The sequence below is a fragment of the Aeromonas sp. R7-4 genome, assembly GCF_040908055.1.
Classification (GTDB): domain Bacteria; phylum Pseudomonadota; class Gammaproteobacteria; order Enterobacterales; family Aeromonadaceae; genus Aeromonas; species Aeromonas sanarellii.
Map to the genome: position 1 here is coordinate 1 of NZ_JBFODA010000034.1, position 57004 is coordinate 57004.

Annotated in this window: 48 protein-coding genes, 3 tRNA genes and 2 pseudogenes (1 of these 53 cut by a window edge); 33 read left to right on the forward strand and 20 right to left on the reverse strand. The window is 64.9% G+C overall.

The features are described from left to right. Positions 1-70: 70 nt before the first annotated feature. Positions 71-1384 carry a tyrosine-type recombinase/integrase gene (locus AB5Y72_RS08805; RefSeq protein WP_368198889.1) on the reverse strand — a complete coding sequence of 438 codons (1314 nt, stop codon included), beginning with the start codon at positions 1382-1384 and terminating at the stop codon, positions 71-73. 466 nt (positions 1385-1850) lie between these two features. Here AB5Y72_RS08805 and ppk2 point away from each other — a divergent pair, with 466 nt between their 5' ends. Beyond that, positions 1851-2675, forward strand: coding sequence for a polyphosphate kinase 2 (gene ppk2, locus AB5Y72_RS08810; protein WP_042074843.1), 825 nt, complete (start codon positions 1851-1853; stop codon positions 2673-2675). Here ppk2 and AB5Y72_RS08815 read toward each other — a convergent pair. Then, positions 2672-4336 (reverse strand): SulP family inorganic anion transporter, encoded by a 1665-nt coding sequence (locus AB5Y72_RS08815; protein WP_315627522.1) that lies wholly within the window; start codon positions 4334-4336, stop codon positions 2672-2674. The genes ppk2 and AB5Y72_RS08815 overlap by 4 nt on opposite strands. A 168-nt stretch (positions 4337-4504) precedes the next feature. Between AB5Y72_RS08815 and AB5Y72_RS08820 the strand changes: the two genes are divergently transcribed. Beyond that, complete coding sequence (locus tag AB5Y72_RS08820; protein ID WP_202211592.1) at positions 4505-5566, forward strand: PQQ-dependent sugar dehydrogenase; 1062 nt, start codon at positions 4505-4507, stop codon at positions 5564-5566. 16 nt (positions 5567-5582) lie between these two features. Beyond that, entirely contained in the window at positions 5583-5738 is a 156-nt protein-coding gene (locus AB5Y72_RS08825) for an entericidin A/B family lipoprotein (protein ID WP_084202561.1), read from the forward strand. Between the two features lie 41 nt (positions 5739-5779). Here the strand turns inward: AB5Y72_RS08825 and AB5Y72_RS08830 are convergent, their stop codons facing one another. Beyond that, positions 5780-6568 carry a DeoR/GlpR family DNA-binding transcription regulator gene (locus AB5Y72_RS08830; RefSeq protein WP_202211593.1) on the reverse strand — a complete coding sequence of 263 codons (789 nt, stop codon included), beginning with the start codon at positions 6566-6568 and terminating at the stop codon, positions 5780-5782. Between the two features lie 256 nt (positions 6569-6824). Here AB5Y72_RS08830 and ltnD point away from each other — a divergent pair, with 256 nt between their 5' ends. The 10 genes from ltnD (at position 6825) to AB5Y72_RS08880 (ending at position 18826) form a co-directional block, all read left to right on the forward strand. Beyond that, a complete protein-coding gene (gene ltnD / locus AB5Y72_RS08835; RefSeq protein WP_202211594.1) occupies positions 6825-7733 on the forward strand; it encodes an L-threonate dehydrogenase in 909 nt (302 codons plus the stop codon). Continuing rightward, positions 7730-8980, forward strand: coding sequence for a 3-oxo-tetronate kinase (gene otnK / locus AB5Y72_RS08840; RefSeq protein WP_202211595.1), 1251 nt, complete (start codon positions 7730-7732; stop codon positions 8978-8980). Before ltnD ends, otnK begins: the two co-directional genes overlap by 4 nt. Further along, complete coding sequence (locus tag AB5Y72_RS08845; protein ID WP_041214644.1) at positions 8973-9605, forward strand: aldolase; 633 nt, start codon at positions 8973-8975, stop codon at positions 9603-9605. Before otnK ends, AB5Y72_RS08845 begins: the two co-directional genes overlap by 8 nt. Then, complete coding sequence (gene otnI, locus AB5Y72_RS08850) at positions 9602-10375, forward strand: 2-oxo-tetronate isomerase (protein ID WP_202211596.1); 774 nt, start codon at positions 9602-9604, stop codon at positions 10373-10375. Before AB5Y72_RS08845 ends, otnI begins: the two co-directional genes overlap by 4 nt. Positions 10376-10410: 35 nt before the next feature. Continuing rightward, positions 10411-11361, forward strand: coding sequence for a D-erythronate dehydrogenase (gene denD / locus AB5Y72_RS08855; protein ID WP_202211933.1), 951 nt, complete (start codon positions 10411-10413; stop codon positions 11359-11361). Next, entirely contained in the window at positions 11358-12863 is a 1506-nt protein-coding gene (locus AB5Y72_RS08860) for a GntP family permease (RefSeq protein ID WP_010673294.1), read from the forward strand. The genes denD and AB5Y72_RS08860 overlap by 4 nt, the downstream gene beginning before the upstream one ends. A 90-nt stretch (positions 12864-12953) precedes the next feature. After that, positions 12954-13844 carry a DMT family transporter gene (locus tag AB5Y72_RS08865; RefSeq protein ID WP_202211597.1) on the forward strand — a complete coding sequence of 297 codons (891 nt, stop codon included), beginning with the start codon at positions 12954-12956 and terminating at the stop codon, positions 13842-13844. A 59-nt stretch (positions 13845-13903) separates the two neighbouring features. Then, a complete protein-coding gene (locus AB5Y72_RS08870) occupies positions 13904-15841 on the forward strand; it encodes a methyl-accepting chemotaxis protein (RefSeq protein ID WP_202211598.1) in 1938 nt (645 codons plus the stop codon). 636 nt (positions 15842-16477) lie between these two features. Continuing rightward, the gene (locus AB5Y72_RS08875) at positions 16478-17878 is read left to right on the forward strand and encodes an OprD family outer membrane porin (RefSeq protein ID WP_368198892.1); all 1401 of its coding nucleotides are present in this window, start codon (positions 16478-16480) and stop codon (positions 17876-17878) included. A 120-nt stretch (positions 17879-17998) separates the two neighbouring features. After that, a complete protein-coding gene (locus AB5Y72_RS08880; RefSeq protein ID WP_202211600.1) occupies positions 17999-18826 on the forward strand; it encodes an SDR family oxidoreductase in 828 nt (275 codons plus the stop codon). Between the two features lie 48 nt (positions 18827-18874). On the opposite strand, the gene AB5Y72_RS08885 is transcribed toward AB5Y72_RS08880, so the two are convergent. Continuing rightward, positions 18875-19207, reverse strand: a complete 333-nt coding sequence (locus tag AB5Y72_RS08885) for a DUF1904 family protein (protein WP_202211601.1) — start codon at positions 19205-19207, stop codon at positions 18875-18877. Positions 19208-19277: 70 nt separating this feature from the next. Between AB5Y72_RS08885 and AB5Y72_RS08890 the strand changes: the two genes are divergently transcribed. The 7 genes from AB5Y72_RS08890 to AB5Y72_RS08920 all read left to right on the forward strand — a co-directional run bounded on the left by AB5Y72_RS08890 (position 19278) and on the right by AB5Y72_RS08920 (position 25638). Beyond that, positions 19278-20165 carry a TraB/GumN family protein gene (locus tag AB5Y72_RS08890; RefSeq protein ID WP_202211602.1) on the forward strand — a complete coding sequence of 296 codons (888 nt, stop codon included), beginning with the start codon at positions 19278-19280 and terminating at the stop codon, positions 20163-20165. 165 nt (positions 20166-20330) lie between these two features. Next, a complete protein-coding gene (locus AB5Y72_RS08895; protein WP_081805766.1) occupies positions 20331-20480 on the forward strand; it encodes a DUF3149 domain-containing protein in 150 nt (49 codons plus the stop codon). A 150-nt stretch (positions 20481-20630) separates the two neighbouring features. Next, positions 20631-21212: a DNA endonuclease SmrA gene (gene smrA / locus AB5Y72_RS08900; protein ID WP_202211603.1), complete on the forward strand. Its 582-nt coding sequence runs from the start codon at positions 20631-20633 to the stop codon at positions 21210-21212. Between the two features lie 106 nt (positions 21213-21318). Continuing rightward, the gene (locus AB5Y72_RS08905) at positions 21319-22797 is read left to right on the forward strand and encodes a carboxypeptidase M32 (protein WP_219144396.1); all 1479 of its coding nucleotides are present in this window, start codon (positions 21319-21321) and stop codon (positions 22795-22797) included. 139 nt (positions 22798-22936) lie between these two features. After that, complete coding sequence (locus tag AB5Y72_RS08910) at positions 22937-24445, forward strand: AlkA N-terminal domain-containing protein (RefSeq protein ID WP_202211605.1); 1509 nt, start codon at positions 22937-22939, stop codon at positions 24443-24445. After that, positions 24442-24918, forward strand: a complete 477-nt coding sequence (locus AB5Y72_RS08915; protein WP_202211606.1) for a methylated-DNA--[protein]-cysteine S-methyltransferase — start codon at positions 24442-24444, stop codon at positions 24916-24918. The genes AB5Y72_RS08910 and AB5Y72_RS08915 overlap by 4 nt, the downstream gene beginning before the upstream one ends. Before the next feature lie 345 nt (positions 24919-25263). Further along, positions 25264-25638 (forward strand): cupin domain-containing protein, encoded by a 375-nt coding sequence (locus tag AB5Y72_RS08920; RefSeq protein WP_223916258.1) that lies wholly within the window; start codon positions 25264-25266, stop codon positions 25636-25638. A gap of 196 nt (positions 25639-25834) precedes the next feature. Here AB5Y72_RS08920 and AB5Y72_RS08925 read toward each other — a convergent pair whose 3' ends face one another. The 6 genes and pseudogenes from AB5Y72_RS08925 to AB5Y72_RS08950 all read right to left on the reverse strand — a co-directional run bounded on the left by AB5Y72_RS08925 (position 25835) and on the right by AB5Y72_RS08950 (position 30413). Further along, a complete protein-coding gene (locus AB5Y72_RS08925; protein WP_202211607.1) occupies positions 25835-26092 on the reverse strand; it encodes a DUF1272 domain-containing protein in 258 nt (85 codons plus the stop codon). A 44-nt stretch (positions 26093-26136) separates the two neighbouring features. Beyond that, positions 26137-26466 carry a DHCW motif cupin fold protein gene (locus AB5Y72_RS08930; RefSeq protein ID WP_325781891.1) on the reverse strand — a complete coding sequence of 110 codons (330 nt, stop codon included), beginning with the start codon at positions 26464-26466 and terminating at the stop codon, positions 26137-26139. Between the two features lie 116 nt (positions 26467-26582). Continuing rightward, positions 26583-28445, reverse strand: coding sequence for a U32 family peptidase (locus AB5Y72_RS08935; RefSeq protein WP_202211609.1), 1863 nt, complete (start codon positions 28443-28445; stop codon positions 26583-26585). Positions 28446-28608: 163 nt separating this feature from the next. Next, positions 28609-28701: pseudogene (locus tag AB5Y72_RS08940) on the reverse strand (LysE family translocator); the annotation flags it as partial. Positions 28702-28718: 17 nt separating this feature from the next. Beyond that, a complete protein-coding gene (locus tag AB5Y72_RS08945; protein ID WP_202211610.1) occupies positions 28719-29330 on the reverse strand; it encodes a LysE family translocator in 612 nt (203 codons plus the stop codon). A 129-nt stretch (positions 29331-29459) separates the two neighbouring features. Beyond that, positions 29460-30413 carry a LysR family transcriptional regulator gene (locus tag AB5Y72_RS08950; protein WP_202211611.1) on the reverse strand — a complete coding sequence of 318 codons (954 nt, stop codon included), beginning with the start codon at positions 30411-30413 and terminating at the stop codon, positions 29460-29462. Between the two features lie 199 nt (positions 30414-30612). Between AB5Y72_RS08950 and AB5Y72_RS08955 the strand changes: the two genes are divergently transcribed. From AB5Y72_RS08955 to pepE, 11 genes and pseudogenes are all read left to right on the forward strand, one after another. After that, complete coding sequence (locus tag AB5Y72_RS08955) at positions 30613-31701, forward strand: ketoacyl-ACP synthase III (protein ID WP_202211612.1); 1089 nt, start codon at positions 30613-30615, stop codon at positions 31699-31701. 249 nt (positions 31702-31950) lie between these two features. After that, positions 31951-32035: transfer RNA gene (locus AB5Y72_RS08960), tRNA-Tyr, on the forward strand. A gap of 43 nt (positions 32036-32078) precedes the next feature. Further along, positions 32079-32163, forward strand: a tRNA-Tyr gene (locus AB5Y72_RS08965). Positions 32164-32194: 31 nt separating this feature from the next. Then, positions 32195-32279: transfer RNA gene (locus tag AB5Y72_RS08970), tRNA-Tyr, on the forward strand. Positions 32280-32414: 135 nt separating this feature from the next. Beyond that, positions 32415-32690 (forward strand): hypothetical protein, encoded by a 276-nt coding sequence (locus tag AB5Y72_RS08975; protein WP_202211613.1) that lies wholly within the window; start codon positions 32415-32417, stop codon positions 32688-32690. A gap of 137 nt (positions 32691-32827) precedes the next feature. Further along, complete coding sequence (locus AB5Y72_RS08980) at positions 32828-33559, forward strand: EAL domain-containing protein (RefSeq protein WP_202211614.1); 732 nt, start codon at positions 32828-32830, stop codon at positions 33557-33559. 82 nt (positions 33560-33641) lie between these two features. After that, positions 33642-34950: pseudogene (locus AB5Y72_RS08985) on the forward strand (endonuclease/exonuclease/phosphatase family protein). Positions 34951-35103: 153 nt separating this feature from the next. Next, on the forward strand, positions 35104-36798 hold the full coding sequence (locus tag AB5Y72_RS08990; protein ID WP_202211615.1) for a sensor histidine kinase: 1695 nt from the start codon (positions 35104-35106) through the stop codon (positions 36796-36798). Next, the gene (gene btsR / locus AB5Y72_RS08995; RefSeq protein WP_104454665.1) at positions 36792-37529 is read left to right on the forward strand and encodes a two-component system response regulator BtsR; all 738 of its coding nucleotides are present in this window, start codon (positions 36792-36794) and stop codon (positions 37527-37529) included. The genes AB5Y72_RS08990 and btsR overlap by 7 nt, the downstream gene beginning before the upstream one ends. Positions 37530-37740: 211 nt before the next feature. Continuing rightward, positions 37741-39549 carry a carbon starvation protein A gene (locus AB5Y72_RS09000; protein WP_104454666.1) on the forward strand — a complete coding sequence of 603 codons (1809 nt, stop codon included), beginning with the start codon at positions 37741-37743 and terminating at the stop codon, positions 39547-39549. A 216-nt stretch (positions 39550-39765) separates the two neighbouring features. Beyond that, complete coding sequence (gene pepE, locus AB5Y72_RS09005; RefSeq protein ID WP_202211616.1) at positions 39766-40494, forward strand: dipeptidase PepE; 729 nt, start codon at positions 39766-39768, stop codon at positions 40492-40494. A gap of 379 nt (positions 40495-40873) precedes the next feature. Here the strand turns inward: pepE and AB5Y72_RS09010 are convergent, their stop codons facing one another. From AB5Y72_RS09010 to nosR, 8 genes are all read right to left on the reverse strand, one after another. After that, a complete protein-coding gene (locus AB5Y72_RS09010) occupies positions 40874-41191 on the reverse strand; it encodes a c-type cytochrome (RefSeq protein WP_042074913.1) in 318 nt (105 codons plus the stop codon). 126 nt (positions 41192-41317) lie between these two features. Beyond that, positions 41318-41467, reverse strand: coding sequence for a twin-arginine translocase TatA/TatE family subunit (tatA, locus tag AB5Y72_RS09015; protein ID WP_042074916.1), 150 nt, complete (start codon positions 41465-41467; stop codon positions 41318-41320). Positions 41468-41530: 63 nt separating this feature from the next. Further along, on the reverse strand, positions 41531-42070 hold the full coding sequence (locus AB5Y72_RS09020) for a nitrous oxide reductase accessory protein NosL (protein WP_111896407.1): 540 nt from the start codon (positions 42068-42070) through the stop codon (positions 41531-41533). Between the two features lie 24 nt (positions 42071-42094). After that, positions 42095-42925: an ABC transporter permease gene (locus AB5Y72_RS09025; protein WP_111896408.1), complete on the reverse strand. Its 831-nt coding sequence runs from the start codon at positions 42923-42925 to the stop codon at positions 42095-42097. Continuing rightward, positions 42922-43848 (reverse strand): ABC transporter ATP-binding protein, encoded by a 927-nt coding sequence (locus AB5Y72_RS09030; RefSeq protein ID WP_111896409.1) that lies wholly within the window; start codon positions 43846-43848, stop codon positions 42922-42924. The genes AB5Y72_RS09025 and AB5Y72_RS09030 overlap by 4 nt, the downstream gene beginning before the upstream one ends. After that, positions 43845-45179, reverse strand: a complete 1335-nt coding sequence (locus AB5Y72_RS09035; RefSeq protein ID WP_223930485.1) for a nitrous oxide reductase family maturation protein NosD — start codon at positions 45177-45179, stop codon at positions 43845-43847. The genes AB5Y72_RS09030 and AB5Y72_RS09035 overlap by 4 nt, the downstream gene beginning before the upstream one ends. A gap of 55 nt (positions 45180-45234) precedes the next feature. Further along, positions 45235-47142, reverse strand: coding sequence for a TAT-dependent nitrous-oxide reductase (gene nosZ, locus AB5Y72_RS09040; protein ID WP_202211617.1), 1908 nt, complete (start codon positions 47140-47142; stop codon positions 45235-45237). 65 nt (positions 47143-47207) lie between these two features. Next, a complete protein-coding gene (gene nosR, locus AB5Y72_RS09045; RefSeq protein ID WP_234823639.1) occupies positions 47208-49316 on the reverse strand; it encodes a transcriptional regulator NosR in 2109 nt (702 codons plus the stop codon). 362 nt (positions 49317-49678) lie between these two features. Here nosR and fumC point away from each other — a divergent pair, with 362 nt between their 5' ends. Then, positions 49679-51070 carry a class II fumarate hydratase gene (fumC, locus tag AB5Y72_RS09050; RefSeq protein ID WP_368198897.1) on the forward strand — a complete coding sequence of 464 codons (1392 nt, stop codon included), beginning with the start codon at positions 49679-49681 and terminating at the stop codon, positions 51068-51070. An 85-nt stretch (positions 51071-51155) separates the two neighbouring features. On the opposite strand, the gene AB5Y72_RS09055 is transcribed toward fumC, so the two are convergent. Beyond that, positions 51156-51593 carry a VOC family protein gene (locus AB5Y72_RS09055; protein WP_368198898.1) on the reverse strand — a complete coding sequence of 146 codons (438 nt, stop codon included), beginning with the start codon at positions 51591-51593 and terminating at the stop codon, positions 51156-51158. Positions 51594-52003: 410 nt separating this feature from the next. Between AB5Y72_RS09055 and putA the strand changes: the two genes are divergently transcribed. Next, complete coding sequence (gene putA / locus AB5Y72_RS09060; protein WP_368198899.1) at positions 52004-55951, forward strand: trifunctional transcriptional regulator/proline dehydrogenase/L-glutamate gamma-semialdehyde dehydrogenase; 3948 nt, start codon at positions 52004-52006, stop codon at positions 55949-55951. Between the two features lie 153 nt (positions 55952-56104). Here putA and alr read toward each other — a convergent pair whose 3' ends face one another. Next, positions 56105-57004, reverse strand: partial view of an alanine racemase gene (gene alr / locus AB5Y72_RS09065; RefSeq protein ID WP_202211621.1) — the 3' portion only. It continues 174 nt past the right edge of the window; the window shows 900 of its 1074 coding nt (coding positions 175-1074); the start codon falls outside the window, past its right edge; its stop codon occupies positions 56105-56107.

The window sequence follows — 57004 nt, forward strand, 5'->3', positions numbered from 1 at the left end:
TAACACGGTAGGGGTACCGTTTTGTTATCCGGTTTGAAGCCGTATGACCACTCCCTTTTGTGGGCAACTGTCAGGTGAATACCATCTCCATACAAACTGCTGCTTCAGTAACAGGATCTTGCATCACCTCATCAGCTACCAGTCTCCCCCAATTAATCCAGACAAGTCGGGTTTTCTCGGTATGACGTGAACGGTGATAAGTTCTAATAAGTTTGTTAATGGGGGTGTGATTCAAGCAAAGCTCAATAACTCTTTCCTCAACATCTAGCCTTTCAGCCCAGTTAGTAGCCGCACTACGCCGCAAATCATGGACAGTAAATGGGTCCATATCAGGTAAACATCGTGCGATGAATCGCCTTAGAGCCCGAGTAATGGAATCAACTAAAATCGGCTCGATTTCATCTGTTTTTGGACGATCAGATTCGAATACTAAATCACCATTGGCATACTGCGCCTGCTCTTCAATGACCGATTTCGCCTGAGGGGAAATAAAGACAGTATGAGCTCTACCATTTTTGGTTTCAGGTATAGTCCATATATCATCTTTTATCTGTGAAAAACGCATATTAGCGACTTCACCTCTACGACATCCGGTCAGTATTAATAACTTAATCGCATTCGCAGCAGGTATAGAAATCGTTGCATGGCGAGAAACACCACGCCCTCCGGCCGCCAAGCTACCACCACTCCCAAGATCCTCATCTATCGCCTTCCATAACCTGCGCAATTCGGGGACGGTCAACCATCGCTCTCTTGGCGAGCCAGCACTGGCACCAAAATCTTTTGGGCGCAACAGTCTCGCAGGGTTGGCCTCAAGCAGACAGTGAACCACTGCATAATCTAACATCTGGTTAAGCGTTCCCAACCCTTTACGGGTTTCGTCTTTTGTTGCACGCCTAGTTATCTCTAACGCTTGTGCCAAGTGGGCACGAGTCAGATCGATTAAGCGAATGTTGCCCAGAGTCTTCTTGAGATGACGATTCCAACGATCCTGATGGCATTGGAGGGTTTTGGGTTTGACGACCTGAGCAACACGCTGTGCATCAAGCCATCGTCCAAGCAACTGATCCATCGTCAGAGCCGTTTCATTTTTAGCCTTTTCTTGCGCCGCAAACTTGGTGGGATCAATGCCCCGCTTCACAAGCAGCAACGCTTTCCCATGCTCCTCTCTGGCTTTAGCCAGAGTCAGGGCAGGATAACTCCCCAGCAACAATTCTCCTTCACTACCACCAATCTTGAAGCGATATACAAAACGCTTGAGGCCACTTTCACGGATTTCTATTTTGAGCCCGCCACCATGCTTCGATTGAATCGCATAGCGTTTCACTTTAACCCCTTCAACTGGCTTGAGTGACGAGATCTCCAAGTCTTTACTTATCGCCATCCGTACCCCTCCCTGTACCCCTCCAGTGCAGTGCATTGGAGTGAGACTTTATGAAACTCCTTGATACAGACATATTATGTAACCAGCTGTTTTTAATCAAAAAAAACATTTCGTATAAAACCAACTGATTCTATATGAAACTAATAATTTCTGGACTCCTAAGGGACAGGCCACTGGTTCGACTCCAGTCGGGAACGCCATACAAAACAAGGGGTTGGCATCGCAAGATGCCAACCCCTTGGTCGTTCTTGGCCCCTTCATCATCCCCCGCCAGCACTGTGCGCAGTGCGGCCCCGTGGGGATGGCGACAACCGGGGCAAGGGCTCGCCCTCCACCTGCTCATCCATGATCCCGATCACCCTCTGCCCTCGCCGCCAACGGCGAGCCGGCGCCGTCATCTACGCTTGAAGGGCGCCGTCCGGGATGACGGCCACTCTCCATCCGTTTGAGACACAAGAAGGACATCATGGGCAGCAAAAAAAAATCCAGGGCTGAACAGCCGGTCGTGGTCGAGGAGCAGAAGCCCCTCGGCAACAAGGAGTACGAGAAGGAGCTGCGCCGCCTGCACGTGGAGCTGGTGAAGCTGCAGCAGTGGGTGGTGCACAAGGGGCTCAAGGTCTGCATCGTGTTCGAGGGGCGCGACGGGGCCGGCAAGGGGGGCACCATCAAGGCGATCACCGAGCGGGTCAGCCCCCGGGTCTTTCGCGTCGTCGCGCTGCCCGCCCCCACGGAGCGGGAGAAGAGCCAGCTCTATTTCCAGCGCTACATCCCCCACCTGCCGGCGGCGGGCGAGATCGTCATCTTCGATCGCAGCTGGTACAACAGGGCCGGCGTGGAGCGCGTCATGGGCTTTTGCAGCGAGGAGGCGAGCGACAAATTCCTGGCAGGCACCCCCATGGTGGAGAAGGCCATGGTCGATTCGGGCATCATACTGCTGAAGTACTGGCTGGAGGTGACCCCAGAGGAGCAGGAGCGGCGGCTGCGGGATCGCATCGACGACGGTCGCAAGATCTGGAAGCTCTCCCCCATGGACATCAAGTCCTTCAACCGCTGGGATGACTACACCCGGGCGCGGGATGCCATGTTCATCGCCACCGACACCGCCTGGGCCCCCTGGTTCGTGGCCCGCTCCGAGGACAAGAAGCGGGTGCGCCTCAACATCATCTCCCACCTGCTGTCGCACATCCCCTACGAGGCGCTGCCGGCCGAGCCGGTCAAGCTGCCCAGGCGCAAGATAGGCAAGGTCACCCCCTCGGAACACCCCCTGCGCATCATTCCGGAGCGCTTCTAGGCAAGCGGGGTGAGCCCGGGCTCACCCCTGCCCTGCCGATACTGGCGGATGGCCGCCCTGGCATTGAACAGCATGCGGCCCTCCCCCAGCTGGCTGGCCAGCCCGCTGCGGCGCACGTTCTCGAGCACCCCGGGATTGAGCCCGGCCAGCCAGAGCGTGACCCCCTTGTCACGCACCTGCCGCTCCCCCTCCATCAGCATCATCAGGGCCGAGTATTCCACGTCCTGCACTCGGCTCATGTCGAGCACCACCACCTCGGGCCTGTGCGTCTCGGTCAGCTGCCGGACCTGGGCCGCCACGTGTTGCGCGTTGATGAAGAAGAGGCGCCCCTCAGGGCGCAGGATCAGCAGGCCCGGGATGGTCTCGTCATCGGGGTGCTGCTCGCTGAGCGGGCGCAGCACATCCTCCCCGGGCTTGCGGCCGATCACATAGACCCTGGGGTGCGCCGTCTGGCTCGCCAGCCCCAGCAGGGAGGCGAGGATGGCGACCACTATGCCCTCCAGGGTGCCGAACAGCAGCACCCCCAGGCAGGCGATGACGGCCCAGCGAAACTCCATCATGCGGATCTGCCCTATCTTGCGAAACTCCCCCGGCTGGATGAGCCCCACCGAGTAGACGATGACCACCATCGCCAGGGTGGCGCTCGGCAGCCAGGAGAGCAGCGGGGCGAGGAAGATCATGGTGGCCAGCGCCATCGCGGCGGTGACGGCGGAGGCCCGCTGGCTCAGGCCCCCGACGGAGCGCACCACCGCCGTCTGGGAGGTGCCGCCCCCCGCCGGCATGCTGCCGCAGAAGGCGCCCCCCAGGTTGGCCAGCCCGGTGGCCACCAGTTCCCGATTCGCATTGATCTCGGGCTCCTCCTTCCCCACGAAGGCCCGCCCGGCGGCTATGGTCTCGGTGAAGCTCATCAGCGCTATGCCCGCCGCCCCCGGCAGCAGCTGCAACACCAGGGTCGGATCCGGCATCGTCAGGCCGGGCAGGCCGGTGGGGATGGTCCCGACGATGGCGACGCCCGCCTCGTTCAGGCCGAGGCCCCACACCAGCGCGATGCCGACACCCACCCCCAGCAGGGGGGCGGGGGAGTGGGGAAAGCGCCACTCCATGAACACCAGCACCACCAGGGTGGCGAGGGCGACCCCCAGGGTCAGCCAGGAGGTCTGGGGCAGCGCCTGGCCGAGGTGGTAGAGATCCAGGAAGAAGTTCTCCTTCTGGAGGTGCACCCCGAACAGCTTGGGCAGCTGGTCGAGGATGATCACCAGCCCTATGCCGCTCTTGAACCCCACCAGCACCGGCAGGGAGATGAAGTTGGCGATGAAGCCGAGCCGCAGCGCGGCCGCCAGCATCAGCATGGCCCCCACCATCAGGGTCAGGGTGGCCGTCACCGTGAGCAGCCGGCCGGGGTCGCCGTCCGGTACCACCAGTCCGAGCTGGGTGGCGGTCAGGATAGCCAGGGTGCTGGTGGAGCTGACGCTGAGCACCCGGGAGGAGCCCAGCAGGGCGTAGATCACCATGGGCACGAACGCGGTGTAGAGACCGATCGCCACCGGCAGCCCCGCCACCGTGGCATAGGCCATGGCCTTGGGCAGCACCACGGCCGCCGCGGTGACGCCGGCCAGCAGATCGGACAGGAGGCGCCCAGGCGCCGACGCAAGTGATGACATCTGAATCCTCCATTATCCCGGGCCCGGGCTGGCGCACTATTCGCCTTGATGACAGTGTGAAGTGTAGGCGGCGAAGTGATGCAATAGCTTGTTGTGTCTCACGTTTTCCCGCTCCCTTCCCCTATACTTCAGCGACGTTCAGGCCTGGCCCGAGAGAGGATATCCCCCATGTTGCGACTGCTTGCCCTGCTGCTTGTCTGCCTGGCGCTCCCGGTGCGGGCGCTGACCCTGACCCAAGTGGCGGGGGAGCTGCGCCATCCCTGGGGACTCGCGTTTCTCCCCGATGGCGGCTACCTCGTCAGCGAGCGGCCGGGCCGCCTGCTGCGCATCGACGCCGGTGGCGAGCGCCACGTCATCTCGGGCCTGCCCCCCCTCGCCGCCGCGGGTCAGGGGGGGCTGCTCGATCTCGCCCTGGACGGCGAGGGCTGGGTGTATCTCAGCTACAGCGAGCCGGGGGACGGCGGCGCCGGCACCGCAGTAGCCCGGGCCCGGCTGCAAAAGGACGCCCTCGTCGACTGGCAACTGCTGTTTCGCCAGCAGCCCAAGGTGGCCGGCGGCGCCCACTTCGGCTCCCGTCTGGTGCTGACGGAGGATGGCTATCTCTTTATCACCCTCGGCGACCGTTACACCGAGCGGGCGCGGGCCCAGACCCTCGACAACCATCTCGGCAAGACGGTGCGCCTGCACAAGGATGGCCGGGTGCCCGCCGACAACCCCTTCGTGACGACGGCGGGGGCCCTGCCGGAGATCTGGAGCCTGGGCCATCGCAACATGCAGGGGGCCGCGCTGCGACCCGGCAGCCGGCAATTCTGGGCCCACGAGCACGGTCCCCAGGGCGGAGACGAGGTGAACCTCATCCTGCCCGGCCACAACTACGGCTGGCCCAGAGTGACCTTCGGCGAGGAGTACGGTGGCGGCAAGATTGGCGTGGGCCAGAGCGCGCCGGGCCTGACGGCGCCGCGCTGGATCTGGGTACCCTCCATCGCCCCCTCGGGCATGGCGTTCTATCAGGGCGCCCTGTTCAAGGAGTGGCGGGGAGACCTGCTGGTCGGCGCCCTGCGCGGCCAGGCCCTGTTGCGCCTTCGCCTCGACGGGGACACCATAGTGTCACAGGAGCGGTTGCTGACCGATCTGGGGGAGCGGATCCGTACTGTCAAGGAGGGCCCCGACGGCGCGCTCTATCTGCTGACGGACTCGGGTCAGGGGCGCCTGCTCAAGCTGACCCCATAGGATGCAAGGAGGAAGGATGAACGCGAATCGCATGCTGCTGGTGCTCTGCGCCAGCCTCTGGTTGCTGGGTTGCAACACCATTCACGGGATGGGGCGGGACATCGAGAAGGCCGGGGAGGTGATCCAGGGCTCCGCCAACCTGGCGGAGGAGCCGGCGGCAGGCAGCCGCTGACCCAGGGCCCGTCCCTGACCAGTCTCAGGGACGAGGCCCCCTCACTCGCCGCTGACCGCCAGGCTGGCCAGCGGCGCCATGGTCACCCTGACCCCGTGCTGCGCCAGCGCCTCGCGGGCACTCTGGGGCAGTTGCTCGTCGGTGATCACCTGATCGATCGCATCCCAGCTCACCACGTTGAAGGTGCCGACCTTGCCATATTTGGACGAGTCGCAGATGAGGATGCGGGTCGCCGCCGATTCCACCACGGCCCGCTTCACCGGCACCTTCTGTTCGCTCGGGGTGGAGATCCCCTGGCCGTCCCAGGAGGAGGCTGACAGGAAGGCAACGTCCAGATGGAGGTTGCGCAGGAAGTGGGCGGTGGCCTCCCCGGCACAGGACTGGTTCTCGCGAATGACCTGGCCCCCGGTGTGATAGAGGCGGCAGCGACCGTGCTCGATGAGGTAGGCGCAGACCATGAAGTCGTTGGTCACTATCATCAGGTCTTCCCGCAGCGCCAACTCCCGGGCCAACTCCAGGGAGGTGGTACCGGCATCCAGATAGACGGTGCTCCCCTCGCTCACCTGGGCAGCGGCGAGCCGCGCAATGGCCAGCTTGGCCCCCTGCATCAGGCTGCGCTTGGCGGCGTGGGAGGGCTCGCTCTTGATCCGCTGGGAGAGGCTGACCCCGCCGGAGACGGAGAGTACCCGCCCCTGCTCCTCCAGCTTCTGGATGTCGCGCCTGATGGTCATGTGGGAGACCTGCAACCAGTCGGTCAGCTCCACTATGCTGACCACGCCGCGCTCTGCCAGCAGTTGCAGGATACGTTGCTGTCGCTCTACGGGAATCATCTTGCCTCGCGCCTCGGGGAAGGGAAGGCGCCATTCTACCCCAGCGACCTGGGAAAAAATGATAAATAACCTGCAACGGGCTCAAAAATCACATTTATTCACATGAATAACGCCATTTTTTGATTCAAAAGAATCTCAACCCGCACAAATAACAAAAATTAACACCAATTAAGTTATTTTTTGTGACAGCTGCCTGATATTTCATCGCCGCAAGCCTCTACTATCGGCTCATCAGTCGTAATCGAGGAATCACGAGATGAGCACTCCCTATCATGTTGCGGTCATCGGCCTGGGCGCCATGGGCATGGGCGCCGCCCGCTCCTGCCTGCGGGCCGGGCTCACCACCTACGGCATCGATCTCAATGAAGAGGCGCGCAACCAGCTGCAGCAGGCCGGTGCCACCGCCGTCATGGCCGATGCCAGGCCCCTGGCGGAGACGCTCGATGCCGTGCTGTTGCTGGTGGTCAACGCCACCCAGGTGCGCCGCATCCTGCTCGGCGAAGCGGGGCTGGCTCGCCACCTCAAACCGGGCACCGCCATCATGGTCTCTTCCACCATCGCCGCCGAAGAGGCGAGCGCCCTGGCCGCCGAACTGGCGCAGCTGGGACTGCCGATGCTGGATGCGCCTGTCTCCGGTGGCGCCATCAAGGCCGATGCGGGGGAGATGACGGTGATGGCCGCAGGCGCAGACGCCGCCTTCGACAAGCTGGCCCCGGTGCTGGATGCGGTGGCCGGCAAGGTCTACCGGGTCGGCAGCGAGCCGGGCCAGGGCAGCACGGTCAAGATCATCCACCAGCTGCTGGCCGGGGTGCACATCGCGGTGGCCGCCGAGGCCATGGCGTTGGCCAGCCGGGCAGGCGTGTCCCTGGATCTCATGTATGACGTGGTGACCCATGCCGCCGGCAACTCCTGGATGTTTGAAAACCGCATGCCCCGGGTGCTGGCCGGTGACTACCAGGCCCGCTCCGCAGTGGACATCTTCGTCAAGGATCTCACCCTGGTGGCAGACACCGCCAAGGCGCTGCGCTTCCCGCTGCCGCTCGCGAGCACGGCGCTGAACATGTTCCTCGGCGCCAGCAACGCAGGGTACGGCCAGGAAGATGACAGCGCCGTCATCAAGATCTTCTCCGGCATCCAGCTGCCGGGTCAGGAGGATCAAGCATGAAACTAGGTGTCATCGCAGACGACTTCACCGGCGCCACCGACATCGCCGGTTTCCTGGTGGAGAACGGCCTCTCCACCATCCAGTTTGCCGGCATCCCGGCAGCGGCGGATCTGACCGGGGTCGATGCCGTGGTGATCAGCCTCAAGAGCCGCTCCTGCCCCGCGGGCGAAGCGGTACGCGACTCCCTGGCGGCCCTCGACTGGCTCAAGGCCCGCGGCTGCCCGCGCATCTACCAGAAGTACTGCTCCACCTTCGACAGCACGGCGGCGGGCAATATCGGCCCCGTCACCGACGCCCTGCTGGCGGCGCTTGGCCAGCACTTCACCCTGATCTGTCCGGCCCTGCCGGTGAACGGTCGCACCGTCTATCAGGGCAACCTCTTCGTCGGCACCCAGCCGCTGGCCGAGTCCGGCATGCGCCATCACCCCATCACCCCCATGACCGACAGCAACCTGCTGCGGCTGATGGAGGGGCAGGCCCAGGGCCGCGCCGGTCTGGTGCCGTTCAATACCATCGCACAGGGTCCCGCCGCCATTGCCGACGCCTTTGAGCAGCTAACACAAGCTGGCGTGCGCTACGCCGTGGTCGACACCCTGACCGAGCAGCACCTGCTGGACATCGCCACCGCCGCCCTCGACATGCCCCTGGTGACCGGCGGATCCGGCCTCGCCATCGGCCTGGCCCGTCAGCTTGGCAGCGGCGATCTGCAGGGTGCCCGCGAGGCGGGCTGGCCCAGAGGCACCCGCGCCGCGGTGCTGTCAGGCTCCTGCTCCGAGATGACCAACCGTCAGGTGGCCCGCTATCGCCAGCACGCCCCTGCCCTGGCGCTGGACGTGGTGCGCTGCCTCGAAGAGGCCGACTACCCGGCCGAGCTGGCGCGCTGGGTACTGGCCCAGCCCCGGACCCCGGCGCCGCTGGTCTACGCCACCACCAGCCCGGTGGAGCTGGCCCGCATTCAGGAAACCCACGGCCAGCAGGCGGCCAGCGACGCGGTGGAACACTGCTTTGCCCGCCTCGCCCAACTGCTGCAAGGCGCCGGCGTGGACCGCTTCATCATCGCCGGTGGCGAGACCTCGAGCCGGGTCACCCAGGCCCTCGGCGTCAAGGCGTTCCACATAGGCCCGCAGATCGCCCCCGGTGTGCCCTGGGTGCGGGCCATCGACGCCCCCCTGTCGCTGGCCCTCAAATCCGGCAATTTCGGGAGCGACGACTTCTTCGACAAGGCTCAGGAGTACTTCCATGACTGAACAGGCACTGCGCGACACCATGGTGATGCTGGGGGCTTCCCTCTTCCAGCGCGGTTATGCCACCGGGGGCGCCGGCAACCTCTCCGCCCTGCTGCCGGACGGCACCCTGATCGCCACTCCCACCGGCTCCTGCCTGGGACGCCTGAGCGCCGACAGGCTCTCCCACGTCAACCTGCAGGGGGAACACCTGGGGGGGGATCGCCCCTCCAAGGAGGTGGCCTTCCACCTCGCCATCTACCACAACAATCCGGACTGCCGGGCCGTGGTGCACCTGCACTGCACCCACCTGACCGCCCTCTCCTGCCTGGAGGGGCTGGATCCGGCCAACGTCATCCGCCCCTTCACCCCCTACTACGTGATGCGGGTCGGCCAGTTGCCGCTCATCCCCTACTACAAACCGGGGGATGCCCGCATCGCCGAGGAGCTGGGGCGCCGCGCCCCCGAGGGCAACGCCTTCCTGCTTGCCAACCACGGCCCCGTGGTGACGGGCAAGGATCTGGTGGATGCAGTCAACAACATGGAAGAGCTGGAGGAGACGGCGCGCCTGGCACTGATGCTCCATGGCCACTCCATCCGCTACCTGAGCGAACCCGAAATTGATGAATTGAGGAGGATGAAACCATGAGCAAGTTTGCCGCCAATCTCACCATGCTGTTTACCGAGGTGCCGTTCCTGGAGCGCTTCGCCGCCGCCCGCGACGCAGGCTTCGCCGCGGTGGAGTTCCTCTTCCCCTACGAGTGGCCGGCCGCAGAGCTGGGCCGCCGCTTGCGCGAGCAGGGACTCTCCCAGGCCCTGTTCAACATGCCGCCGGGCAACTGGGGCGCGGGGGAGCGCGGCATGGCTGCCATCCCGGGGCGGGAAGCGGAGTTTCGCAGCCACCTGCCAACCGTCCGTGACTATGCCCTGGCGCTCGGCTGCACCAAGGTGCACGCCATGAGCGGCATAGTCGACCCGGCACACAGCCTCTCGGCCCACCGCCAGACCCTGATCGACAACATCCGCTTCGCCGCCGACTTTTTGGCTGCGGACGGCATCAAGGTACTGCTCGAGCCTCTCAACGATAGAGATGTGCCCGGCTACTTCCTGGCCCACCAGCTCGACGCCCTGGCCCTGGTGCAGGAGATAGACAGAACCAACGTGGGGGTGCAGCTCGACCTCTACCACGCCCAGATCATGGACGGGGATCTCACCCGTCTCATCGGCAAGCTGGGCCAGGCCATCGGCCACGTCCAGATCGCCTCGGTGCCGGATCGCCACGAGCCGGACGAAGGGGAGATCGCCTACCCCCACCTGTTCAAGGTGCTGGCGCAGGCGGGCTACCACGACTGGATAGGCTGCGAGTACAACCCCAGAGCCGGCACCCGGGAAGGGCTGGGCTGGCTGACACAACAATAACGACCCTGAACATGAACGAGTCTGAGGATAACAAGATGCAGATCATCATCACCGGCGGCGGTGGCTTCCTGGGCCAGAAACTGGCCCGGGCCCTGCTGCAAGGCCCCCACCCCTTCACCGAGCTGCTGCTGGCGGACATCCAGCAGCCGCAATCCCCCCTGCCGGACCCCAGGGTTCGCTGCCTGCGGGCCGACCTCACCGAACCCGGTGTCGCCGAGTCCCTCATCGGCGAGCGGACCGCCGTGGTCTACCACCTGGCCGCCATCGTCAGCAGCCACGCGGAGCAGGACTTCGATCTGGGCTGGAAGGTCAACCTGGACACCACCCGCACCCTGCTGGAGGCGTGCCGCCATGCCCGGCCGGGCATCCGCTTCGTCTTCACCAGCTCGCTCGCCGTCTATGGCGGCCCGCTGCCGGAGCTGGTGAATGACGGCACGGCCCTGACCCCCACCTCCTCCTACGGCGCCCAGAAGGCCATGGGGGAACTGCTGGTCAACGACTACAGCCGCAAGGGCTATGTGGATGGCCTGGTGCTGCGCCTGCCCACCATCTGCGTGCGGCCGGGCAAGCCGAACCGCGCCGCCTCCTCCTTTGTCAGCAGCATCATCCGCGAGCCGCTGCAAGGGGAGAGCGCCCTCTGCCCGGTGAGCCCGGATCTGCGCCTCTGGCTCTCCAGCCCCGCCACCGTGGTCGCGAACTTCCTGCTGGCGGCCAGGCTTCCCGCCACCGGTGACGCCCGCAGCATCAACCTGCCCGGCATCAGCGTGACCGTCGGCGAAATGCTGGAGGCCCTCGCACGGGCCGGTGGCCAGGCGGCCCGGGATCGGGTGCAGTTTGCCGCCGATCCGGCCATCGAGCGTATCGTCGCGAGCTGGCCGGGACGCATCGACAACCAGCGGGCCAGCGCCCTCGGCTTCGCGGCAGACAGGACGTTTGCCGACATCATCGACAGTTTCATCACCCATGACATGCAGGAGGCATCATGAGCGACATCCCAACCCCCATCATCGGTCTCATCATCGCGGTCTTCGTGCTGGTGTTCCTGGTCATCCGTACCCGGGTGCACGCCCTGATCGCCATGCTGGCGGCGGCCTGCATCGCCGGGATCACCGGCGGCATGAGCATCGACAAGACCCTCACCGTGATCACCCAGGGCTTTGGCTCCACCCTCGGCAGCATCGGCATCGTCATTGGCCTCGGGGTCATGATGGGTCGCCTGCTTGAGGTCTCCGGCGCCGCCGAACAGATCGCCTACAGCTTCATCAAGTGGCTCGGCAAGCGCCGCGAGGAGTGGGCCCTTGCCATCACGGGCTACATCGTCAGCATCCCCATCTTCGTGGACTCCGCCTTCGTCATCCTCTATCCGGTGGCCAAGGCGCTGGCGAAAAGCGGCAAGCGTTCCCTGCTCACCCTGGGGGTGGCGCTCGCAGGCGGCCTGGTGGTGACCCACCATACCGTGCCGCCGACCCCGGGCCCGCTGGGGGTTGCCGGTCTGTTTGGCGTGGACATCGGCGCCATGCTGCTGACCGGCATGGCCCTGGCCATCCCCTGCGTGCTCGGCATCGTCTTCTACGCCCAGTGGCTCGACAAGAAGTACCCCGAGTTCGGTGCCCAGGCCGCCCAGACCCCGGACGAGCTGCAAGCCACCTATGAGCAGTACCTCAAGGAGAAGGAGGGCAAGACCCTGCCGAGCCTGACCCTGTCGCTGCTGCCGATCCTGGTGCCCATAGTGCTCATCTTCGTCAAGGCCATCTTCACCACCCTGGCCACCCTGGAGGGCATGGACGGCCTGATGGCGAACCCCCTGGTGCAGGGCATCAACTTCATCGGCACCCCCATCATAGCGCTCGCCATCAGCGTGCTGCTGGCGGTCTATACCCTGGTCCCGCACATGGACAGGCACGCCACCGCCGCCCGCCTGGAAGAGGGGCTGCAATCCGCCGGCATCATACTGCTGGTGACCGGTGCCGGCGGGGCGCTGGGAGCCGTGCTGCGCGACAGCGGTGCGGGTCAGCAACTGGCCGAGCAGATCGCCCAGCTGCCCATCTCCCCCATCCTGATCCCCTTCATAGTGGCGACCCTGGTGCGCCTCATCCAGGGGTCCGGCACCGTGGCCATGGTGACGGCGGCCTCCATCTCCGCCCCCATACTGGCGCAGATCCCCGGGGTCAACATGCTGCTGGCCGCCCAGGCCGCTACCATGGGGTCGCTCTTCTTCGGTTACTTCAACGACAGCCTGTTCTGGGTGGTCAACCGCATGATGGGGATCTCCGACGTCAAGCAGCAGATGATCGTCTGGTCCATCCCGACCACCATCGCCTGGGCCATCGGCGGCACCGGCGTCGCCCTGCTGAACCTGCTGTTCGGCTCCGGCGGCACCTGGTTCGACCCCGTGCTGCCGCTGCTGGTGCTGGCGCTCATCGTCTGGTACGTCAAGGGGCAGTCCCTGGCCCCGGCGGCAGGGGCCGTACCGAGCCGGGAGTCCTGATCCGCACCGTCACGGCAACGCTGTGTGACGAGGGCCAGTCTGCTAGACTGGCCCTCTTTTTCGTTCATTCATCTTGCAAAGGAGTGTTGGATGCCTGCGTCTTCCTGGTGGGACAAGTCCACCGGTTTTGCCCTGCTCACCATCGTGTTGTGGGCCTCCCTCGCCGCGCTCACCTCCCGCATCACCAGCGTCTCACCGCTGGTGCTGGTGGGGCTGGTGCTGCTGTTCTGCGGGGCGGGCACCCTGCCATTCTGGCGCCAGTGGCGCGCCAGCCCCCTCACCTGGCTGGTGACCATCACGGCGCTGCTGCTCTATCACCTGCTGCTGTTCACAAGCTTTCGCCACGCCCCCGTGCTGGAGGCGAACCTCATCAACTACCTCTGGCCGCTGTGCATCATACTGTTCACGCCCCTGCTGCTGCCGGGTCATCCCCTGAGTCTGCACCACCTGCTGGCCGGGGCGCTGGGTCTCGCGGGGTCGGTGCTGGTGATGGTCGATGGCAGTCTGCAACTGCAACAGGCCCATCTGCCCGGCTACCTGCTGGCGCTCGGCGCCGCCATCGTCTGGGGCGCCTATTCCGTGCTCTCCCGCCGCCTGCCCCCCGCCCCCGCCGTGGTCACGGCCGCCGCCTGCCTGCCCGCCGGGCTCTTGGCCCTGCTGCTGGCATGGATGCTGGAAGGCCCCTTGCCATTCGCCCGGATCCCCCAGGGGGACTGGCTGCTCATCGCCGGGCTCGCCCTCGGCCCCATGGGGGCGGCCTTCGTCACCTGGTATCTGGCGCTGAGGGACGGGGATCCGCGCCGTATCGGCGCGCTCGCCTACCTCACTCCCTTGCTGAGCACCCTGCTGCTGGTCTGGCTCAACGGCGAAGCGCTCACCCCGCGCCATCTGCTGGCGGGGGCCCTTATCATGGGCGGCGCCCTGCTGGGCCTGCTGGTAAAAACACCCAAGACTCAGCCAGTTGCAGAGCCTCTGTCATAAAAACGCCATCAGGCCTGCTTAAGCTCACGCCCATTGCGTGGTTCAAGCAGGACTGAAAAGTGAAAATTGCCCATTACGCCTCCCTCTCCTCCCTCGTCTTGTTTCTGGTGGCCGGTGTTCAGGCCGCCGCCCTCTATCAGGGCTGGCAGCAGTTCAACCGGGCCGAGCAGGCCCAGCGCCAGCAGGAGCGCCTGCAGCGGCAGCTGAGCGGCTCCCTGCAAGGGGCGCTTCGCGACTACCTCGGCAGCGGGGATCCCCTGCTGCTGGCCCAGGCCCAGGGCGTACGCCAGCAGGCGCTGGCGCTGCTATCCAGCCAGGACGACACCCTGACCGGCCCGCTGCGGGCCCGGCTCGAACAGATGGGGGCTCGTATCGACGGCCACTATCTGGCGGCGGGCAAGCTCTCCGGCAACAGCCAGTGGTTGCTGCAAAATGCCGAGAACGAGTTGAGCACCCAGGTCCGCGCCCTGCTGCGCTATGGCCAGCAGGGGGCCGCCGCCGGGCGGGATCCGGCGCTCGCCGAGCAGTATCGCCAGGGGGCCGTCGACATACTGGCCGCCCTGCCCGCCCTCGCCCACCAGCGCCAGAACTACATGGAGCAGGCCAGCCCCAAGCTGCTGGAGGGGCTGCAATTCGAACTGGCGGCCCTGCAGAAACAGGCGGACAAGCTGGCGGCCCTGCCGAGCCTGGCTCTCTTCGAGGAGGCCCCGGCCGACGAGTTCACCCTGGGAGAGCCGCAGCGCAAGGAGCTCGGGGATCAGCCCAAAGCCGAGCTGGTTTCGCTGCTCAAACGCTATCCCCAGGAGCTCGAGAACAGCCGCAAGGCGCTGCAACAGCAGCAGGCCGCGCGTCAGATGGTGCAGCAGGACATCAGCCAGCTACTGCAGGCCGGGGAACAGCTGGGAGAGCGGCTCGCTGCCGCCCGCCAGACGGTGAACCGGGAACTGGCCACGGTGCTCGGCGTGCTGGCGCTCTGCCTGGTGGTGGTCGCCCTGCTGTTCGCCCTGGTGCAGCGCCGCTGGCTGGTCAGCCCCCTGCTGCGGCTGCGGGCCGCCTTCCTGCAGCTCGATGCCACGGGTCAGGCCCAGTTGCTGGCCCAGGGGCGCGAGCGCAACGAGCTGGCGGACATAGTCGCGAGCTACAACCGCCTCATTGAGAGGCTGCAACAGGATCAGCAGCAGAAGGCGGGGCAGCTCTCCAGCGTCTCCTCCAGCCTGCAGGAGATGGTGGCCCAGGTGCAGGAGATCCATCACAGCACCCGCACCACGGAGCAGGCGGTGGACGAGAGCGACACCATGATGCAGGAGCTCAACCAGCTCGCCAGCGAGGTGCACCAGGTCGCCGCCGAAATCGCCCAGCACGCCCAGCACAACGAACACTCCATGACCCAGAGCGAGCAGCTGGTGGGTGGCATGCTGACGGCCACCGCCCAGACCGGGCTCGCCATCGACGAGAGCAGCGCGGCCCTGGCCCAGCTGACCCGCTCGGTGGAGGACGTGACCGCCATCGTCGACGTCATCGGCCACATCTCCCAGCAGACCAACCTGCTGGCGCTCAACGCCGCCATCGAAGCGGCCCGCGCCGGGGAGCAGGGACGCGGCTTTGCGGTCGTCGCCGACGAGGTGCGCCACCTCTCCGCCGACACCCAGCGCTCCCTCGGCCAGATCACCGAGATCCTGGCGAGCCTCACCCAGGCGGGGGATCAGCTCGCCACCGTGCTGTCCCGCATCACCGCGGAGGCCGCCGATCAGCGCCAGCAGGCCGAACAGCTGCGCCAGACCACCCAGACGGTGCGGGAGATGGCGCGCAGCACCGCCGTCATCGCGCTGCAGGGGGCCGACAACGCCCGCAGCCAGGAGCACAGGCTCGCCAGCTTCGCCGCCCTCATCGGCCGCATCAGCCAGCACGCCCGTCAGGGCAGCCGTCTCTCGGTGCAGGTCTCCGAGCACATCCACCACCAGGCCCAGCAGATCCCCCGGATCCTGAGCCAGGCCTGATCCCGGGCCCGGCGCCTTGTCGGGCCTGCGTTTCCTCCCATACTCGCCCCCGGGATCTCCAGTCCGGGCCCACAGGCCGGCGAGGCCGGAACAATCCTTCGCGACTCTTCCCCCATGCCGGCACCCTGGTTGCAGACAAGGCTCCCCAGCCTGCGTCGGCGACGCGCATCCGGAGCAGGCCGAATCTTTTTTTGTGACACAAAATTATATGTTGCCACCAAGTTAACAAAGAAAGTTCTGCCTTCCCGACAAGATCCGCACAGGATAACGGTGAACACCACATGAAAGCGTTCTCATTGCCGATGTACGTGGGCTTGGAGTGCCCACATCAAGAATCATGATTATTTGCACTCGGTCATATTTTTGAAACTTGGCGGGAACTTCATGTTGATATTTCGCACCGCGAACGTACTCTTGAGTTGTCCGATCGCCAAGGGTCGGCACACACAAAATAAAGACTGTCACGATACAGACCGCCCATCACAGATGCGCCAAGGCATCCGGGAAAGGGCCACAGCACAGACAGACGTTTTTTTGCCCTGCGGGGCCTTGATTGCAATGCCAATACCGAGCGGCGGGCCTGCGTCCGACTGCCGGATAAAAAAGCTAAGTCCATAAAATCAGGAGCAATAACAAATGGAAAAAGTGATCTTCAAGCACGCCGCCTTGAGTGCCGCCGTGGTCGCCGCACTGGTCGCCCCGGGCATGGCGCTCGCAGCCCAGGACATGATGAGCCCCGAGTACGGCAAGTCCTACGAGGCGTTCACCGAGGATGCCAAAGTCACCGGCGGTCTCTTCTACTTCCAGCGTGAGCGTGACCGCAAGCAGGCCGGTCCCGGCCAAGATGGCAAATACCACTCCAACCTGAGCCATGCCACCACCCAGGCGGCCCTGAACTTCAACTCCGGCTATGCCTGGGACGTGGTGGGTATCGACCTGGGCGGCTTCGGCGCCTATGACCTGGCCGTCGACGAGAGCAACGGCGTCAACGAAGAGAACGAATTCTCCTTCTGGGGCGACCAGTGGGGTTCCGGTGGTGACGGCGTCCCCGAGAACGGCTTCAGCCTCTCCAACGCCGCCCTGAAATTCAAGTTCGGTGAGCATGTCACCGCCAAGGGGGGTTATACCCAGCTCTACGTACCCGGCATCCTGGGGGTCAACTGGTCCTATCAACCCGGTACCTACCGCGGCGGCCAGATCGAAGGCACCTTCGGCGGCCTCTACCTGACCTACGCCATCGCCGACGAATACAAGGCGCCCTGGTTCAAGAACACCGCCGGCTTCTCCAAGAGCAACCCCTATGCCAGCGATCCCTTCAGCGACGAGAACAAGATCGACTACATCCACGGTCTGGCCGCGCGCTACACCTTCGAGAACGGCACCGCCATCACGGGTGCTTTCGGTCAGTCCGAAGGCTACATGGACAGCTACCACTTCAAGCTGGCCCACAAGTTCGACGTACTGGGTGGCCTGAACACCAGCTACCAGTTCTACGGCTCCGAGACCGACAACAACGATTACGACGGCCTGGCATGGCAGCAAGCGCTGACCGCCTCCTGGAACTACGCCCAGTATGGCTTCCGTCTGGAAGGGCTGTGGACCAAGGCCGAGGGTGACCAGGGCAACTACCTGCCCCGTCTGACCCGCGGCTACGGCAACTCCCAGGGCGCGAACGAGATCTGGTGGGATTCCCGCTCTGACTGGAACCACAACGACGAGAAGGCCGTGTTCTTCGGCGTGACCCGTTCCCTAGACGATCTGGTGGGCGCCCCTGGCTGGGCCGCCGGTATCTCCGGTGCCTACGGCTGGGATGCCAACAACGGCGACAGCTCCCTGGAAGGCGGCAAAGAGTGGGCGGCGAACTTCGACGTCATGTACACGGTGCAGGATGGCAAGCTGAAGGGCACCCTGTTCAAGCTGCACTACACCGACTACAACAACGAACAGGACGACAAGGGCAGCTGGTACTACCCGAACATGTTCAGCTCCGAGCATGACGTCAAGTTCCACATCATCATGCCGTTCACCATCCTGTAAGCAGGGGGTTGAACTTCAGCAAACCGGGCCGATTGGCCCGGTTTTCTTTTTTCTGATCAGCGGGTTAACATGCAAAGCCGCCGGCACTTTTGCCCGCCCCGTCACCACAAGGATGCGACCATGTCCCGCTTCGTTCTGATCACAGGCTGCTCCAGCGGCATCGGCCTCGCCGCCGCAAGAAAGCTCGGCGCCCACGGCTTCACCGTCATCGCCTCCGCCCGCAAGGCCGGGGACGTGGCCCTGTTGCAGCAACAGGGTCTCTTGGCGGTGCAGCTGGATCTGGCGGATGCCGCCAGCATAGAGCGGGGGGCGGCAGAGGCGCTGGCCCTGGCCGGGGGCCGCCTCTATGGCCTGTTCAACAACGGCGCCTACGGCCAGCCCGGCGCCCTGGAGGATCTGCCCACCGAGGCGCTGCGAGAGCAGTTCGAGACCAACCTGTTCGGCTGGCACCACCTCATTCGCCAGATCCTGCCCCCCATGCTGACTGCGGGCGAGGGGCGCATCGTGCAGAACAGCTCCGTGCTTGGCCTGGTGGCCATGAAGTATCGCGGCGCCTACAACGCCAGCAAGTTCGCGCTGGAAGGCTATACCGACACCCTGCGCCTCGAGCTCACGGGCAGCGGCGTGCACGTCTGCCTGATCGAACCCGGCCCCATCGACACCCGGTTTCGCGCCAATGCCCGCGACGCCTTCCTGCGCCACATAGATCCGAGTGCGAGCCGCCATCAGGCCGCCTATGCCCAGACGCTGGCGAGGCTGGAGCGCGAAGGGGGGGCCCGGGGCTACACCCTGCCGAGCGAGGCCTGCGTACCCCCGCTGCTGCACGCGCTCAGGAGCAAGCGTCCGAAGCACCGCTACCCCGTCACCTTCCCGACCCGATTGTTTGCCGTGCTGCGTCGCCTGCTGCCAAGCCGCTGGCTGGACCGGCTGCTGATCAAATCCGCCTGACGCCAGATAAATGCCGCCCCGCTGCCTGAGGCCACAGGGAGGCATCTTTCAGTAGTGCTGGCCATTGCTGTAGTAGTGGGATTTCACTATGGGCAGCACCTGCACCACCACATAGGTCTGCTCCCCCAGCACCGCTTTCAGGTGGCGGGTGATGAGGGCGGCGGCGGCATCCTGCATCTCCTGCGGGCGCTCGAACCAGACCAGCTCCACGAAGGGGAAACCGGCCTCTGGCTGGCCGTCTCGCACCCACTGGCTCGGCACGCACTCCAGGGTGATGAACTCCGGCTTGCCGCCGGTCAGGGCGCAGAGATCCGCCATCAGGGGCCCGCTTATCCGCTGCAGGGTGTCGACAGAAACTGCCCGAAAACGAAGGTGGGGCATGGGAAACCTCTTGGCTGTGACAAATGAGGACTTATCATAGAGCACTCATCCCGCTCACATAAGGTGCCTCATGAGATTCCATCCCACGCTGCTCTCCTTCCTGCTCTGCCTGCTGCTGCCGCTCCATGCCATGGCCGATCCGGCCTTCTACCGCATCAACAAGGGCAACGAACAGCACTGGCTGCTGGGGTCCATCCACGCGGGCAAACCCTCTCTCTACCCCCTGCCGGACCCCGTCGAGCGCGCCTGGCAGCAGAGCCGCGCCCTGGTGATGGAGGTGGACATGACCCACATCAGCCAGGCGCAGTGGCAGGAGATGGGCGCCATCACCCGGCTCGTGGACGGCAAGACCCTCAAGGATCACCTGCCCATCGACCTCTACCGTCGCACCCTGATCGCCGCCGGCCAGAACGGTCTGAACGAGAGCATGCTGGCCCCGCTGCGCCCCTGGTTTGCGGCCATCACCCTGACCCAGGCGGCCCTGGAGCGTACCGGCTTTCGCGGCGAGTTCGGGGTGGATCAGCACTTCGCCAAGCGGGCGAACGACGGCGGCAAGCCCATCGTCGGGCTGGAGACCCTGCTGGAGCAGCTCGGCTATCTCGCGAGCGTCGGCGACAACCAGACCCTGATGCTGGAGAGCACCCTGGACGAGCTGCCTGAGCTCGAGAAAGGGTTCACCGAGGTCATGGCGGCCTGGCAGAACGGGGATCAGGCCACCCTGATCAACCTGCTCAAAGAAGAGATGGCGCCACCCAAGCTGCAGGCCTGGCTGGAGCAGACCCTGCTGGCGGAGCGCAACCGCAACTGGGTCAAGAAGTGGCCGAGCCTGCCAAACGAGAGCTTTATCGTGGTAGGGGCCCTGCATCTTTACGGCGAGCACGGGCTGCTCGCCCTGCTGGAGCAGCAGGGCTGGCGCATCACGCCGCTCACCGACCCCGCGCCAGAGAGGGCCAAATAGTGCCTTTTCGGCCCCCCTGCCCCCGACGAGGGTGCCGGATGGGAGCCTGCTCACAGAATCCGATGCCGATTAAATAACCACAGAGGGAGTTGATCGAGATCATCTCCTCCCTCCCAAAGGGGTATTTATCATGCCTGTCATCGCGCAATGACAGGAGTGAACGAGATGGAATTCTGGATGAACCTGATGTTCGGCAACAGCGTGGGGCTGATGTCCATGCTGGTGATTATCGGCACCTTCCTGCTCATCAGCGCCTATGCGGTCTATTTCATCTACAAGGTGATGCACGCCGAGCCGCCGAAAGAAGGACAATAACCCCCAGAGGTCTGCCATCAAGGGGGATGCAGACGGCGTCCCGCCGGGCAAGGCGACCTGCGCGTGCGGGCCCCCCTCGCCCACCCCGCCATTCTAAGCACAGGCCAGGCCCGCTATAATGCCCCCTCATTCTCATGCGGGGAGCCTGCCGTGTCTCATAACGACGAACTCTCACTGTTCCTGCAGGAAGTGGCCGACGTGCGGCCGCTGCGCAGCGACCACATCGCCCCCGTTGCGGGCAACAGCCAGCCCACCGAGGCGCAACTCGCGCGCCGGGAGGCCGCCACCGCCGAGCAGCTCACCCAGGATCACCTCAGCATGGAGGCTGTCCCCATGCTGGACCCCCACGACATCGTCGGCTTCAAGCGCGACGGCGTGCAGGAGGGGGTCTACAAGAAGCTGCGCCTCGGCAAGTACGAGTTGCAGGGCTCCCTCGACCTGCACCACAAGACGCTCAACGAGGCGCGAACCGCCCTGGTGCAGTTCATTGCGGAGTGCGAAGTGCGGGACATCCGCTGCCTGCTGATCCTGCACGGCAAGGGGGAGCGCAGCACGCCGCGCGCCCTGCTCAAGAGCCATGTCAGCGCCTGGTTGCCACAACTGCCTGCCGTGATGGCCATGCACAGCGCCGAGCGCCGCCACGGCGGCAGCGGCGCGCTCTACGTATTGCTGCGCAAGAGCGAGCGCAAGAAGGCGGAAAACCGCGAACGGCACCAGAAGCGCCTAGGCTGACCGCCTGAGGGTGGCCCCCGCCCGCGGCACAGTGCTAGCATCGGACGGCCCCGATCATGCCAGGTACGGGGTGCATACCATCAGGGACGATAACAAGGACAATCCCATGTCATATCAAAAACTCGAACAACATCAGCAACAGCTGCACCGCCTCTCCCACCTGTCCGCCATCTGCGGCTGGGATCAGGCCGCCATGATGCCGGAGGGGGGCAACGAGGCCCGCGCCGAGGCGATGGCGGAGCTCGGCGTGCTGATCCACGGCAAGCGCACCGCCCCGGAACTCGGCGACTGGATAGCGGCGGCCGAAGAAGAACCACTGGATGCGGCCCAGCGTGCGAACCTCGCGGAGATCAAGCGCCACTGGCAGGATGCGAGCCTGCTGCCAAGCGATCTGGTGGAGGCGCTCTCCCTGGCCGGCAGCAAGTGCGAGCACGCCTGGCGCCGCCAGCGCAAGGAGAACGACTGGGCGGGCTTCGCGCCGAACCTGAAAGAGGTGGTGCGCCTGTCGCGGGAGGTGGCACGCCTGCGCGCCGAGGCGCTCGGGGTGCGCCCCTATGATGCCATGCTGGCGCTGTACGAACCCGGCATGACGAGCGCGCGGCTGGACCAGATCTTCGGCGATCTCACGAGTTGGCTGCCCGGCCTCATCCAGACCGTGAGCGAGCGGCAGAAGCGCGACGTGATCCTGACGCCGCAAGGCCCGTTCCCGGTTGCGACGCAGCAGGCGCTCGGCCAGGAGGTGATGGGGCTGCTCGGCTTTGATTTCGCGCACGGCCGGCTCGACGTGAGCAGCCACCCGTTCTGCGGCGGCGTGCCGACGGACGTGCGCATCACCACGCGCTACAACGAGGACGAATTCGTCTCCAGCCTGATGGGCATAGTGCACGAGACGGGCCACGCGCGCTACGAGCAGGGCTTGCCGCGCACACTGCTCGGCCAGCCGGTGGCCGAGGCGCGTTCCATGGGCATTCACGAGAGCCAGAGCCTGTTCTGCGAGATGCAGCTCGGCCATCACCCCGCGTTCCTCACGCTGATTGCGCCGCGCATTCGCGCGCACTTCGGGGCAGAGGATGCGCTCGCACCGGCGAACCTCGAGAAGCTGTACAACAGGGTCGAACCCGGCTTTATCCGCGTCGATGCGGACGAAGTCACCTACCCGGCCCACGTCATCCTGCGCTACGAGCTGGAGCGGGACTTGATGGAAGGGCGCATCGAGGTCGCGGACATCCCCGAGCTGTGGGACGCGAAGATGCAGCAGTGGCTCGGCTTGTCCACGAACGGCAACTACCGGGACGGCTGCATGCAGGACATCCACTGGACGGACGGCTCGTTTGGCTACTTCCCGAGCTACACGCTCGGCGCCATGTACGCGGCGCAGCTGCGCTTCGCGCTGGAACGTGAGCTCGGCGACATGGGCACGCTCGTAGAGTCCGGCCGCCTGCCTGAGATCTTTGGCTGGCTCGGTCGCCATATCTGGTCCCAGGGCAGCCTGCACGGCACGGACGAGCTCATTCGCCGCGCGACCGGTGAGGCACTCAATCCCCAGTGGCTGCGCAAACACCTCGAACAGCGCTATCTGAAATAACCGCTCCCGGGCGCGCCCCTCGTCGCGCCCGTTTTTCCCCTGCCCGACTATTTTTGCTATTCCTGTCCGTTTCTGGCTAGTCACCCCTCTCGCCCCCGCTTAGTCTCTGGGACATGCCCACAGCAATCCGAGTCATGTCATGACCACAGTGACCCCGCATTCATCCCAACGGGACGAGATCATCCCGGGCCTCACCCGGGAGCAATGCCACGCCGCGCGGCTCGCGCGAGACGCGCGGTTCGACGGCCGCTTCTTCACCGGGGTGCTGTCCACCGGCATCTATTGCCGCCCCGTGTGCCCGGCGCGCGCACCGCACGAGCACAACGTACAGTATTTTCGCTTCGCGGCGGCGGCGGAGCAGCACGGGCTGCGCCCCTGTCTGCGCTGTCGCCCCGAGCTCGCACCGGCGCAGAGCGGGGATCTGCCGCCGCTCGTCGCCCAGGTGCTGGCGCGCATCGAGCGCGGCGAGCTCGCGGATCACAGCCTGGGCACGCTCGCGGCGCAGGCCGGGATCACGGAGCGCACGCTGCGGCGCCAGTTCGAGCAACACCTCGGCGCGTCGCCGAAACAGGTGGAGCAGACGCGCCGCCTGCTGCTCGCGAAGCGGCTGCTGACGGAGACGCGCCTGCCCATCACGGACGTGGCGTTTGCCGCAGGCTTTGCGAGCATTCGTCGCTTCAACGACGCCTGGCAGCAGGCGTATGGCCTCGCACCGAGCGCCCTGCGCAAGCAGGAAGGGGGGACTGGCGAGGCGGCGCCGCAATCGAGCCTGCAACTGCACCTGCTGTATCGCCCGCCGTTCGACGTCCAGGCCATGCTCGCGTTCTACCGGCTGCGCGCCATTCCGGGGCTGGAGCGGGTGGATGAGCACGGTTACGAGCGGCGTCACCGGGTCGGCGATCAGGAGGGGCTCATCCGCATCGAGCCCGTCGAGGGGGAGAGGCTCAGACTGACGGTGCGGGATCTGCCGCCGGGCGCGCTGCCGGACATCCTGTATCGCGTACGCCGCATGTGGGATCTCGACGCCGACATGGGGCGCATCGGCGAGCTGCTCGGGCAGGATCCGCTGCTGGCGCGGATACAGGCACGCTGGCCCGGGGTGCGGCTGCCGGGCGGCTGGGATGAATACGAGGTGATGCTGCGCGCCATCGTCGGCCAGCAGGTGTCGGTCAAGGGCGCCATCACCATCATGGGGCGCCTGGTGGCGCGCACCCTGGCGCAGTTCGGCACGGCTCAGCTGCCCACGCCGGCCCAGCTGTGCGAGCTGGATCTGGACGGCATCGGCATGCCGGGCAGCCGCATCCGCACGCTGCAGGGGCTGGCCGCAGCACTCGCAAGCGGCGCGCTCACCCTGGGCACGGCAAGCGACGAGCAACTGCTCGCGCTGCCGGGCATAGGCCCCTGGACGGTCGCCTACTGGCGGCTGCGCTGCGGGCTGGACACGGATGCCTTCCCCGCCTCGGATCTCGTGCTGCAAAAGGCGCTCGGGGGCGGTGCCAGGCTGCCGGTGAAGGAGGCAGAGGAGCGAAGCGCCCCCTGGCAGCCGTGGCGCGCCTATGCCGCGAGCTGGCTGTGGCACGCCATGAGTGAACAACCGGCGCTGCTCACGCAGCCCGGACCTGAACAGGACGAGGAGACGACATCATGATCCGTTACGACTTTCTGGAGACCCTGTGCGGTCGGCTGCTGATCGCCATCGACGATCGCGGCCTGGTGCACGTGGACTTTGTGGCAGGGCTGCGCCCCTTGCCCGACATGAGCGGCTGGCGGCAGGACGGCGAGGCGCTGGCCCCCTTCCTTGCCGAGTTTGAGGCCTACTTCGCGGGCCGGCTGCAACGCTTCACGCTGCCGCTCGCGGCTCGGGGCACGGCGTTTCAGCAAGCGGTGTGGCAGGCGTTGTGCGACATCCCCTACGGGGAGACCCGCAGCTACGGCGACATCGCCCGCGCCATCGGCAAGCCGAGTGCGGTGCGGGCGGTGGGGGCCGCGAATGGCCGCAATCCGCTGTCCATCATCATCCCCTGCCATCGCGTGATCGGCCAAAGCGGCAGCCTCACCGGCTATGCGGGAGGCCTGCCCATCAAGCAGGCGCTGCTGCGCCTCGAGGGGATCCCGCGCTGATCCGCAGCATCCTCTCCCCGGCCAGGGGCCGTCCGGTCCCTAGCACCCAATCCATCCGGTCTGCACTGTCAGGGGGTGCGTCGTCTGGCACTCTCAAGACAAGGGATTGAAAAAACAGCGTTTATACCGACGGCGTCAACCTGGAAGAACCGGGATGCCGCCCCTGGCTCGAATACTTGCCCGTGACGGCTCTCCCTCCCCTGCGCCTGCGCCCGTTTGGGCGAATACTTCACCTACCGGGATGACGCTGTGCCTTGCCAACGTGTTGACCAGAGAGATCACGGCGTGTTCCTGGCGATCCGGTCGCGGCCCTGGGCTGCGATCCGTTTGAAATGAGGAGGCAACATGTTAACTCCAGTCACCGTCACTCAATTTCAGGTGCGATCCCACGGCGCCCCCGACGAGGTGCGCACCCCCGACAAGACCCGGGTCGAGATCGTCAAACTCGATGGCTACACCATAGGGCGGTTCAACTTCGCCCCCGGCTGGCGCTGGTCTGACTGCATCAAACCTGTCGTCAAGACGGAGCAATGTCAGCTCTCGCACCTGGGTTACGCCGTCTCGGGGTCGCTCACGGTGCGCCTGACAGATGGCACCCTCAAGACCATCAACGCCGGCGAGTCCTACACCATACCGCCGGGGCACGATGCCTGGGTCGAGGGGGATCAGCCCTTCGTCGGCATCGAGGTGCTGAGCGCCGATCAGTTCGCCAAGCCATAGTGTGTCGTCGGCAACCCACCAGGGTTGCGCGCGAACCTTCCGGTGGGCGCTCGCCCACCGGCACAGCCCCCCAGCAGCCCGGTCTTGTCCACCCCGTCATGGTTCCACTGCCGTACCGCTTCCCCTGATGGCTGGAGACGCGGGCAGGATAGTGGCGCCCCTTGCCGGCAGGTATTCCTCCATGGGGACGGCGGCCCTAGCGCCCCTTGCCCAGGGTCGCCTTGAGGTCCGGATTGAAGACGCGCTGGGGGGAGGCGGGGTTGTTCACCAGCTTGGCCGCCGGGCGACGCGGGCGCCTGACCAGCTCGCCGCCGCAGTTGGGGCAGGTCAGGTGCAGATACTGATCGTTGCACTCGGCGCAGAAGGTGCACTCGAAGGAGCAGATATAGGCCATCGCCGTGTCGGCGGGCAGATCCCGGTCACAGCACTCGCAGTTGGGTCTGAGTTCAAGCATGGGCAAGATCCTGAAGCAAAAGGGGAAGCGGGAAAGGGGGCGGCTCAGTCGACGATAAAGAGGCGGGCGCCCGGTTCGGTGTAGGAGCGATGGGGCTCGGCGTCATCGGCCACCTGATAGCTCATACCCGGCGTCAGGGTGAAGACGCGGCCATCCTGCAGCTCGGTGTGCAGCTCCCCCTCGAGGCAGAGCAGCACATGGCCCTTGCTGCACCAGTGATCCGCCAGATACCCGGGTGAGTACTCCACCATCCGCACCCGCAGATCCCCGAACTGCTGGCTGTACCAGCGGGCGACGCCGCGTTTCCCCTTGTGCTCGGTCGGCGTTATATCGGCCCAGCGGGTCGTGCAAAACGGCAATGCATCGATCTTCATGACGGTTCCTTTGTCAGCTGACGGTATGGGGCTGCTTAGAGAGACAAGCCCCTTGGGCAGCGCCGCCCCATACTGCCATCTAATCCGCTGCCACCCTATCCCCACACGGGCAGCTGTCAGCGCTTGAGGCTCCCCATCACCTGCATCTCGCAGCGGCGGCAGTCAAAGCGCAGGCGGAAACTCTCCTTGCCCATCTTGAGCTCCAGCGGCTCTGGCTTCAGGCCTGGCACTTCCTTGGGGCAGAGATTCTGGCTGTAGCGGATGCAGTGCTTCGTTGTCATCAGCATCACCTCCCCCAGCTCCTGGTTCGCCTCATAGGCGGGGGCGATGCGTTCCACCCCGTGGTCTCGGAAGAACTGCTCGGCGGCCTTGTTCAGCACGTTGCCAAGGTAGGAGAGGCGGTGTTGGGGATAGGGGACGTCACGCAGAGGGATGCGTCGCTCGGGTCGCCGATAGGCGGCAAGACGGGCCGCCTCCAGGGCGGCGATGGCGTCCCGGCGCAGCCCATTGAGTTGTGAGGCGGCAATAAACAAGGGAGTGGTGAATGCCAACTCAATCTGGCGAGCCACAAACAGGGTGTTGCCGAGTTTGCCAAGCTGATCCCTCGCCTGTTGCAGCGCCCGCGCCGGGTTGTCGGCCGGCTGCTTGTCGCAGGGGAGCGTGACGGCGGCGCCGATCCCCTGCTCGTCGACCAGTTCGAGCCACAATCCCTCGTCGCACTCCGATAGCCGCATATCGACCCGGATGCGGCGCTCGCTGCTCGCCTTTTCGAGCTGCTTGCTGAAGGCCTGATCGTGGTTGCGGAAGATCTCGGTGCCCACCTTCAGCCCCGGCATGCGCTCCGACAGCAGTAACTGCCTGCCTTCCACCTTGTTCAGGCGCATCCCCACCAACTCGCCCCCCGGCTTGAAGAAGCCGAGGCCGTCGCCGTTGTTGAGGCTCACGGGCTTGCCGTCGATCTCGATGCCATCCTTGGTCACCCTGCTGACGCGGCCCAGGGGTTCACCGACATATTTCGGGCTCCTGGTGGCGTCGATCCCCGGCTGGCGGCCATGGAGGAAGTAGTCGGTGCTGCCCCGGTTGAAGCTCTTCTTCGGGTCCGGTATGAAGCCGTAGCTGCAACGACCGGCGGAAGCGGCCACCAGATCGGGGCGCCGCTCCAGGATGGCGTCCAGCTTCTGGCGATACCAGGCGGTGACGTTCTTGACGTAGTCGAGCCCCTTGAGGCGCCCCTCGATCTTGAAGGAGCGGATGCCCGCGGCGATCAGCGCCTCCAGGTTGTCGGTCTGATCCATGTCTTTCAAGGAGAGCAGGTGGCTGTTTTCCACCAGCACCTCCCCCGCCGGGGTCTGCAGGGAGCAGGGCAGGCGGCAGAGCTGGGCGCACTCGCCGCGGTTCGCGCTGCGGCCGGTGCGGGCGTGACTGATGTTGCACTGGCCGCTGTAGGAGACGCAGAGCGCCCCGTGGATAAAGAACTCCAGCTGCACCTGGGTCTGGGCGCTGATGGCACGGATCTGCTCGAGCGAGAGTTCGCGCGCCAGCACCACCTGGGAGAAGCCCACGTCCTGCAAGAACTTCACCTTTTCCGGCGTGCGGTTGTCGGTCTGGGTGCTGGCGTGCAGCGCTATGGGGGGCAGATCGAGCGCCAGCAGCCCCATGTCCTGCACGATCAGTGCATCGGCCCCCGCCTCGTAGATCTGATGGGTCAGGCGCCGGGCCTGCTCCAGCTCGTGGTCGTGCAGCAGGGTGTTGAAGGCGACGAACACCTGGGCGCCGAAGCGGTGGGCGTGGCGCGCCAGCGCTGCGATATCCTCGATGCTGTTGCCCGCCGCGCTGCGGGCACCGAAGGCGGGGCCGCCCATGTAGACGGCATCGGCGCCATGGTTGATGGCCTCGATGCCATAGGCGAGGTTCCTGGCCGGGGCCAGCAGTTCGAGGCGATTCTGTACAAGGCGCTGAGTCTGGGTGTGATCCTGCATGGGTCTGGTCTGAAGGCGGACGAGAAATGCCCGTCACTCTAGCGAGACCAGGCGCCCCCCGCCTTGATCCCGCTTAAGATCACCGCAGAATGCAGGATTGGATCCTGGGCCCGCGATCAGCACCATCGACCCCCTCCTGGCCTTTCTTGTGAAGGGTGAGGTGTTAAAGCACCACCTTGAGCGCCAATCCCAGCAACACCAGGCCGCTGACCTTGTCGATCACGAAGGACTTGGCCTTGAGCCAGACCAGCCATGGACAGACTGCGGGATAGCTCAGATCACCACCTTGAGCGCCAACCCCAGCAGCACCAGGCCGCTGACCTTGTCGATCACGAAGGACTTGGCCTTGAGCCAGGCGAGCACGGGCCCGCGAGACAGCACCAGGGCCACTAGCACATACCAGAGCGCATCGATGCCGCCGGCGGTCAGCATCATGATGCCCCCCTCGCGCCAGCCGGTGTCGGCGTGCACGAACTGGCTGAACAGGGCGATGAAGAAGATGGCGAGCTGGGGGTTCAAGAAGGCCACCATAAAGCCCTCGAACGCCCCCTGACGGCCACGTGGCGGATGCCCCTCCTCGCTACCGGACTCGCCGCCAGCGGGCCTGGCCAGCAGCGCCTTGACCCCGAGCCAGGCGAGAAACGCCGCGCCACCGTAACGGATGAGGTCGAACAGCAGCGGGGTCTGGGTGATCAGGATGGCGAGACCGAGCGCCGTGATCAGGGCGTAGATCCCCACACCCAGGCCGTGGCCGAGCGCCGTCGCCACCCCGTGGCCCTGCCCTCCCTGCACCGTGTTGCGGATGATCAGCGCCAGGCTGGGCCCCGGGCTGATGGCCCCCATCACGCAAATGGCGGCCAGCGCCAGCCAACTCGTCAATTCCATACCCTCTCCTCTCTTCGAATCCAGTGTCGGTTGATGTGCTCAGGGTAGGGGGCGCCCAGCTATGCCAGAAGTGAAAGTTATGAATAGAGTCCATAGCCGTTGGCTATAGAGTGGCACAAACCGCTGTCACTAGCTGCGCTTGCCCGGCCCCGGGGCCAGCTGCTTGTGGCTCTCCCCCAGGGTGAACTGCAGGTGATCCCGCAGGAAGGGATAGGCCAGCTCGCGAAACCAGCGGTGGGCCGGATCCAGGTGATGGCGCTGGTGCCACAGCAGATGATACTGCTGGACCCGGGTGGCGAAGGGGAGATCGCAAAAGCTCAGGGCGTGCTCCCGGGAGAGCTGCCAGGCGATGTGGGCCGGGGTGGTCATCAGGCAGTCGGTGCGCAGCAGCACCTCCACCGCGGCCTGGAAGAAGGGCACCCGGGCAAACCAGCGACGGGATCGCCCCAGGGGAGCCAGCACCTGCTCCACCGGGCTGTCCTTGTCGCCGCCGCCGCTCACCTGCAGGTGGGGCCAGGCGAGGTACTCCTCCAGGCTGGGCGCCGTGCCCGCGAGCGGGTGCTGACGCCCCATCAGCATCACCAGCCTGTCCTCCCCCTGGTGCAGGCCGCGGATCTGGTCCGGCACCAGATCCGTGATGGTGGAGACCAGATCCAGCTCGGATTGCCAGAGCTGCGGCAGCAGGCGCTTGTCCCACAGGCTGTACTCCAGCGCCGCCCGGGGGGCGGCCTTCGCTAGGGCCGCGCAGATATCGGGCAGGATGTGCTGGGCCACGTAGTCGGAGGAAGCGAGCCGGAACACCCGCTCGCAGCGCTCGGGGACAAACTCCGGCGCCGCGTAGAGCCGCTCCAGGGCACCGAGGGAATCGGCAAGCTGGACCGCCAGCGCCTCGGCCCTCGGGGTCAGCAGCCAGCGCTGCCCCTCCCGCACCAGCAGCTCGTCGCCAAACTCGCTGCGCAGCTGGGTCAGCTGCTTGCTGATGGAGGGCTGGCTCAGGTGCAGCAGCTCCGCCGCCCGGCTGATGTTGCGGGTCTCCAGCAGCACCTTGAGGGTGGGCAGGAGGTTGAGATTCGCTTTGTGCACTGGGATCACCTCGGGTGGGGCGGGCCGGATCGGGAGTTCATCTTAAGACAAGGAGACGCGGAAATTTAAGCAAAATCACGGTCTTGCTCCCGCCACTCCCCTTACACTGGTCAGGCCGCAGGATGACAGTGGCGGCCCCGTGCGGCATAATTGCGCAATTTTCCGCCCCCGGGCGGCCATCACGACAAGCGACGACAAGATGAAATACGCCAATATCACCGGTTGGGGAAAATGCCTGCCCCCCGCAGCGCTGACCAATGATGACCTCAGCACCATCATGGATACCTCGGACGAGTGGATCTACCCGCGCACCGGCATCAAGGCCCGTCGGGTCTCCCACGTCAGCACCACGGCGCTCGCCACCCTGGCCGCCCGCCGCGCCCTGGCCTGCGCGGGCCTCGAGGCGGACGCCCTCGATGGCATCATACTCGCGACCGCCACCCCGGGCACGCTCGTGCCCAATGGCGCCTCCGCCGTGCAGCAGGCCCTCGGCGCCCACAAGGCGGCGGTGTTCGACCTCAATGCCGCCTGCACCGGTTTCGTGTATGCCCTCTCCGTCGCCACCTCTCTGGTGCAGACCGGCATGATGCAGCGAGTGCTGGTGATCGGCGCCGAACGGCTGACCCAGTTGCTGGACTGGGCCAAGCGCGACACCGCCGTGCTGTTTGGCGACGGCGCCGGTGCCGTCATCATAGAGGCGAGCGAGCAGGAGAGCGGCCTGATTGCCAGCAAGCTCGGTTGTGACAGCGAGGCGCGGGAGATACTGCACGTGCCGAACTTCGGCACCGATCGGGTGCGCTTTGCCGACATCGACGGCCTCTTCACCTTCAACTTCGAGGGGCAGGAGATCTTCAAGCGTGCCGTGCGCGGCATGGGCGAGGCCACCGGCGCCGTGCTGGCCCAGGCCGGCATCGCCCCCGAGCAGGTCGATCTCATCGTGCCGCACCAGGCCAACGTGCGCATCATCGAGACCCTGGCCAAGCGCATGAACGCCGCCATGGACAAGGTGATGGTCAACATAGAGCAGTACGGCAACACCTCCGCCGCCACCGTGCCTATCGCCCTGTGCGAAGCGCTGGAGCAGGGCCGGGTCAAGCCGAACAGCTACCTGCTCACCGCCGCCTTCGGGGCCGGCCTGACCTGGGGTGCCGCCCTCATCAAGTGGGGCGAGCGCGTCACCCCCCTCGCCCTGTGCGACGACGAGCTGCCACCCAGCCAGCAGAGCGCCCTGGAACTCATCGCCCATGCGGTGCAGGGCTGCCAGCGGGCCCGCAACCCGGACGCCTGATGCCCCGCCAAAGTGGTCTATGGAGGGGGGGCCCGGTGCGGCTCCTCTTTTTTATGCCCGTGTTTATGCCCGTGCCAAGCCCGCCCCATGCCGGACTGCGCCCCCTGACCCGGCATAAAAGTCATTGAAAAGCGTGAATTTTGAGCGAAACGTATCAAAAAATGACCGCTCGGCACTTTTTTGTCGTCAGAATGCGGCCAAGGGGTTCACAACCTTGCCGGATCTGGTAGTATGCGGCCTCGCACTTGGGGAGGGGTTCCCGAGCGGCCAAAGGGATCAGACTGTAAATCTGACGGCTCTGCCTTCGAAGGTTCGAATCCTTCTCCCTCCACCATTCAAGTGCGCCAAGTAAGCAAAAAATCAGGAAAATACCCCGTGGAGGGGTTCCCGAGCGGCCAAAGGGATCAGACTGTAAATCTGACGGCTCTGCCTTCGAAGGTTCGAATCCTTCTCCCTCCACCATCTTCCTGAGCACAATCTGCAATGCCCCTGTGGAGGGGTTCCCGAGCGGCCAAAGGGATCAGACTGTAAATCTGACGGCTCTGCCTTCGAAGGTTCGAATCCTTCTCCCTCCACCATCCTTCAGAAAGCCCGGCCTTGCGCCGGGTTTTCGCCTTTCAGGACAGACTCCATATGGAGCTGTCAGATCTGACAATTGTCCCGCCCAGCATTTTTCGAAACAGTGGACTCCTCACCGTCAGGAGCCACCTCGCATGTTTGCAATCTGGGATGAAACCGGCCAGGAGCAGGGCTTGAGCCTGCCCCAACTGCAGCAACGCCTGCACAACTATCAGGGGGACGTCATGGTGCGCTATCTCAACCGCCTCGGCCTGTCGACGACCCTGTTCCTGACCATCCATCAGGGCCAGGCCTACCAGCGCTTCAAGGCGGGTACACCGCCACTGGATTGGGAGTGGCTGGCCCAGGCCATGCACGGTACGCTACTCCAGAAGGCCGAAAGCCGCCAGCAGACGAATGCCTTGATCTGAGCAGAGCGCTCTCCACTTCGCTTGCGGCCCGGCCCCCGCCCCGTTCTGGTGGCAGCCTGATTATCAGACTCTTCCTACAGCTGCCGTTTAGGTCTTCCCTGTATGATGCGCAGCCATGTTCCGGTCAGGTGAGAGTCATGTTTGCGTTCAAAGAAGAGTATCCCGTGAGTGCCATGGCCAACATGGCGGATGTCGTTGTTCCCTTTTACCAGCCCATCATAGGCCGGGACCGTCAGGTCAAGGGGTATGAGGCGCTGGCAAGGCGCTGGCATGCCGGGCAGCAGCGCTATCTGGGCATCGACTTCGCCGCGCTCGGCGAGGACGACACCCTGCACCTGGATATCGCCATGCTGAGGGCCATACTGCGCGATCTGCCCGTGCTCGCGCAAAAAGGCCCCTATGCGCTCTCCATCAACTTCAATCCGGCGCTCTCCAGCCCCACCTACCGCAACCTGCTGTTGCTGGTGCTGCTCCAGGCCCGCAAGCTGGGGATAGCCATCTGGTTCGAGGTGCTGGAGCAGGTCAGGATCAAGCGCCAGCACAGGGAAATGATCGAGGTGTTGCGGGCCCATGGCGCCCACATCGCCAGCGACGACTTCGGCTCCCAGGCGTGCAACTTCCAGCGTCTGATGATGCTCCCCTACGAGATAGTGAAACTGGATCGCTCCCTGCTGCTTCAGGCTGCGCTCAGCACCCACGCCCTCAACATGCTGACCGGACTGGTGAAATACCTGCAGCGGCTCGGCATGGCCGTGGTGTGTGAGGGGGTGGAGACCCAGGCCCATATCCAGGTGGCGAACCGGCTCGACTGCGACTATCAGCAAGGCTACGCCTACGCCATGCCCTCCCCCCTCTCCCGCTGGGCCTGAGCGGAGCGCTTGGCCCTCAAGGGGGAAACAGGGGCACATTCCCCTGGAAAACCGGCAGGGTGCTGCCATTTTTCTGCCAAAGATGGCAGGCTGTCCCGGCCACCATGACGCCGAGACCAGCCATGATCCGCTTTGCCACCTTCAACCTCGCCTTCGATCGCACCGCCGCCGGCATGCTCACCGGTGAACTGGCCCTGAGCCGCACCGAGCAGGATACCCTGCTGGCCCGCCTCGCCAACGGCACCCTGAGCGGCGCAGAGAAGACCAGGGCCCTGAACGTGCAGCAGATCCGCAACGTCGCCGAGATAGTGCAGCGCACCCGGCCGGACGTGTTGCTGCTGAGCGAATTCGACAATGACGGCAAGGGCAGCGACACCACGGACCTCAAAGCCTTCAACGACAACTACCTGGCCCACGCCCAGCACGACGAGGTGACCGCCATCGGCTACCCGGTGCTGCAGAACTTCGCCACCAACACCGGCCTGATGAGCGGCCATGACCTCAACCTGGACGGAAAGCGCAACAACGGGCCGGACGACGCCTGGGGCTTTGGCAACTACCACGGCCAGTACGCCTTCGCCGTGATGTCCCAGTACCCCATCGATACCCAGCGGATCCGCACCTTCCAGAACTTCAAGTGGAAGGATATGCCGGGCGAGAAGAACCCCGTCATCGATGACTGCAACAATACCAAGGTCAAGATCCCGGCCAGCCGCCAGTGTGGCGATGCCTGGTATTCAGATGCAGCCTGGCAGCAGTACCCGCTCTCGTCCAAGAACCACGCCGACGTGCCGGTGCGCATCAAGTGCGGCAACAAGGAGGAGGTGATCCACTTCCTCATCTCCCACCCGACCCCGCCCATCTTCGGCAACGCGGCGCGCCACAACGTCAGGCGAAACCGCGCCGAGGTTGCCTTCTGGCAGGACTATGTGGAAGGGGAAAGCTACATGGTGGATGACGCCGGCAAGGCCGGTGGCCTGCCCGTGGGCGCCAGGTTCGTCATCGCCGGGGATCTCAATGCCGATCCCCAGATTGGCGACGGGGATCGCACCGCCATCCGGGATCTGCACGACCATGTGCTGGTCAACCAGGCCGTCACCAAGGGCGCCCTGATCCCGGTGAGCCAGGGCGGCCCCGAGTGCCTCGCCAGCCAGCCGGATCAGTGCAAGCGCAACAACAACCGCCCCACCCCGGAGCGCATCACCAGCAGCAGCGGCCTGCAGCTCGACCACGTGCTGCCCTCCGCCAACCTGAACGCGGTCGCCTCCGGCGTGTTCTGGCCGGCCAGCTTCGAGCCTGGCTACCACCTGGTGTATGACGCCAAGCTCGGCATCGCCAAGGGGGTCAGCTCGGATCACCGCCTGGTGTGGGTCGACGTCGCGCTCGATTGACCGGCAGCCAGGGCGAAGGGATGCCTTTGGCTCAGGGTGCCGGCAAATCTGTGCGCAGGCGCGCTATTCCGACGCCCGCGGCTTGCAGCGCAAATCGGGGTTTGCTAATACTCCGCGTCCATTGGATGAGCATCCCTTTCGAGATAGTGTGCCGTGGCTTTCGAACAATTCGCGCTCGTGATATCTCTCTTCCAGCAGCTCTGCGTCTATCTGGTGATCGCCTGGCTGCTCTCCAAGACGCCGCTGTTCATGCCGCTGACCCAGGTGACCCTGAGCTGGCCCCACAAGATCCTCTGCTACCTCATCTTCTCCGGCTTCTGCGTGATGGGTACCTACTTTGGCCTCAGGATCGAGGACTCCATCGCCAATACCCGCGCCATCGGCGCCGTGCTCGGCGGCATAGTCGGCGGCCCTGTGGTGGGGCTGCTGGTGGGGCTCACCGGCGGCATCCATCGCTACTCGCTGGGGGGCTTTACCGCCCTGGCCTGCACCTTCTCCACCATCGCCGAAGGGCTGCTCGGCGGCCTGGTGCACCGCCACTTCGTCGCCCGCCACCGGCTCGATCTGCTGTTCAGCCCCTGGGTGGTGGGCTCGGTGGCCCTCATCGCCGAGCTGATGCAGATGGGCATCATCTTGCTGGTGGCCCGTCCGTATGACGACGCCGTCCACCTCATCGAGAACATCATCGCACCCATGCTGGTGGCCAATACCCTGGGGGCCGCCATGTTCATGCGGATGATCCTCGATCACCGCGCCATGCTGGAGAAGTACTCGGTCGCCTTCTCCGCCCGCGCCCTCAAGATCGCCGAGCGGGCGATGCGGGTGCTGGACAAGGGGTTCACCCAGGAGGCGTGCCAACAGATGGCGCGCATCCTCTACGAAGAGACCGGGGTGGGCGCGGTGGCCATCACCGATCGGGAGAAGCTGCTCGCCTTTATCGGCATCGGCGAGGATCACCACCTGCCGGGCACCGCCATCAACTCGGCCCACACCTTCAAGGCGATCCAGCACAACGAGGTGGTCTATGCCGACGGCAACCTCATCCCCTACAGCTGCAACCTGCATCCCCAGTGCCGGCTCGGCTCCTCGCTGGTCATTCCGCTGCGTGGGGAAGAGGGGTCGGTGGTGGGCACCATCAAGCTCTACGAGCCCAAGCGCAAGTTCTTCTCCTCCATCAACCGCACCCTGGGAGAGGGGATCGCCCGGCTGCTCTCCGGCCAGATCCTGGCCAGCAAGTACAACGAGCAGAAGCGGCTGCTGGCCCAGTCGGAGATCAAGCTGTTGCAGGCGCAGATCAACCCGCACTTTCTGTTCAACGCCCTCAACACCCTGGCGGCGGTGATCCGGCGCGACCCCGAGGATGCCCGCACCCTGGTGCACCACCTCTCCACCTTCTTTCGCAAGAACCTCAAGCGCCAGGGTGACGAGGTGACCCTGGCCGACGAGCTGGAGCACGTGAACGCCTACCTGCACATCGAGCAGGCCCGCTTCGCCGAGCACCTGAGCGTGCAGATCCAGATTCCCGAGCCGCTGCTGGAGTACCGGCTGCCCACCTTCTCCCTGCAGCCCATCGTCGAGAACGCCATCAAGCACGGCATCTCCCAGATGTTCGAGCCCGGCCGACTGACCCTGACGGCGCGGCAGGAGGGTGAGCAGCTGGTGCTGGAAGTTGAGGACAACGCCGGCCTCTATCAGGCCAGGCGGGAGGAGAGCGGCCTTGGCATGAACATAGTGGATCGGCGCATCAAGGCCCGTTACGGCGCCGAGTACGGGGTCACCATTCACTGCGAGCCCCATCAATCCACCCGGGTGAGGATCACCCTTCCCCTGCAGGAGAGCCCATGCTGACCGCCCTGATCGTCGACGATGAACCCCTCGCCCGCGAGGAGCTGCGGCTGCTGCTGGCGCAGGCGGGCAATATCCGCCTGCTGGGAGAGTGCGCCCACGCCATGGAGGCGCTGCCCGCCATCCATCGCCTCAAACCCGACCTGCTGTTTCTCGACATCCAGATGCCGCGCATCAGCGGGCTGGAGCTGGTGAGCATGCTGGATCCGGACTTGCGCCCCCACATCGTCTTCATCACCGCCTACGACGAGTTTGCCCTGCGCGCGTTTGAGGAGAACGCCCTCGACTACCTGCTCAAGCCGGTCACCAGCGAACGGATGAACAAGGCGCTGGAGCGCATCCAGCGGCTGCTTTCGCCAAAAGGTGAGCTGGCGGGCCAACCGCTGCCGGATCCGACCCGCATCGCCCAGCCCCTGCGCAGCATTCCCTGTAGCGGCCACAACCGCATCCTGCTGCTGCCCCTTGGCGAGGTGGAGTTCGTCCACAGCGATCTGGCCGGCAACAAGGTGGTGAGCGCCCAGCAGCAAGGCACCACCGAGCTGACCCTGCGCACCCTGGAGGAGAAGACCGGCTTCGTGCGCTGTCACCGCCAGTACCTGCTCAACCCGGGCCAGATCCGCGAGATCCTGCTGCTGGACGGCGGCCTGGCGGAGGTGGTGACCCAGGGCGGCCACAAGGTGCCGGTGAGCCGGCGCTACCTCAAGCCCCTCAAAGAATTGTTGGAGATCCCCTGAGGGGCTGGCCACTCGCCCCGTCCCCTGCCCGTTACCGCTCACCCGCTTGCCGCGCCCGCCGGCTCATCCCTCAAACCGCTCAGGGCCGCTTTTCTGCCGCTCGCGGGCGGCCCTCTGCCACTGACCCTTTCTGCGCTCCCCTTTCCCTGCCGCCTGCGTAGAGTGCAGCCTGAGCCCGGCCAGATTGGCCGCAGGAAAAGGAAACTCCGTCATGCAACACGCAATCACCTTCGTCATTGCGGCCCTCTGCATCCTCGCCATCGCCTATCGCCTCTACGGCGTGTTCTTTGTGCGCAAGGTGCTGCGGGCCGACGACAAGCTGGTCACCCCATCCCACGAGCTGGAAGATGGCAAGAACTATGTGCCGACCAACAAGTGGGTCAACTTCGGCCAGCACTTCGCGGCCATCGCCGCCGCCGGCCCGCTGGTGGGCCCGGTCCTGGCGGCCCAGTACGGCTACCTGCCGAGCTTTCTCTGGCTGCTGATCGGCTGCGTCATCGGCGGTGCGGTGCACGACACAGTCGTGCTGTTCGCCTCCATGAAGCATCAGGGCAAGTCCCTCTCCGAGGTGGCCAAGGCCGAACTCGGCCCCATCGCCGGCTGGTGCACGGGCCTTGCGATGCTGTTCATCATCACCATCACCATGGCGGGTCTCTCCATGGTGGTGGTGCACGCGCTGGAGCGTAACGCCTGGGGCGTGTTCGCGGTCTTCATGACCATCCCCATCTCCATGGTGGTGGGGATCTGGCACAAGCTGACCGGCAACCTGCAAGCCGCCTCCTGGGTGGGCTTCATCGCCGTGCTGGCCTGCGTCTTCTTCGGCCCCTACGTGCAGGAGAGCGCCTTCGGTGCCTGGCTGACCCTGCGCGCCGAGACCATCAGTCTGGCGCTGCCCATCTACGCCTTCTTCGCCACCGCGCTGCCGGTCTGGCTGCTACTCACCCCGCGCGGCTACATCTCCAGCTTTATGAAGATCGGCGTGTTCGGCGCCCTGGTGATCGGCGTCATCTGCATCAACCCCGAGATCCAGTTCCCCGCCATGACCCAGTTCGTCCACGGCGGCGGCCCGGTACTGGGCGGCCCGGTCTGGCCCTTCATCTCCATCACCATCGCCTGTGGCGCCATCTCCGGCTTCCACGCCTTCATCGGCTCGGGCACCACCCCGAAACTGGTGGACAAGTGGAACGACATCCTGCCGGTCGCCTTCGGTGCCATGCTGGCCGAGTGCGTGGTGGGCGTGATGGCGCTGATCGCCGCCACCGCCCTGCACCCGGCGGATTACTTCGCCATCAACGCCACTCCGGAGGCCTTCGCCAAGCTGGGGATGCAGGTGGTGGATTTGCCCTTCCTCTCCCAGGAGATCGGCATGGATCTGAACGGCCGCACCGGCGGCGCCGTCACCCTGGCGGTGGGCATGTCCTACATCTTCACCAAGGTGCCCTGGTTCAGTAACCTCGCCTCCTACTTCTTCCAGTTCGTGGTGATGTTTGAAGCGGTGTTCATCCTGACCGCCGTCGACTCCGGCACCCGGGTCTCCCGCTACCTCATTCAGGACTTCTTCGGCGAGTTCTACCCGCCGCTCAAGCGCATCGACTGGATGCCGGGCGCCATCGGGGCCAGCGTGCTCGCCTGCGTCATGTGGGGGTATCTGCTGATGTCCGGCGATATCGGCTCGGTATGGGCCCTGTTCGGGGTATCGAACCAGCTGATGGCCTCGGTGGGCCTCATCATAGGTGCCACCATCATCCTGCGCCTCGCCAGCAAGCGCCGCTATATGCTGACCTGCCTGATCCCGCTGGCCTACCTGTTCGTGACCGTCAACTACGCCGGTTACTGGATGATGCGCAACGTCTACTTCAACTCGGCCGCCAAGGGCTACAACCCGATGAACGGCGCCATCTCCCTCATCATGCTGGTGCTGGGGGCGCTGATCCTGATCTCCGCCCTGCGCAAGTGGAGCGAGCTGTGGAAGCTGCGCCAGCAGCCCGAGTTCCGGGTGGCCGAGGCGACCGCCTCCTGATCCGTCCAGCCCTCCTCGGACCCCGCCTCAGCGGGGTCTTTCATTGGCGCTGCGCATTCATCCATTGGCATTGACCCGCCCCTTCGCAGTGGTTGAATGGGTCCCCGGATCACAGAACCGCCCAGCCCGGGGTGCTAGCATGCCCCGACGGCCACTTGGCCGCACCGGCCCAAGTGATCCTCCCTCCTCCGCTTTCACCCTTTGAGGACAGCTTTCATGGAACTGCTTCTGCTCAGCAACGGCAAAACCACAGAACACCCCGGCCTGCTCGGCTGGGCCCGGGAGCGGGTACGAACCCTGCTCGCCCGCAAACAGGTCAAGCGCATCCTGCTCATCCCCTACGCGGTGATCCGCAGCGACTGGGACGCCCGCGCCTTCGAACTCAGCGAGAGCCTGGGGGTGAAGGCCATCAGCATCCACCAGTTCGACGATCCGGTGGATGCCATCCAGCGGGCCGACGCCATCTTTATCAGCGGCGGCAACAGCTGGCGCCTGAACCAGCTGCTGCACGAATACGGCCTGGTGGTGCCCATCCAGCGTGCCGTGCGCGAGCGAGGCGTGCCCTATGTGGGCTGGAGCGCCGGCTGCAACGTGGCTACCCCCAGCATCCGCACCACCAACGACATGCCGGTGTGCAGCGCCGCCGTGCTGCCGGCGCTGGGCTTGTTCCCCGTGCAGATCAATCCCCACTACCTGGATGCCAGCATCAGCGGCCACATGGGGGAGACCCGGGACGAGCGCCTCGCCGAGTTCTGCGCCATCAACCCGAGCGAGCACGTGGTGGCCCTGCGCGAGGCCAGCCTGCTGCAGATCAGCGGCGACACCATCGAGTACTGGAGCGCTCGGGGCGAGGGCTTCAAGATCTTCAAACACGGTGAAGCGTCCCAGGAGTTTATGGACGCCGCCCCGCTGGCCAAGCTGACCCCCTTCACCCCCAGGATCTGACGCGACTGGCATCGCCAGATCTGATGCATCAATGAAAAGAGGGATGGCCCACGCCATCCCTCCCGTTTTCTTCGGCTCGCCAACGACAGACCCCACCCTGTGTGGCCTCCGCATAGAGGAAGTCAGGGAGGCGACGATCATCGGCGGCCTGGTTCACGAGAGGGTCGTCGGGACTGCCGGGCATCGGCATAGACAGGGGGCGGGGAACCTGGGTGCGCGTCGGGAGAGATGACGGGCGCCGGACACTCATCATGTGGAGCACCGGCATCGTCTCTTGAGGTGGAAAGAGAGCGGGACCCGATGGTCAGAGGGTGATCCTAGCGGCAAGGTCCCGGATCCCCCCTGACTCAACATCGGCCCAAGTGCGAGCCGACACGACTCATTTTTTCTGACTGAGCACCCATTCGGCCAAGGTCTTGGCCTCGTCTTCCGTGACGGCGTTGGCCGGCATGGGCACGGCACCCCAGGTGCCCTGGGTGCCATTCTTGATGCGACCGGCCAGCAGGGTGGCGGCGTCCTTCTGCCCTGCATACTTGGCGGCTACATCCGTGAAGGCGGGGCCGACCAGCTTGGAGTCCACCATGTGGCAGCCCACGCAAGGCTTGCTCCTGAACAGCGCCTCGCCATCTTGCGCCATCGCCGGTTGCAGGCCGAACACAGAACCCAGTACTAACAGTGAAAGCACGCTTTTTTTCATGTTGGTATTTCCTTTTGTTGATGGAGGCGGCAACGCCCCCGCTTGGTATCCGGCCTCCCAATCCCGGTCACGCTGGCGGCCCGGCGCGACCAACGGCATCAGATATCGGGCGCGGATAATGTTCTCTTACTGGCTCTCTTTATCGCCCAGCATGTTGCGAAATCCCCGCACGGCATTGCCCAGATCCGAACCGATGCCACGCAGGCGTCCAGTGCCAAACAACATGATGACAATGGCGAGAATGATCAAAAGCTTCCAAACACTGATCCCCATCATGGGAGCATCCTCTTGCGATCTAATGAGTGATAAGGGTGAAAAAATGTGGTCGATGCCAGCCGATCAATGGGCCGCCGGGCCGCCGTGCGACTCGGCCTGATGGGACTCGGGTTGCAGCAAGGCGAGATCTATCTGCCCGAATCGCACCAGCCTGCCGCCCTGTTTGGCGGCGAACGCCTTGGCATCCTCTTCGCGGGCGAACGAGGCCAGTGCGGCCCCCATGGCCCCCTTCAGGTTTGCGCCGACGACATAAAAGGCCTGGCGGGCGTCGATCAGGGCGTCATCATGAGGTTTCTCCCAGGTCGAGCGCGCCATGTCGTGCACATAGAGGGTGATATCTTGTCCCCGGTTTTCCGGTTGCAACCACCAACCGAACAGCTCGGCCGTGGAGCAGAACTTCATCGCCCCCTGTTTGCCCACCGCCTCCCCCTTGGGGCCGGGAAAGTCACCGATCGCCATGCCGCAGACGTGACACTCGTCGCCGGAGTGAAAGGCGACCGGCTCATAAACCTGTCGATCCGAGCCGGCATCGTTGCAACCGGCCAGCGCAAGCAGCAGGGCCATCAGGCTGCCTTTGAGATAAAAACCATTTGAATTCAGCATATTAATATCCTTGTTATACCCGGCTCAGAGCGAGCGACGACGAAACACGGCATAAGCCAGCCACAGCGACACGCCGACCCACAACAGCAGGCAGAGCCCGAGCAGCTCGCTGGGAAAGGGCAATTCGCTCCCCAAAGAAAGAACCCCCAGCCCGCCACTCTCCCCCTCGAAGCCGGAGAGGTTGATCAGCCGGTAGATGTCCGCCGGATTGAGCAACAGCAGCCAGGGCAGGAGGGTGGCGCTGAAGTGCCCCTCGCTCAGCACCAGCAAGGCCAGCAGCAGCAGATCGAACACCAGCACGAACAGGAACCAGACGCCCAGCGCCAGCCCGGCGGCCCGGGACTTCTCGCTGACCTTGCTGCTCAGTACATAGGCCATGGCGAGGAAGACCCAGCCCAGCAGGGTCGACGACACCATGAAACGGCCGAACGCCCAGACCAGGGTGGAGAGGGAGATATCCTCCACCAGCACGGCGATGGCCAGGGCGGCGCAGCCAAAGCCGAGCAGCGTCGCCAGCGCCAGGATCAGGCCATGGCCGACAAATTTGCCCATCAGGATCTGGCCGTGACCGAGGGGGTATGTCAGCAGTAGCATCAGGGTGCCGCTCTCCTCCTCACCGACGATGGCATCATAGGCCAGCAGCAGGGCGATCAGGGGCATCAGGAAGGTGGCGAGGCTCGCCAGACTCGCAATGGTGGCGGGGATGGAGGTAAAGCCCAACTGGCCGGAGGCAGCGGCGCCGAGCCAGGCGATGCCGACCGCCAGCACCGCAAACAGCAGGGTGATGGCCAGCAGCCAGCGGTTGCGCAATCCATCGCTGAACTCCTTGCGGGCAATGTTCCAGACCTGATTCATGGCTGAACCTCCTTGCGGTTCGCCTGATCGGCGCGCGCCATGTAGTGGCAATAGAGATCTTCCAGCGAGGGTTGATGCACCTCGATATCGCCCGGTTCGCATTCACGCAATAACTCGCGCAGCAGCGCCAGCTTGTGGCCGTTGTGCACCACCACTTCCAGGCTCTGTGTATCGAGCAGGCGCGTCTGGTGGCCAGCCCCCTGCCAGCGGTCACGCCAATGGTTGCCGTCCGCCAGCCCGTGAACGCGCATCCGTACCGGCAAGCCGGTGTCGGCGCGCAGCTGGGCGAGGTCGCCCACGGCTTGCAAGCGGCCGCCGGCCAGAATGGCGACGCGATTGAGGTGGGCCTCCACCCCGGCGAGCGCGTGGGAGCAGAGGATGATGCTGGTGCCCCCCTGGCGCAGGCGATCGATCAGCTGATAGAGCTCATGGGTGGCGATGGGATCCAGCCCCACCGTGGGTTCATCGAGCAACAGCAGGCGCGGCTCGCCGAGCAGTGCCTGGGCCAGGCCGAGCCGCTGGCGCATCCCCTTGGAATAGGTCTTCACCCGGCGATCCGCCGCGTGGCCGAGCCCGACCTGATCCAGCAACACCGCCACCTGTTGGGGGGCCGCCCCCCGCAGACGGGCGAAATGGGCGAGGGTTTCCCGCCCCGTGAGCTGCGGATAGAAGGTCACGTTCTCCGGCAGATAACCGAGCTGACGCCGCACCTCGAGATCCTGCGGCTGGCCACCGAGCACCTCGACCCTGCCCTCGCTGGGCGTCAGCAGGCCGAGGATCAGCTTCATGCTGGTGGTCTTGCCCGCGCCGTTATGGCCAAACAGCCCCAGCACCTCCCCTTCGTGCAGACTCAGGTTCAAGTCCTGCAATATGGTCATGCCCGCGATGCGCTGGTGCACGCCCTGAATATCGACCGCCTTCATGAGGGATCCTCCTGTTTCTGATGCGCCTGGATGGCGGGAGGCCGCATCAGCGGGTGGCTATCCTGCACGCCGGGCGACTTGATGATGGGGAAGGCGCGCTGGGCCCAACGCAGCACCTCGATGCCGGGGCTGTTCATCAGCAGCCGAACCTGCGGGTAGAGCCAGAGCAGCCTGTCCACGTTGTCGTTCGGTTCGTAGGCCACCTCGCCCAGGCCATCGTCGTTGCGATCCCAGCCCAGATAATCGCTCCAGTAGTTGCCGCGCCCCTCCACCGACCACTCCTGGCGCCGGGAGGCGACATATTTGACCTGCTGCCGGTTGTTGATGAAGGCGTTGTCGCTGATGCGGTTATCCTCCGACCCGGCCGTGAGATGGATGCCGAGCGTGCTGTGCTCGAACCGGTTGCGCTCGATGCGGTTGAACAACGAGTTGTAGATAAACAGTGCCTTGCCCTCGGAGCCGGAGCTCGCGGTCATCGCCATGTCCTCACCCGAGCCGCCGTCACGCACCCCCGTGACCAGGTTGTCCGTGAGGGTGGAATAAGTGATGTAATTCATCAGGATCCCGTAATTTTGATCCTGCTCGGAGCGATTGCCGATCACGGTCAGCTTGCGACTCTGCATGAGCGCGTAACCGGTGCGGGTACGGCGGGTCAGGTTGCCCACCACCCTGTTGTCGTTGGAAAACATGTAATGAATGCCGTAGCGCAGATCTTCCAGCCGATTGCCTTCGAGGCTGTTGCCGTTGGAGGTGTCGATGTAGATGCCATCGCGGGCGTGGCGTACCCGATTGCCGATGACCCGCGCCCCGTGCACCGCATAGAGATGGATGCCGTTGCCGCGATCCTGGGAGCGGATCTGCGGATCTCCCTCGATGACATTCTCCAGCAGGCTGACGTTGCTCGTGCCATCCACCCAGATCCCGCTGGCCGGTCCCCGCATCCGGTTCGCCTGCACCCTGGCGCGGGTGGCTTCCCGCTGGATGAAGACGGCGGCATTGAGTTGGGTGAGGTTGTTACCCCAGTTCGTCAGGGTGCAACCCTGCACCGTCACGTCCGGCGCGGCGATGGTGAGGGCATTGCCCTCCCCCTCGGCATCGAGCACCGCCCCCGCCTCGCAACTGAGCGTCAGGGATGCTTCGATACGAAACTGCCCCCGATACTCGCCGGCAGGCAGACGCCAGTGCGCCTCACCATCGGGTTGCAGGGGCAGGGAGCGAATGGATTGAGGTGCCGCACAGGCGGCCCCGATGCAGGAACAGCCCAGCACCCACAGCGCAACGGTGCGCCAAAGCCGTCTTGGCAAAGCCGGTAAGACCGAGAGAGGGTTCATGTCCAACATCCTGAAAATGCGGGTGGTGCCGGCTCGGCACCACCCTGACCCATGGTCAGGCCGGTTCGACCAGCATGCGACCCACCATCTCCATGTGGAGCGCATGACAGAACCAGCTGCAATAGTACCAATGCAGGCCTGGCTTATCGGCGGTGAAGGTGATGGAGGAGGTCTGCTGCGGGCTGATCTCCATGCTGACGCCGTGGTTGACCATGACGAAGCCGTGGCTGACATCCTCGATCTGATCGATGTTGGTGATCACCACAGTGACCTCATCCCCCTGCTTGACCTTGAACTCGGTGATGCCGTAGGCCGGGGCCGACGAGGTCATATAGACCCGCACCTTGTTGCCATCGCGGATCACCTTGTTGTCGGTCTCCAGCTTGATGCCGTCCTTGGTCGCCATCTCGACGGTCGGGGCGAAGAAGGGGTCCTTGCGATCCCACAGCTTGCGGGTCTTGATCTGATCCCGGCGGGCCAGGATGCAGTCGTGGGGCTCGGCGAAGGTGGGGCCGTCATGCACCAGCTTCATCTCCTCGCCGGAGATGTCGATCAGCTGATCGTTTTCCGGATGGAGCGGGCCGGTGGGCAGGAAGCGATCCTTCGAGAACTTGCACAGCGCCACCAGCCACTTGCCATCGGCTTCGCTGGTCTCGGTCAGGGACGCATGGATGTGGCCGGGCTGGTACTGCACGTCGAGCTTCTGCCGGATGTAGTCCACCTTCTCGCCGTTGTAGGCGCGCACGGCGTCGGCCATGTTCCACTTCACGACCTGACTGTCGATGAACAGGGTGGTATAGGCGTTGCCGCGACCGTCGAAGGTGGTGTGTAACGGGCCCAGACCCAGCTCCGGCTCGGCCGCGATCACCTCGCGCGGATCCTTGAACTTGCCGGCGAACAGATCGTCGAGCTTGGCGATCTCGATCATGCTCACGGTCGGTGACAGCTTGCCGTTGGCGATGAAGTACTTGCCATCGGACGAGGTGTTGCAGCCGTGCGGGTTTTTCGGCACCGGGATGTAGCGGGTCAGCTCGGAACCTTCCCGACCATCCACCACCGGCACCTTGCTGTCACCCAGCGTCACGAACTTGCCCGCCTTGACGGCCGCCTCGATGCGCGGGATGTTGAAGACCACCACCCAGTCGCGCTCGTTGCGCATCATGCCGCCCAGATCGTAGGCCTTCTCCGAGTTGTAGCAGGTGGACGCCGCATAGGTGCCGGTGTAGTCGGCATCGGTGTTGTCCAGGTTGCCATCGACAATCACCTGGAAGGCCATCTCCATCTTCTCGGCGTCGATGACGTTGAACAGGGTGTAGCTGTTCTTGCTCTGCAGATCGAAGCTGGTGCCATCGTTGGGATGGGGGATCACGAATTCGGCGTTGGCAAACACGTACTTGGTGTGGGGCACCTTCTGCAGGCGCAGGCCGTGAATGGCCTGGACGTTGGGCACCGTCAGCATCTTGTCGCACTTCATGATGTCCAGCCGGATGCGGGCGACCCGGCTATTGGCCTTGTCGTTGATGAAGAGGTACTTGCCGTCGTACTTGCCGTCGGTCATGGAGATGTGGGGGTGATGGCAATCGCCATTCAGGAACCTGGCGCTCTCCCCCATGATGTGGCGGCTCTCGTTGGTCAGGCCCCAGCCGGTGGCGGAATCGATGTTGAACACCGGGATCCGCATCAGCTCGCGCATGGAGGGAATGCCCATGACCCGCACTTCGCCCTGGTGACCGCCACTCCAGAAGCCGTAGTAGTCATCCAGATCGCCCGGCGCGACATGAATGTTCTGCTTGGCCTCGGAGACGGCCGCCGCCCAGCTCTCCCGGCTCATCACCGCGCCACCAAAGGCCGTGGTCGCCAAGGCGGCCCCCGTCAGCGCACTCGCCCCCTTGAAGAAGCTACGACGGCTGAGGCCGCCTTGACTCAGCTCCTGCTCGGTGTTGTCAGGATACTTATCACTCATAAACCGACTCCTTTATCATTTTCAGACGGGGCGAACGGACTCGCCTCGCGATGGTTATTGGTTATTCAGGTTTCAATGGAGGTGACAGGTATCCGTTCAGTGCCCACCTGTCCTTGGGCGCCACGCTTGGCCTGCTTGTTTTTCATCACCAGTGGCAGGCACTTGCGCTCGTTGTGATAGGTCATCTGGCAATCGAGGCAATAGTGGCATTCGTTGGCATTGATCCGCCCATCCGGGTGGATGGCCTGGATCTCGCACTCCTTGGCGCAGAGCTGGCAGGGGCTGCCACACTCCTTGCGACGCTTGAGCCAGTCGAACTGGCGCAGCTTGGTGGGGATCGCCAGCGCGGCCCCCAGCGGGCAGATGTAACGGCAGTAGAGCTTGCGGGTGAAGAGGTTGATCACCAGCAGCAGCACGGCGTACAGCACGAACCACCACTGCCGATCGAAGCCGAGGATGATGGCCGTCTTGAAGGGCTCCACTTCGGCGGCCTGCTCGGCCATCTGCATCGACTCCAGCGAGATGCCGAACAGCACCAGCAGGATGATGTATTTGATGGCCCAGAGCCGTTCATGCACGGCGAAGGGCAGCTCGAACTGGCGGACCTTCAGCTTGCGGGCCCCTTCGTTGATCAGCTCCTGCAGGGCACCAAACGGGCAGAGCCAGCCACAGAAGACGCCGCGGCCCCAGAGCAGGATAGTGGCGGCGGCGAAGGTCCAGAGGATGAAGATGACGGGATCGGTGAGGAACAGCTCCCAGCGAAAATCCTGGAACAGCGCATGGACGAAGGTCAGCACATTGACCACCGAGAGCTGTCCCAGCGCATACCAGCCGATGTAGATCAGGGTGAACAGCAGGTAGCCACGGCGCAGCCAGTGCAGGAAATGGGGTCGCCGGGTGAAGCGATCCTGGAAGAACAGGATGGCGGTGAGCAGCAGCAGCGCGAGCCCGATGATGCCGATCTGCACGCTCTTCTGGTACCAGATCTTCGCCCACATCGGTCGCGCGGCCTCTTCGGCGGCGGCCAGCTCCTCGGCACTCGGCAGGGGCCTTGTCAGATAGGACTCGGGCAACTGGTAGGGGAGCTCGAAGCTGCTGAAGACACTCTTGATGGGGCCGGTCTGACGCCGCACCAGCAACTCCAGACTCCAGGGTGAACCAGGATCGAAGGCGGTATGGGCGCGGATGGTGAAGATGGCCATCTCGCCAAACGTCGGCATCCCCCCGGCGTAGACATCATCGAGGCGCTGGAAGTCCAGATCGCGGAAGCTGATGGTGTCGCCGAACTGGCGCAGTTGCACCCGATCGAAGATGCCGCCACGCACATAGCCCGATCCCTTGAAGGAGTACTCCCCGCTGCCCAGCACGGCGATGGCCTGCTCGCCGGTTTTGAGCCCCTCCATCAGTGCCCGGTACTGTTTTTCACCCAGCAGGTTGCGACCTATGGTCGGTGGGTTCAGATGAGTGACGTAGAGATCGATGAAGGTATCCTTGGCCCGCTCGGCCGGGGCGGTGCCGACACCTTCTGCCTCCGTCCCCTTGAACGCCTCGTCGACCTGACCACGGGTCAGGTGCAGCCGACGGATGGCACCATTGCCGGTGAGACCGGTCCAATCGAGGGGCTCATAGAGGTCGCTACGCACCAGGGCGGGCTTGGGTCTCGCCCCCCCCTCCTCCTTGACCAGCCCCAGGGACAGCGCGACCTTGTGCGCCCCGTGCATGACGATCTCGTTGACCACCATGGCGGTGACGGTCGCACCGGTGATGGCATCGATTGTGACCGCATCCGGGTCGCTGGAGTGGCCGACCACCACCCGTTGCCCGACGCCGACACCTTTGTATCCGGCGCTGAAGTCGTGCAGCTTCGCTTCCGGGATCCCCACCAGCAGGATCGGCTCATGGTGCTCGAGCACATAGGCATCGACGATCACACCCTTGGGGTCGAGCAGTATCTGCATGTTGATCGGCTTGCCCGAATAGGCGGGGATGTTGACGACATCGATGGTCTGGAAGGCATAGCCCGTCGGCTTGCCCCCTTTGGTCAGGGTGCGCACCTGATAGGGACCGCTGGCCTTGGAAATAATGGCGCCCGGAAAGAACTGCTCGATGCGGGTCTGCTCGACCGGGTACGTTTTGGCGGTGAGACTCAGGCTGGGGAGGAGCAGCAAGGTCATCAACAGCAATGCCCAGAGGCGGGATAACGAGAGCAATGGGTAAGGTCCTGATCGCATCATCATATTCATATGCCCCTTTCCGCCAGAGTCCCTTGAGATGCCAACCTGCGTTGCTGCCAAAATCCATGCCCTGCTCACAACGCTCAATGGTAACCATTTAAAACCCATGGCTAATGGAGATCAACCTAAATAGACAACTGAGTTGCATAATTGAAAGCACCATCACACTTATGCCCGCGAATCTCATGTCGGAGCGCAACCTTTGGTCATTGATCGGGTTGATGCCCTTTGTCGGACGGATACTGGCCTCGGCCACGCTTTATGGTCATGCTAGGGAACACCCAATCGGCAGGAGAGCGCAGATGAACATCAGGATGGAAAGAGACAGCCTGGGGGAGATAGCCGTCCCGGCGGACAGACTCTGGGGCGCCCAGACCCAGCGCTCCCTGCACCACTTCAACATCTCGGGGGAGCGCCAGCCCAGGGAGATCATTCATGCCCTGGCCCGCATCAAGTCCGCCTGCGCCCGGGTCAATCACGCCCTGGGACTGCTGCCCGCGCGCAAGGCCCAGGCCATCATGGCGGCCGCCGACGAGATCCTGTGCGGCCAGCACGACGCCGAGTTTCCCCTGATGGTGTGGCAGACCGGCTCCGGCACCCAGACCAACATGAACCTCAACGAGGTGCTGGCGAACCGGGCCAGCGAGCTGCTCGGCGGCCCCCGTGGCGAGGGGCGGCTGGTACACCCCAACGACGAGGTGAACAAGAGCCAGTCCAGCAACGACGTCTTCCCGAGCGCCATGAACCTGGCCGCCGTCACCGCCATCACGGGCCGGCTGCTGCCGGCGCTCGTCCCCCTGAAAGAGACCCTGGCGAGCAAGGCCGCCGCCTTCGACAACATCGTCAAGATAGGCCGCACCCACCTGCAGGACGCCACGCCCCTCACCCTGGGGCAGGAGATCTCCGGCTGGGTCGCCCAGCTCAGTCAGGGGGAGCGCCACATCCGGGCCGCCCTGCCCCATCTGTGCGAGCTGGCGCTGGGGGGCACGGCGGTGGGTACCGGCCTCAACTGTCCCCCAGGTTTTGCCGACGCGGTGGCCAGGACCCTGGCCGAGCAGACCGGTCTGCCGCTGGTGAGCGCTCCCAACAAGTTCGAGGCCCTGGCGGCGAGCGATGCCCAGGTCCATGCCCATGGCGCCCTCAAGACGCTGGCGGCCTCCCTCATGAAGATCGCCAACGACGTGCGCTGGCTCGCGAGCGGCCCCCGCAGCGGACTGGGGGAACTCATCATTCCGGAAAACGAGCCCGGCTCCTCCATCATGCCCGGCAAGGTCAACCCGACCCAGTGCGAGGCGCTCACCATGCTGTGCGCCCAGGTGATGGGCAACGACGTGGCCATCAACCTCGGCGGCGCCAGCGGCAACTTCGAGCTCAACGTGTTCAGGCCGATGATCGCTTACAACTTCCTGCAGAGCGTGCGGCTGCTGGCGGACGGCATGCAGAGCTTCCACGAGCACTGCGCCCTCGGCATCACGGCGAACCGGGCGCGCATCGACGAGCTGCTGACCCGCTCCCTGATGCTGGTGACGGCCCTCAATCCCCACATCGGCTACGACAAGGCGGCGGAGATCGCCAAGCGGGCGCACCACGAAGGCGTGAGTCTGCGGGAGGCGGCCATCGCCTCCGGCCACCTCACGGCCCAGCAGTTCGACGCCTGGGTGGTGCCCGCCGACATGGTGGGGAAGGGCAAATAAGGCGCTTATTCGAGAGCACGGATAGCGGGAGCGCGAATAAGCAGAAGGGGCGCCGCGGCGCCCCTTCCCATTCACCGGCAGAGACTCAGCTCTTGCTCTCGCAGTTGAACATCCAGTGGGTGCCGAACTTGTCCACCAAGGATCCGAAATAGGCCCCCCAGAACATCTCTGCCAGCGGCATCTCCACCTTGCCCCCTTCGGCCAGGGCCGCAAACAGGCGATCGGTCTCGGCCCGGCTGTCCGGCTCCAGGTTGAGGTAGCTGTTGTTGCCCTGCACCAGGGTGAAGCCCATGCTGGCGGGGGCATCGGTGCCCATCAGCACATGACCGCCGAGGATGGGCAGCGCCACGTGCATCACCAGCTCCCCGTCCTCCTCAGACAGAGTGGGCTGGTCCGGGCAGCCGGGGGCATCCTTGAAGCGGTGGATGGGGCCGGCGAAGTCGCCGCCAAACACCTCGCGATAGAAGAGGAAGGCCGCCTCCGTCTCCCGGGCAAAATTGAGATAGGTACTGACACGCGCCATGGGTTTCTCCTTGTCACCGATAGCTGGCCCCTTTGGCCAGCTATCAGCATAGAAGAGCCCGGTCATTGCCAGGCACAGATCCGCCTGCCGCCCCTCTATATGGGGCAGAGGGCGTCGGCTCCCTCATCGACACAGAGTCGGTCTCACCCGCAAAAAGAGCAACCCACCCCAAGGTGGGTTGCACCTTTCTCCCCGCTCATAAGATATATCTCCAAACCATTAATAATGCAGTGAAAAAATGGCGAACAGCGATGTTGAAGGGAGTCTTACGGAAATGGGCGTGATGGATAAATTCAACAATGTAGCCAGTACATTAAAATTTCTTGCTTGAAGGTTGCACCTGGTTGCACCATCATCGGCAAAATTTAACCATCTGGTAATATTGTTACCTTCTAGACACAGGAAGTCCCATGGCCACTACCACCCTCGGCGTCAAACTCGATGAAGCGACCCGCGACCGCCTCAAGCAGGCGGCGCAGACCCTGGATCGCACCCCCCACTGGCTGATCAAGCAGGCCATCTTCACCTATCTGGAGCAGCTGGATCGCGGTCTGACCCCGCCCGAGCACTCCGGACTGGCCGCCGCCGCAGGGGACGAGCCGGTCGAGGCCCTGACCGAGCAGGGGATCCAGGTCTTCCTCGAGTTCGCCGAGAGCATTCTGCCCCAGTCCGTGCTGCGCGCCGCCATCACGGGGGCCTATCGCCGTCCGGAGACCGAGGCCGTCCCCATGCTGCTGGAGCAGGCCCGCCTGCCCAAGGAGAAGGCCGACGCCACCCAGAAGCTCGCCATGAGCATCGCCGAGAAGCTGCGCAACCAGAAGAGCGCCAGCGGCCGTCAGGGGCTGGTGCAGGGTCTGCTGCAGGAGTTCTCCCTCTCCTCCCAGGAAGGGGTGGCCCTGATGTGCCTGGCGGAGGCGCTGCTGCGCATCCCCGACAAGGCGACCCGTGACGCCCTCATTCGCGACAAGATCAGCGGCGGCAACTGGAGCCAGCACCTGGGCCAGAGCACCTCACTGTTCGTCAACGCCGCCTCCTGGGGCCTGCTCATCACCGGCAAGCTGGTGGCCACCCACAACGAGGCGGGGCTCAACAGCTCCCTCAAGGGGCTGATCGGCAAGGGTGGTGAGCCGCTGATCCGCAAGGGCGTGGACATGGCGATGCGGCTGATGGGGGAGCAGTTCGTCACCGGCGAGACCATCGCCGAGGCGCTGGCCAATGCAGGCGCCATGGAGACCAAGGGCTTCCGCTACTCCTACGACATGCTGGGGGAAGCGGCCCTGACCGAAGAGGATGCCAAGCGCTATCTGGCCTCCTACGAGCAGGCCATCCACGCCATCGGCAAGGCCTCCCACGGCCGCGGCATCTACGAGGGGCCGGGCATCTCCATCAAGCTCTCCGCCCTGCATCCGCGCTACAGCCGCGCCCAGTACGATCGCGTCATGGAGGAGCTCTACCCCACCCTGCTCGGTCTGACCCAGCTCGCCAAACAGTACGACATCGGCATCAACATCGACGCCGAGGAAGCCGATCGCCTGGAGATCTCCCTGGATCTGCTGGAGAAGCTCTGCTTCGACCCCAGCCTCAGCGATTGGAACGGCATCGGCTTCGTCATCCAGGCCTACCAGAAGCGCTGCCCCTATGTGATCGACTACGTCATCGATCTCGCCAAGCGCAGCCGCCACCGCCTGATGATCCGGCTGGTGAAGGGGGCCTACTGGGACAGCGAGATCAAGCGTGCCCAGCAGGAGGGCCTCGAAGGCTATCCGGTCTACACCCGCAAGCCCTACACGGACGTCTCCTATCTGGCCTGCGCCCGCAAGCTGCTGGCGGTGCCGGAGGCCATCTATCCCCAGTTCGCCACCCATAACGCCCACTCCCTGTCGGCGATTTACCAACTCGCCGGTCAGAACTACTACCCCGGCCAGTACGAGTTCCAGTGCCTGCACGGCATGGGTGAGCCGCTCTACGAACAGGTGGTCGGCAAGGTCGCCGACGGCAAGCTGGGCCGCCCCTGCCGCATCTATGCGCCGGTCGGCAGCCACGAGACCCTGCTCGCCTACCTGGTGCGCCGCCTGCTGGAGAACGGGGCCAACACCTCCTTCGTCAACCGCATCGCGGACAACAACATCTCCCTCGCGGATCTGGTGCAGGATCCGGTGCAGCAGATCGAGCAGATGGCCGCCCGCGAAGGCACCCTGGGCCTGCCGCACCCGCGCATTCCCCTGCCGCGGGATCTGTACGGCGAGGCGCGTCCGAACTCCGAAGGGCTGGATCTCGCGAACGAACACCGTTTGGGGTCCCTCTCCGCCGCTCTGCTCGCCAGCACCAATACCCGCTATCAGGCGCTGCCCATGCTGGGCGCTGATGTACCGGTGCCGACCGAGTTCCAGCACGTGGTCAACCCGGCGGATCACCGCGACCTGGTCGGTCAGGTGAGCGAAGCCACCACCGATCTGGTCGATCAGGCCCTCGCCTGCGCCCTCGCCAGCGGCCAGATCTGGCAGTCCACCCCGCCCGCCGAGCGCGCCGCCGTGCTGGAGCGCGCCGCCGATCTGATGGAGTCCGAGCTGCAGCCCCTGATGGGCCTGCTGGTGCGCGAGTCCGGCAAGACCTTCAGCAACGCCATCGCCGAGGTGCGCGAGGCGGTTGACTTCCTGCGCTATTACGCCGCCCAGGCGCGCAACCACTTCGCCAACGACAGCCACAGGCCGCTCGGCCCCGTGGTCTGCATCAGCCCCTGGAACTTCCCGCTCGCCATCTTCAGCGGTCAGGTGTGCGCGGCGCTGGCCGCCGGCAATACGGTGCTGGCGAAACCCGCCGAGCAGACCCCGCTCATCGCAGCGCAAGCGGTGCGCATCCTGCTGGAAGCCGGCGTGCCCGCCGGCGCGGTGCAACTGCTGCCGGGCCGTGGTGAAACCGTGGGCGCGGCGCTGATTGCCGACGAGCGGGTGCGCGGCGTCATGTTCACCGGCTCCACCGAAGTCGCGGGCATCATCTCCCGCAACCTGGCCGGTCGCCTCGATGCCCAGGGTCGCACCATACCCCTCATCGCCGAGACCGGCGGTCAGAACGCCATGATCGTCGACTCCTCCGCCCTGACCGAACAGGTGGTGATGGATGTTATCTCCTCGGCGTTCGACAGCGCCGGTCAGCGCTGTTCCGCCCTGCGGGTGCTGTGCGTGCAGGAAGACGTGGCGGATCGCGTGATCCGCATGCTCAAGGGCGCCATGGCCGAGTACAAGGTCGGCAACCCCGAGCACCTCTCCACCGACATAGGCCCGGTGATCGACGCCGAGGCCAAGGCCAATATCGAGCAGCACATCAAGGTCATGGGCGACAAGGGGCGCAAGGTGCACCAGATCGCCCGCGTCCAGGGGGAGGCCTGCAGCCGCGGCACCTTCGTGCTGCCGACCCTGATCGAGCTCGACAGCCTGGACGAACTGGGCCGCGAGGTGTTCGGCCCCGTGCTGCACCTGGTGCGCTACCCGCGCACCAAGCTCGGCGAACTGCTCGCCCAGATCAACGACAGCGGCTACGGCCTGACGCTCGGGGTCCATACCCGGATCGACGAGACCATCGCCCAGGTGGTCAACACCGCCAAGGTGGGCAACCTCTACGTGAACCGCAACATCGTGGGCGCCGTGGTCGGGGTGCAGCCGTTCGGCGGCGAAGGGCTCTCCGGCACCGGCCCCAAGGCGGGCGGCCCGCTCTACATGTACCGCCTGCTCGGCGCCCGTCCCCAGGAGGCGGTGGCCAACCAGCTGAACCAGGAGTCCGGCGCCCTGCAGGCCGAGGCGAAGGCCCCCCTGCTGGCCCTGCGCAACTGGGCGAGCAAGCAGGATCCGGCCCTCGCCGCCCTGTGTGATCGCTATGCCACGCTCTCCCAGAGCGGCCGTACCCAGCTGCTGGCCGGCCCCACCGGCGAGCGCAACAGCTACAGCCTGCTGCCCCGGGAGACGGTGCTCTGCCTCGCCGAAGAGAAAGGGGATCTGCTGGCCCAGCTGGCCGCCTGTCTGGCGGTGGGCAGCCGGGTGCTGTGGCAGGACCACGCCCAGAACCGCACCCTGCTCTCTTCCCTGCCGACCGAGGTACGGGATCGCATCGCGCTGGTGGCAGACTGGGCCACGGGCGAGGCGGACTTCGATGCCCTGCTGCACCACGGCGATTCGGATCAGCTGAGCGAGGTGAGCAAGCTCGCCGCCGCCCGCCAGACGGCGCGTAACTGCGCCATCATAGGCGTGCACGGCCTGCATCGCGGCGAGACCGACATCCCGCTGGAGCGGCTGCTCATCGAGCACGCCCTCTCGGTCAACACCGCCGCCGCGGGTGGCAACGCCAGCCTGATGACCATAGGCTAAGCGCCCACGACAGTGACTCAAGCCCCGCCCATGCGGGGCTTGTTCTTTTCAGTCCCTTGCGCGCAGAAACAAAGAGGCCGCCCTGTCGGGGCGGCCTCTTTGCTCCCCCTTCTCCCCTTGAGGGAGAGGAGTCGGGGATGTGGAGCGACTCGTCTACACGTACTCCATAAACACCCGGGAGGTGAGCTTGGTGATGAGCTCATAGGGAATGGTCCCGATCCGGTCGGCCACCTGCTCCACCGGCAGCCCTTCACCCCAGAGCACCGCCTCGTCGCCGGCCTTGTCGGTGGCGCCGGGACCGAGATCCACCGTGGTCATGTCCATGGAGACCCGTCCCACCAGGGGCACGATGCGGCCGTTGATCAGCACCGGCGTGCCATTGGGGGCCATGCGCGGATAGCCGTCGCCGTAGCCGATGGCGATCACCCCGAGCCGGGTATCGCGATCCGACACCCAGTTGGCGCCATAGCCCACCGGTTCGCCCGCCTTGTGATCCCGCACGGCAATCAGCTGGGTCTTGAGGGTCATCACCGGCTTGAGGTCGTAATCCGCCGCCACCGTATTGGGGAAGGGGGAGACGCCATACAGGATCACGCCAGGGCGGATCCAGTCGCAGTGGGAGTCCGGCCAGGCCAGGATGCCCGCCGAGTTGGCCATGGCCCGCTCGCCCGCGAGCGGCGCGGTCAGCTGGCAGAACAGGTCGATCTGCTCGCGGGTGGTAGGTTGCTCCAGCTCATCGGAGCGGCTGAAGTGGGTCATGATGTTGAACGGCTGCACCACGTTCTTGCACTTGCCGAGCCGCTCGATAAAGGCGGGCATCTCGTCGGCCCGCACCCCGAGACGGTGCATGCCGGTGTCGAGCTTGAGCCAGGCCACCACGGGGGCAGGCAGATCCGCCTGCTCCAGCGCCTCGAGCTGCTCCCAGGTGTGTACCGCGGTCTGCAGGTTGTTGGCCGCCAGCACCGGCAGATCGGCGGCGCTGAAGAAGCCCTCCAGCAGCACTATGGGCTTGACCACGGCGCAGGAGCGCAGCATCAGCGCCTCCTCGATGCG

Bases quoted from the DNA above. Each gene is read 5' to 3' on its own strand.
- AB5Y72_RS08820 (WP_202211592.1), top strand. From the start codon at position 4,505: ATGTTGCGACTGCTTGCCCTGCTGCTTGTCTGCCTGGCGCTCCCGGTG.
- AB5Y72_RS08845 (WP_041214644.1), top strand. From the start codon at position 8,973: ATGACTGAACAGGCACTGCGCGACACCATGGTGATGCTGGGGGCTTCC.
- ppk2 (WP_042074843.1), top strand. From the start codon at position 1,851: ATGGGCAGCAAAAAAAAATCCAGGGCTGAACAGCCGGTCGTGGTCGAG.
- AB5Y72_RS08865 (WP_202211597.1), top strand. From the start codon at position 12,954: ATGCCTGCGTCTTCCTGGTGGGACAAGTCCACCGGTTTTGCCCTGCTC.
- AB5Y72_RS09030 (WP_111896409.1), bottom strand. From the start codon at position 43,848: ATGAAGGCGGTCGATATTCAGGGCGTGCACCAGCGCATCGCGGGCATG.
- AB5Y72_RS08945 (WP_202211610.1), bottom strand. From the start codon at position 29,330: ATGGAATTGACGAGTTGGCTGGCGCTGGCCGCCATTTGCGTGATGGGG.
- AB5Y72_RS09000 (WP_104454666.1), top strand. From the start codon at position 37,741: ATGCAACACGCAATCACCTTCGTCATTGCGGCCCTCTGCATCCTCGCC.
- AB5Y72_RS09010 (WP_042074913.1), bottom strand. From the start codon at position 41,191: ATGAAAAAAAGCGTGCTTTCACTGTTAGTACTGGGTTCTGTGTTCGGC.
- AB5Y72_RS08925 (WP_202211607.1), bottom strand. From the start codon at position 26,092: ATGCTTGAACTCAGACCCAACTGCGAGTGCTGTGACCGGGATCTGCCC.
- AB5Y72_RS09055 (WP_368198898.1), bottom strand. From the start codon at position 51,593: ATGGCGCGTGTCAGTACCTATCTCAATTTTGCCCGGGAGACGGAGGCG.
- denD (WP_202211933.1), top strand. From the start codon at position 10,411: ATGCAGATCATCATCACCGGCGGCGGTGGCTTCCTGGGCCAGAAACTG.
- AB5Y72_RS08930 (WP_325781891.1), bottom strand. From the start codon at position 26,466: ATGAAGATCGATGCATTGCCGTTTTGCACGACCCGCTGGGCCGATATA.
- pepE (WP_202211616.1), top strand. From the start codon at position 39,766: ATGGAACTGCTTCTGCTCAGCAACGGCAAAACCACAGAACACCCCGGC.
- AB5Y72_RS08875 (WP_368198892.1), top strand. From the start codon at position 16,478: ATGGAAAAAGTGATCTTCAAGCACGCCGCCTTGAGTGCCGCCGTGGTC.
- AB5Y72_RS08920 (WP_223916258.1), top strand. From the start codon at position 25,264: ATGTTAACTCCAGTCACCGTCACTCAATTTCAGGTGCGATCCCACGGC.
- AB5Y72_RS08825 (WP_084202561.1), top strand. From the start codon at position 5,583: ATGAACGCGAATCGCATGCTGCTGGTGCTCTGCGCCAGCCTCTGGTTG.
- AB5Y72_RS08830 (WP_202211593.1), bottom strand. From the start codon at position 6,568: ATGATTCCCGTAGAGCGACAGCAACGTATCCTGCAACTGCTGGCAGAG.
- AB5Y72_RS08815 (WP_315627522.1), bottom strand. From the start codon at position 4,336: ATGTCATCACTTGCGTCGGCGCCTGGGCGCCTCCTGTCCGATCTGCTG.
- tatA (WP_042074916.1), bottom strand. From the start codon at position 41,467: ATGATGGGGATCAGTGTTTGGAAGCTTTTGATCATTCTCGCCATTGTC.
- ltnD (WP_202211594.1), top strand. From the start codon at position 6,825: ATGAGCACTCCCTATCATGTTGCGGTCATCGGCCTGGGCGCCATGGGC.
- AB5Y72_RS08895 (WP_081805766.1), top strand. From the start codon at position 20,331: ATGGAATTCTGGATGAACCTGATGTTCGGCAACAGCGTGGGGCTGATG.
- fumC (WP_368198897.1), top strand. From the start codon at position 49,679: ATGAACATCAGGATGGAAAGAGACAGCCTGGGGGAGATAGCCGTCCCG.
- AB5Y72_RS09035 (WP_223930485.1), bottom strand. From the start codon at position 45,179: ATGAACCCTCTCTCGGTCTTACCGGCTTTGCCAAGACGGCTTTGGCGC.
- AB5Y72_RS08880 (WP_202211600.1), top strand. From the start codon at position 17,999: ATGTCCCGCTTCGTTCTGATCACAGGCTGCTCCAGCGGCATCGGCCTC.
- btsR (WP_104454665.1), top strand. From the start codon at position 36,792: ATGCTGACCGCCCTGATCGTCGACGATGAACCCCTCGCCCGCGAGGAG.
- AB5Y72_RS09025 (WP_111896408.1), bottom strand. From the start codon at position 42,925: ATGAATCAGGTCTGGAACATTGCCCGCAAGGAGTTCAGCGATGGATTG.
- AB5Y72_RS08890 (WP_202211602.1), top strand. From the start codon at position 19,278: ATGAGATTCCATCCCACGCTGCTCTCCTTCCTGCTCTGCCTGCTGCTG.
- AB5Y72_RS08885 (WP_202211601.1), bottom strand. From the start codon at position 19,207: ATGCCCCACCTTCGTTTTCGGGCAGTTTCTGTCGACACCCTGCAGCGG.
- AB5Y72_RS08935 (WP_202211609.1), bottom strand. From the start codon at position 28,445: ATGCAGGATCACACCCAGACTCAGCGCCTTGTACAGAATCGCCTCGAA.
- nosZ (WP_202211617.1), bottom strand. From the start codon at position 47,142: ATGAGTGATAAGTATCCTGACAACACCGAGCAGGAGCTGAGTCAAGGC.
- AB5Y72_RS08915 (WP_202211606.1), top strand. From the start codon at position 24,442: ATGATCCGTTACGACTTTCTGGAGACCCTGTGCGGTCGGCTGCTGATC.
- putA (WP_368198899.1), top strand. From the start codon at position 52,004: ATGGCCACTACCACCCTCGGCGTCAAACTCGATGAAGCGACCCGCGAC.
- AB5Y72_RS08980 (WP_202211614.1), top strand. From the start codon at position 32,828: ATGTTTGCGTTCAAAGAAGAGTATCCCGTGAGTGCCATGGCCAACATG.
- AB5Y72_RS08805 (WP_368198889.1), bottom strand. From the start codon at position 1,384: ATGGCGATAAGTAAAGACTTGGAGATCTCGTCACTCAAGCCAGTTGAA.
- AB5Y72_RS09020 (WP_111896407.1), bottom strand. From the start codon at position 42,070: ATGCTGAATTCAAATGGTTTTTATCTCAAAGGCAGCCTGATGGCCCTG.
- AB5Y72_RS08905 (WP_219144396.1), top strand. From the start codon at position 21,319: ATGTCATATCAAAAACTCGAACAACATCAGCAACAGCTGCACCGCCTC.
- otnI (WP_202211596.1), top strand. From the start codon at position 9,602: ATGAGCAAGTTTGCCGCCAATCTCACCATGCTGTTTACCGAGGTGCCG.
- otnK (WP_202211595.1), top strand. From the start codon at position 7,730: ATGAAACTAGGTGTCATCGCAGACGACTTCACCGGCGCCACCGACATC.
- AB5Y72_RS08975 (WP_202211613.1), top strand. From the start codon at position 32,415: ATGTTTGCAATCTGGGATGAAACCGGCCAGGAGCAGGGCTTGAGCCTG.
- AB5Y72_RS08910 (WP_202211605.1), top strand. From the start codon at position 22,937: ATGACCACAGTGACCCCGCATTCATCCCAACGGGACGAGATCATCCCG.
- AB5Y72_RS08955 (WP_202211612.1), top strand. From the start codon at position 30,613: ATGAAATACGCCAATATCACCGGTTGGGGAAAATGCCTGCCCCCCGCA.
- nosR (WP_234823639.1), bottom strand. From the start codon at position 49,316: ATGACCTTGCTGCTCCTCCCCAGCCTGAGTCTCACCGCCAAAACGTAC.
- AB5Y72_RS08860 (WP_010673294.1), top strand. From the start codon at position 11,358: ATGAGCGACATCCCAACCCCCATCATCGGTCTCATCATCGCGGTCTTC.